This is a genomic window from Verrucosispora sp. WMMD1129, assembly GCF_029581255.1.
Lineage (GTDB): Bacteria > Actinomycetota > Actinomycetes > Mycobacteriales > Micromonosporaceae > Micromonospora > Micromonospora sediminimaris.
On sequence record NZ_CP120741.1, the window covers coordinates 56,974 to 112,847 of the forward strand.

59 protein-coding genes, 1 tRNA gene and 2 riboswitches (2 of these 62 only partly in view) are annotated in these 55,874 nt (G+C 71.9%); of the genes, 41 read left to right on the forward strand and 19 right to left on the reverse strand.

Annotated features, from left to right (window positions below; all coding sequences use genetic code 11):
- On the reverse strand, window positions 1-31 hold the start of the coding sequence (locus O7624_RS00270; protein ID WP_093405541.1) for a hypothetical protein. The gene continues 311 nt to the left of window position 1, outside the view; only the first 31 of its 342 coding nucleotides appear in the window; its start codon is at window positions 29-31; its stop codon lies beyond the left edge, outside the window.
- A 480-nt stretch (window positions 32-511) separates the two neighbouring features.
- On the opposite strand from O7624_RS00270, the gene O7624_RS00275 reads away from it, so the two are divergent.
- The 9 genes from O7624_RS00275 (at window position 512) to O7624_RS00315 (ending at window position 10,567) form a co-directional block, all read left to right on the forward strand.
- On the forward strand, window positions 512-1,099 hold the full coding sequence (locus tag O7624_RS00275) for a hypothetical protein (RefSeq protein WP_282238417.1): 588 nt from the start codon (window positions 512-514) through the stop codon (window positions 1,097-1,099).
- A 380-nt stretch (window positions 1,100-1,479) separates the two neighbouring features.
- Window positions 1,480-4,773: a formate dehydrogenase gene (gene fdh, locus O7624_RS00280; RefSeq protein ID WP_282240792.1), complete on the forward strand. Its 3,294-nt coding sequence runs from the start codon at window positions 1,480-1,482 to the stop codon at window positions 4,771-4,773.
- Window positions 4,773-5,819, forward strand: coding sequence for a 4Fe-4S dicluster domain-containing protein (locus tag O7624_RS00285; protein ID WP_282238418.1), 1,047 nt, complete (start codon window positions 4,773-4,775; stop codon window positions 5,817-5,819). Before fdh ends, O7624_RS00285 begins: the two co-directional genes overlap by 1 nt.
- Entirely contained in the window at window positions 5,816-6,835 is a 1,020-nt protein-coding gene (gene nrfD, locus O7624_RS00290) for an NrfD/PsrC family molybdoenzyme membrane anchor subunit (RefSeq protein WP_282238419.1), read from the forward strand. The genes O7624_RS00285 and nrfD overlap by 4 nt, the downstream gene beginning before the upstream one ends.
- Before the next feature lie 55 nt (window positions 6,836-6,890).
- A tRNA-Sec gene (locus tag O7624_RS00295) sits at window positions 6,891-6,986 on the forward strand.
- A 19-nt stretch (window positions 6,987-7,005) separates the two neighbouring features.
- Window positions 7,006-8,310 carry an L-seryl-tRNA(Sec) selenium transferase gene (selA, locus tag O7624_RS00300; protein WP_282238420.1) on the forward strand — a complete coding sequence of 435 codons (1,305 nt, stop codon included), beginning with the start codon at window positions 7,006-7,008 and terminating at the stop codon, window positions 8,308-8,310.
- 2 nt (window positions 8,311-8,312) lie between these two features.
- Window positions 8,313-10,067: a selenocysteine-specific translation elongation factor gene (selB, locus tag O7624_RS00305; RefSeq protein WP_282238421.1), complete on the forward strand. Its 1,755-nt coding sequence runs from the start codon at window positions 8,313-8,315 to the stop codon at window positions 10,065-10,067.
- A gap of 45 nt (window positions 10,068-10,112) precedes the next feature.
- Window positions 10,113-10,310 (forward strand): hypothetical protein, encoded by a 198-nt coding sequence (locus O7624_RS00310; RefSeq protein WP_093402430.1) that lies wholly within the window; start codon window positions 10,113-10,115, stop codon window positions 10,308-10,310.
- A gap of 71 nt (window positions 10,311-10,381) precedes the next feature.
- A complete protein-coding gene (locus O7624_RS00315) occupies window positions 10,382-10,567 on the forward strand; it encodes a hypothetical protein (protein WP_093402429.1) in 186 nt (61 codons plus the stop codon).
- A gap of 6 nt (window positions 10,568-10,573) precedes the next feature.
- Here O7624_RS00315 and O7624_RS00320 read toward each other — a convergent pair whose 3' ends face one another.
- Window positions 10,574-11,221, reverse strand: a complete 648-nt coding sequence (locus O7624_RS00320; protein ID WP_282238422.1) for a hypothetical protein — start codon at window positions 11,219-11,221, stop codon at window positions 10,574-10,576.
- Between the two features lie 117 nt (window positions 11,222-11,338).
- Here O7624_RS00320 and O7624_RS00325 point away from each other — a divergent pair, with 117 nt between their 5' ends.
- Window positions 11,339-11,539 carry a hypothetical protein gene (locus O7624_RS00325; RefSeq protein ID WP_282238423.1) on the forward strand — a complete coding sequence of 67 codons (201 nt, stop codon included), beginning with the start codon at window positions 11,339-11,341 and terminating at the stop codon, window positions 11,537-11,539.
- Here the strand turns inward: O7624_RS00325 and O7624_RS00330 are convergent.
- The 3 genes from O7624_RS00330 to O7624_RS00340 all read right to left on the reverse strand — a co-directional run bounded on the left by O7624_RS00330 (window position 11,536) and on the right by O7624_RS00340 (window position 13,185).
- Window positions 11,536-12,012 carry a hypothetical protein gene (locus O7624_RS00330; protein WP_093402426.1) on the reverse strand — a complete coding sequence of 159 codons (477 nt, stop codon included), beginning with the start codon at window positions 12,010-12,012 and terminating at the stop codon, window positions 11,536-11,538. The two genes, O7624_RS00325 and O7624_RS00330, sit on opposite strands and share 4 nt — an antisense overlap.
- Window positions 12,009-12,224 carry a phosphatidylethanolamine-binding protein gene (locus O7624_RS00335; RefSeq protein ID WP_282238424.1) on the reverse strand — a complete coding sequence of 72 codons (216 nt, stop codon included), beginning with the start codon at window positions 12,222-12,224 and terminating at the stop codon, window positions 12,009-12,011. Before O7624_RS00335 ends, O7624_RS00330 begins: the two co-directional genes overlap by 4 nt.
- Window positions 12,225-12,303: 79 nt before the next feature.
- Window positions 12,304-13,185 (reverse strand): universal stress protein, encoded by an 882-nt coding sequence (locus O7624_RS00340; RefSeq protein ID WP_282238425.1) that lies wholly within the window; start codon window positions 13,183-13,185, stop codon window positions 12,304-12,306.
- A 133-nt stretch (window positions 13,186-13,318) separates the two neighbouring features.
- Between O7624_RS00340 and O7624_RS00345 the strand changes: the two genes are divergently transcribed.
- The 17 genes from O7624_RS00345 (at window position 13,319) to gcvP (ending at window position 28,895) form a co-directional block, all read left to right on the forward strand.
- Entirely contained in the window at window positions 13,319-14,065 is a 747-nt protein-coding gene (locus O7624_RS00345; protein ID WP_282238426.1) for an SAM-dependent methyltransferase, read from the forward strand.
- A 63-nt stretch (window positions 14,066-14,128) separates the two neighbouring features.
- Entirely contained in the window at window positions 14,129-15,307 is a 1,179-nt protein-coding gene (locus O7624_RS00350) for a PP2C family protein-serine/threonine phosphatase (protein WP_282238427.1), read from the forward strand.
- Between the two features lie 56 nt (window positions 15,308-15,363).
- Entirely contained in the window at window positions 15,364-15,840 is a 477-nt protein-coding gene (locus O7624_RS00355; protein ID WP_282238428.1) for a MarR family transcriptional regulator, read from the forward strand.
- Window positions 15,841-16,181: 341 nt separating this feature from the next.
- Window positions 16,182-16,751 (forward strand): CDP-alcohol phosphatidyltransferase family protein, encoded by a 570-nt coding sequence (locus O7624_RS00360; RefSeq protein ID WP_232511113.1) that lies wholly within the window; start codon window positions 16,182-16,184, stop codon window positions 16,749-16,751.
- Entirely contained in the window at window positions 16,748-17,662 is a 915-nt protein-coding gene (locus tag O7624_RS00365; protein WP_282238429.1) for a DUF881 domain-containing protein, read from the forward strand. Before O7624_RS00360 ends, O7624_RS00365 begins: the two co-directional genes overlap by 4 nt.
- Window positions 17,659-17,991 carry a small basic family protein gene (locus O7624_RS00370; RefSeq protein WP_093402419.1) on the forward strand — a complete coding sequence of 111 codons (333 nt, stop codon included), beginning with the start codon at window positions 17,659-17,661 and terminating at the stop codon, window positions 17,989-17,991. Before O7624_RS00365 ends, O7624_RS00370 begins: the two co-directional genes overlap by 4 nt.
- A 9-nt stretch (window positions 17,992-18,000) precedes the next feature.
- The gene (locus tag O7624_RS00375; RefSeq protein ID WP_282238430.1) at window positions 18,001-18,933 is read left to right on the forward strand and encodes a DUF881 domain-containing protein; all 933 of its coding nucleotides are present in this window, start codon (window positions 18,001-18,003) and stop codon (window positions 18,931-18,933) included.
- Window positions 18,934-18,989: 56 nt separating this feature from the next.
- On the forward strand, window positions 18,990-19,370 hold the full coding sequence (gene gcvH, locus O7624_RS00380) for a glycine cleavage system protein GcvH (RefSeq protein WP_093402500.1): 381 nt from the start codon (window positions 18,990-18,992) through the stop codon (window positions 19,368-19,370).
- Between the two features lie 218 nt (window positions 19,371-19,588).
- Entirely contained in the window at window positions 19,589-20,041 is a 453-nt protein-coding gene (locus O7624_RS00385) for an FHA domain-containing protein (protein WP_093402417.1), read from the forward strand.
- A gap of 50 nt (window positions 20,042-20,091) precedes the next feature.
- Window positions 20,092-20,793 (forward strand): MerR family transcriptional regulator, encoded by a 702-nt coding sequence (locus tag O7624_RS00390; protein ID WP_281562901.1) that lies wholly within the window; start codon window positions 20,092-20,094, stop codon window positions 20,791-20,793.
- A 173-nt stretch (window positions 20,794-20,966) separates the two neighbouring features.
- Window positions 20,967-21,431: a bifunctional nuclease family protein gene (locus O7624_RS00395; protein WP_204037358.1), complete on the forward strand. Its 465-nt coding sequence runs from the start codon at window positions 20,967-20,969 to the stop codon at window positions 21,429-21,431.
- A 199-nt stretch (window positions 21,432-21,630) separates the two neighbouring features.
- Window positions 21,631-22,227 (forward strand): MerR family transcriptional regulator, encoded by a 597-nt coding sequence (locus O7624_RS00400; protein WP_282238431.1) that lies wholly within the window; start codon window positions 21,631-21,633, stop codon window positions 22,225-22,227.
- 313 nt (window positions 22,228-22,540) lie between these two features.
- Entirely contained in the window at window positions 22,541-22,939 is a 399-nt protein-coding gene (locus O7624_RS00405; protein WP_093402414.1) for a group 1 truncated hemoglobin, read from the forward strand.
- A 2-nt stretch (window positions 22,940-22,941) separates the two neighbouring features.
- Window positions 22,942-24,120 carry a globin domain-containing protein gene (locus tag O7624_RS00410; RefSeq protein ID WP_282238432.1) on the forward strand — a complete coding sequence of 393 codons (1,179 nt, stop codon included), beginning with the start codon at window positions 22,942-22,944 and terminating at the stop codon, window positions 24,118-24,120.
- Window positions 24,117-24,839 carry a DivIVA domain-containing protein gene (locus O7624_RS00415; protein WP_275415471.1) on the forward strand — a complete coding sequence of 241 codons (723 nt, stop codon included), beginning with the start codon at window positions 24,117-24,119 and terminating at the stop codon, window positions 24,837-24,839. Before O7624_RS00410 ends, O7624_RS00415 begins: the two co-directional genes overlap by 4 nt.
- Window positions 24,840-24,949: 110 nt before the next feature.
- Entirely contained in the window at window positions 24,950-25,831 is an 882-nt protein-coding gene (locus tag O7624_RS00420) for an NAD-dependent protein deacetylase (protein ID WP_282238433.1), read from the forward strand.
- Window positions 25,832-25,897: 66 nt separating this feature from the next.
- Window positions 25,898-25,996, forward strand: a riboswitch (glycine riboswitch).
- A 76-nt stretch (window positions 25,997-26,072) separates the two neighbouring features.
- On the forward strand, window positions 26,073-28,895 hold the full coding sequence (gene gcvP, locus O7624_RS00425; RefSeq protein ID WP_282238434.1) for an aminomethyl-transferring glycine dehydrogenase: 2,823 nt from the start codon (window positions 26,073-26,075) through the stop codon (window positions 28,893-28,895).
- Window positions 28,896-28,995: 100 nt separating this feature from the next.
- Here the strand turns inward: gcvP and O7624_RS00430 are convergent, their stop codons facing one another.
- Window positions 28,996-29,196, reverse strand: a complete 201-nt coding sequence (locus O7624_RS00430; protein WP_093402410.1) for a DUF5999 family protein — start codon at window positions 29,194-29,196, stop codon at window positions 28,996-28,998.
- 96 nt (window positions 29,197-29,292) lie between these two features.
- Between O7624_RS00430 and O7624_RS00435 the strand changes: the two genes are divergently transcribed.
- Together O7624_RS00435 and def are read left to right on the forward strand one after the other, a co-directional pair.
- Window positions 29,293-30,546, forward strand: a complete 1,254-nt coding sequence (locus O7624_RS00435; RefSeq protein ID WP_282238435.1) for a chorismate-binding protein — start codon at window positions 29,293-29,295, stop codon at window positions 30,544-30,546.
- Between the two features lie 10 nt (window positions 30,547-30,556).
- On the forward strand, window positions 30,557-31,063 hold the full coding sequence (gene def / locus O7624_RS00440) for a peptide deformylase (protein ID WP_093402408.1): 507 nt from the start codon (window positions 30,557-30,559) through the stop codon (window positions 31,061-31,063).
- On the opposite strand, the gene O7624_RS00445 is transcribed toward def, so the two are convergent.
- On the reverse strand, window positions 31,016-31,840 hold the full coding sequence (locus O7624_RS00445) for a TSUP family transporter (protein WP_282238436.1): 825 nt from the start codon (window positions 31,838-31,840) through the stop codon (window positions 31,016-31,018). The two genes, def and O7624_RS00445, sit on opposite strands and share 48 nt — an antisense overlap.
- Window positions 31,841-32,017: 177 nt before the next feature.
- Between O7624_RS00445 and O7624_RS00450 the strand changes: the two genes are divergently transcribed.
- Window positions 32,018-32,806 (forward strand): endonuclease/exonuclease/phosphatase family protein, encoded by a 789-nt coding sequence (locus O7624_RS00450; RefSeq protein ID WP_282238437.1) that lies wholly within the window; start codon window positions 32,018-32,020, stop codon window positions 32,804-32,806.
- 122 nt (window positions 32,807-32,928) lie between these two features.
- On the opposite strand, the gene O7624_RS00455 is transcribed toward O7624_RS00450, so the two are convergent.
- Window positions 32,929-33,837, reverse strand: a complete 909-nt coding sequence (locus tag O7624_RS00455; protein WP_282238438.1) for a tetrahydrofolate dehydrogenase/cyclohydrolase catalytic domain-containing protein — start codon at window positions 33,835-33,837, stop codon at window positions 32,929-32,931.
- Window positions 33,838-33,851: 14 nt separating this feature from the next.
- Window positions 33,852-33,936, reverse strand: a riboswitch (ZMP/ZTP riboswitch).
- A 31-nt stretch (window positions 33,937-33,967) separates the two neighbouring features.
- Complete coding sequence (locus O7624_RS00460; RefSeq protein ID WP_282238439.1) at window positions 33,968-34,963, reverse strand: tyrosine-type recombinase/integrase; 996 nt, start codon at window positions 34,961-34,963, stop codon at window positions 33,968-33,970.
- 112 nt (window positions 34,964-35,075) lie between these two features.
- Here O7624_RS00460 and O7624_RS00465 point away from each other — a divergent pair, with 112 nt between their 5' ends.
- Together O7624_RS00465 and O7624_RS00470 are read left to right on the forward strand one after the other, a co-directional pair.
- Entirely contained in the window at window positions 35,076-35,636 is a 561-nt protein-coding gene (locus O7624_RS00465) for a cysteine hydrolase family protein (protein WP_282238440.1), read from the forward strand.
- A 218-nt stretch (window positions 35,637-35,854) separates the two neighbouring features.
- A complete protein-coding gene (locus tag O7624_RS00470) occupies window positions 35,855-36,577 on the forward strand; it encodes a hypothetical protein (protein WP_282238441.1) in 723 nt (240 codons plus the stop codon).
- 30 nt (window positions 36,578-36,607) lie between these two features.
- On the opposite strand, the gene O7624_RS00475 is transcribed toward O7624_RS00470, so the two are convergent.
- Both O7624_RS00475 and O7624_RS00480 read right to left on the reverse strand, forming a co-directional pair.
- Window positions 36,608-36,775, reverse strand: coding sequence for a hypothetical protein (locus O7624_RS00475; RefSeq protein WP_282238442.1), 168 nt, complete (start codon window positions 36,773-36,775; stop codon window positions 36,608-36,610).
- Window positions 36,776-36,920: 145 nt separating this feature from the next.
- On the reverse strand, window positions 36,921-37,649 hold the full coding sequence (locus O7624_RS00480) for an SDR family oxidoreductase (protein ID WP_282238443.1): 729 nt from the start codon (window positions 37,647-37,649) through the stop codon (window positions 36,921-36,923).
- A gap of 119 nt (window positions 37,650-37,768) precedes the next feature.
- Between O7624_RS00480 and O7624_RS00485 the strand changes: the two genes are divergently transcribed.
- Together O7624_RS00485 and O7624_RS00490 are read left to right on the forward strand one after the other, a co-directional pair.
- The gene (locus O7624_RS00485; RefSeq protein WP_282238444.1) at window positions 37,769-38,251 is read left to right on the forward strand and encodes a peroxiredoxin; all 483 of its coding nucleotides are present in this window, start codon (window positions 37,769-37,771) and stop codon (window positions 38,249-38,251) included.
- A gap of 72 nt (window positions 38,252-38,323) precedes the next feature.
- Entirely contained in the window at window positions 38,324-39,055 is a 732-nt protein-coding gene (locus tag O7624_RS00490; RefSeq protein WP_093402401.1) for a hypothetical protein, read from the forward strand.
- A 63-nt stretch (window positions 39,056-39,118) separates the two neighbouring features.
- On the opposite strand, the gene O7624_RS00495 is transcribed toward O7624_RS00490, so the two are convergent.
- From O7624_RS00495 to O7624_RS00505, 3 genes are read right to left on the reverse strand one after another with little or no spacing between them, the layout of a single operon-like run.
- A complete protein-coding gene (locus O7624_RS00495) occupies window positions 39,119-40,285 on the reverse strand; it encodes a GNAT family N-acetyltransferase (RefSeq protein ID WP_282238445.1) in 1,167 nt (388 codons plus the stop codon).
- 52 nt (window positions 40,286-40,337) lie between these two features.
- The gene (locus O7624_RS00500; protein ID WP_093402399.1) at window positions 40,338-40,805 is read right to left on the reverse strand and encodes an OsmC family protein; all 468 of its coding nucleotides are present in this window, start codon (window positions 40,803-40,805) and stop codon (window positions 40,338-40,340) included.
- 2 nt (window positions 40,806-40,807) lie between these two features.
- Window positions 40,808-41,266 (reverse strand): MarR family winged helix-turn-helix transcriptional regulator, encoded by a 459-nt coding sequence (locus tag O7624_RS00505; protein ID WP_282238446.1) that lies wholly within the window; start codon window positions 41,264-41,266, stop codon window positions 40,808-40,810.
- Between the two features lie 92 nt (window positions 41,267-41,358).
- On the opposite strand from O7624_RS00505, the gene O7624_RS00510 reads away from it, so the two are divergent.
- A complete protein-coding gene (locus O7624_RS00510) occupies window positions 41,359-41,796 on the forward strand; it encodes a hypothetical protein (RefSeq protein ID WP_282238447.1) in 438 nt (145 codons plus the stop codon).
- A 42-nt stretch (window positions 41,797-41,838) separates the two neighbouring features.
- Here the strand turns inward: O7624_RS00510 and cydB are convergent, their stop codons facing one another.
- Entirely contained in the window at window positions 41,839-42,837 is a 999-nt protein-coding gene (gene cydB / locus O7624_RS00515) for a cytochrome d ubiquinol oxidase subunit II (RefSeq protein WP_282238448.1), read from the reverse strand.
- Window positions 42,838-42,852: 15 nt separating this feature from the next.
- Complete coding sequence (locus O7624_RS00520) at window positions 42,853-44,268, reverse strand: cytochrome ubiquinol oxidase subunit I (protein ID WP_282238449.1); 1,416 nt, start codon at window positions 44,266-44,268, stop codon at window positions 42,853-42,855.
- A gap of 177 nt (window positions 44,269-44,445) precedes the next feature.
- Here O7624_RS00520 and O7624_RS00525 point away from each other — a divergent pair, with 177 nt between their 5' ends.
- A complete protein-coding gene (locus tag O7624_RS00525; RefSeq protein WP_282238450.1) occupies window positions 44,446-45,225 on the forward strand; it encodes a lysophospholipid acyltransferase family protein in 780 nt (259 codons plus the stop codon).
- Between the two features lie 3 nt (window positions 45,226-45,228).
- On the opposite strand, the gene O7624_RS00530 is transcribed toward O7624_RS00525, so the two are convergent.
- Genes O7624_RS00530 through O7624_RS00540 form a run of 3 tightly spaced genes read right to left on the reverse strand, consistent with a single transcriptional unit; the run spans window position 45,229 to window position 48,021 of the window.
- A complete protein-coding gene (locus O7624_RS00530) occupies window positions 45,229-45,594 on the reverse strand; it encodes a hypothetical protein (RefSeq protein WP_282238451.1) in 366 nt (121 codons plus the stop codon).
- Complete coding sequence (locus O7624_RS00535; protein ID WP_282238452.1) at window positions 45,591-47,306, reverse strand: hypothetical protein; 1,716 nt, start codon at window positions 47,304-47,306, stop codon at window positions 45,591-45,593. Before O7624_RS00535 ends, O7624_RS00530 begins: the two co-directional genes overlap by 4 nt.
- 1 nt (window position 47,307) lies before the next feature.
- Window positions 47,308-48,021, reverse strand: coding sequence for a hypothetical protein (locus tag O7624_RS00540; RefSeq protein ID WP_282238453.1), 714 nt, complete (start codon window positions 48,019-48,021; stop codon window positions 47,308-47,310).
- Between the two features lie 105 nt (window positions 48,022-48,126).
- On the opposite strand from O7624_RS00540, the gene O7624_RS00545 reads away from it, so the two are divergent.
- From O7624_RS00545 to O7624_RS00565, 5 genes are all read left to right on the forward strand, one after another.
- The gene (locus O7624_RS00545) at window positions 48,127-48,897 is read left to right on the forward strand and encodes a glycerophosphodiester phosphodiesterase (RefSeq protein WP_282238454.1); all 771 of its coding nucleotides are present in this window, start codon (window positions 48,127-48,129) and stop codon (window positions 48,895-48,897) included.
- Window positions 48,898-48,918: 21 nt separating this feature from the next.
- Entirely contained in the window at window positions 48,919-50,313 is a 1,395-nt protein-coding gene (locus tag O7624_RS00550; protein ID WP_282238455.1) for an MFS transporter, read from the forward strand.
- A 126-nt stretch (window positions 50,314-50,439) separates the two neighbouring features.
- A complete protein-coding gene (locus O7624_RS00555; RefSeq protein WP_282240500.1) occupies window positions 50,440-51,183 on the forward strand; it encodes a thymidine kinase in 744 nt (247 codons plus the stop codon).
- Between the two features lie 53 nt (window positions 51,184-51,236).
- Window positions 51,237-54,434, forward strand: a complete 3,198-nt coding sequence (locus O7624_RS00560) for an ABC transporter permease (RefSeq protein WP_282238456.1) — start codon at window positions 51,237-51,239, stop codon at window positions 54,432-54,434.
- Window positions 54,435-54,486: 52 nt separating this feature from the next.
- Window positions 54,487-55,874: the 5' portion of an ABC transporter permease gene (locus O7624_RS00565; protein ID WP_282238457.1), read on the forward strand. Its footprint extends 1,294 nt past the window's final position; the window shows 1,388 of its 2,682 coding nt (coding positions 1-1,388); the start codon lies at window positions 54,487-54,489; its stop codon lies off the right edge, out of view.

A 55,874-nucleotide genomic window follows, 5' to 3' on the forward strand; every position in this document is an offset into this window, starting at 1 on the left:
CGCCGGTCATGGTGGGGGAGACCGCCTGCATGCTGTCAGGGTAACCCCAGATCGGGTCGGGGCGGTCCGATGACCTGTCCCTGGTGTCGCAGTCGGTGACCCTGTTTGGGGCTTTTTGTCGTCGCGGGCGGCCCCGTCTGAATGTGCCGGGTGTCCGGTTCCGCCGGTGTCCGTTGGCGATCTTGGTGCGATTTTGCCCTTGGGTGGGCGGTTTCGGACCAAGATTGCTGGGCGGTCGGGGGCTCGGGGTGGAATGGGTGGCGGGGTGGGGGCGTTGGACATGGCTGAGCGACCGAGGTAGACGGCCTGCCGCAGGGTGGGCCGGGTGGCCCCGGGAATGATGGCGGGCCGGCGGTCGTTGGACATGGTCCCGGCGATGTGAAGCGGCGATACGCCCCGCGTGCCGGAGATCTTTTCCCCCTTTTTTGTTTTGAGCGCCCTTTCTGGTGCTTGCGTGCGTGCGCCCGTCTCCCTCGGTGTGCGTGCGTCGACCCCCGATTGGAGCTTTGTCATGAACTCGATGCTGCGGAAGAGCGTGCTGGGTATCGCGGGTGTGGCGTTCACCGGTGGTCTGTTCGCTGGTCCGGTGGCCGCTCACGCCGATGTCACCCCGGTGAAGACCGTCCCGGTCGCGGCGGTGCAGGCTGACAAGCCGGACATGGGCAAGCTGTTGCCGCACGGCGCCCCGGCCAACCAGTCGATGATCGAGTTGAACGACGAGCAGATCGGCAATGTGAAGGCGATCATCGCGGCGACGAAGAAGGCCGGGATGGACGAGCGGGCCGCGGTCGTGTCGATCGCCACCGCGCTGCAGGAGTCGAAGTTGGAGAACCTGGGTCACCTGGGTGACCGCAACGACCACGACTCGCAGGGCCTGTTCCAGCAGCGCCCGTCCTCCGGCTGGGGCACCGTGGAGCAGATCACCGACCCCGAGTACTCGACCCTGGCGTTCCTGAAGGGGCTCAAGCAGGTCGACGGCTGGCAGGACATGCCCCTCACCGAAGCAGCGCAGACCGTGCAGGTCTCGGCCTACCCCGACCACTACGCCCAGTGGGAACAGCAGGCCGCCGACCTCGTCGCCGAACACTGGACCAGCTGACAACCGAAGACATTCCTCCACAGGGGGAGCAAGAACCGCTGGCCGGCACCCGATCTCAGGGTGCCGGCCAGCGGCATCCTCAGCGAGTGCCGGCCCTACTGTGGCGGCGGTCACGGCAGGGGTAGGAAGAAGCAGAGCGGGTAACCTGTTGACTCGGGTGTCGGTGTGTCAAGTGTCCCCGGGCCTCACCTAAATTGCCTTCGCGGAATACCGTTCGGCTGGAGCCGCGTCGCGCCACTCGCCGAGAGGCGACCTGCACACCGGCACCTTCGTCGCCCCCGGCCCGGGATCGGGCCGGGGGCGACGTCGTGATGTGGTTCCGAAAGGTGGGTCGCCGATCTCGGCGCGCTGTCCTAAGGTCGACACCGGAGGTGTCGAGCGTGGGGCTGCGGGACAGGTTGCTGGGCTGGCCGGTCTACCGGCAGCTCACCGGCACCGACCCGTTGGGCCGGGGCGCGGCGGCGTGCTCGAACCGCAGTGCCGAGTTGACCGCCCGCACGGAGGGCGCCGACCGGGTGGCCCGTTCCGTCTGCCCGTACTGTGCCGTCGGCTGCGGGCAACGGGTCTTCGTCACCGACGACCAGGTCACGCAGATCGAGGGTGATCCGGACAGCCCCATCTCCCGGGGTCGGCTCTGCCCGAAGGGGGCCGCCAGCCGGAGCCTGGTCACCAGCCCGCTGCGCCAGACCACGGTGCGCTACCGGCGGCCGTACGGCACCGAGTGGGAGGACCTGGACCTCGACACGGCACTCGACATGATCGCCGATCGGGTGCTCGCGGCCCGGGCCGAGACGTGGGAGGACGTCGACGCCGAGGGCCGGCCGTTGAACCGCACGCTGGGGATCGCCAGCCTGGGCGGGGCCACCCTGGACAACGAGGAGAACTACCTCATCAAGAAGCTGTTCACCGCGATGGGGGCGCTTCAGATCGAGAACCAGGCCCGTATTTGACACTCCGCCACCGTCCCCGGTCTGGGGACCAGCTTCGGTCGCGGTGGCGCGACGGACTTTCAGCAGGACGTGGCGAACGCCGACGTCATCGTCATCCAGGGCTCGAACATGGCCGAGGCCCATCCGGTGGGCTTCCAGTGGGTGATGGAGGCGAAACGGCGCGGGGCCAAGGTCTTCCACGTCGACCCGCGGTTCACCCGCACCAGCGCGGTCGCCGACGCGTACCTGCCGATCCGGGCGGGCACCGACATCGCGCTGCTGGGCGCGGTGGTGAACTACATCCTCACCAACGAGCTGGATTTCCGGGAGTACGTGCTGGCGTACACCAACGCCGCGACGATCGTCAGTGACGACTTCGTGGATGCCGAGGACGCCGACGGGCTCTTCTCCGGCTTCGACCCGGCGACTGCCAGCTACGTGCAGGACAGCTGGCAGTACGCGGGCCACGAGCGGGACTCCGGCAGCGGGCACACCGCCCGGGAGCGGGAGACCGCGGCCGGCCTGCGCCACGAGTCGCACGGTGCCCCGGTGTCCCGACAGGTCCAGCGGGACGACACGCTGCAACATCCGCGCTGCGTGTACCAGATCCTCAAGCGGCACTTCGCCCGCTACACCCCTGAGATGGTGGAACGGGTCTGCGGCATCCGCCGGGAGAAGTTCCTGGAACTGGCCCGCGCCTGGACGGAGAACTCCGGGCGGGAACGCACCGGCTGCCTGATCTACTCGGTCGGCTGGACCCAGCACACGGTCGGCGTGCAGTACATTCGCACCGGGGCGATCATCCAACTGCTGCTGGGCAACGTGGGGCGGCCCGGTGGTGGGGTGATGGCGCTGCGCGGGCACGCCAGCATCCAGGGCTCCACCGACATCCCGACCCTGTTCAACCTGCTGCCGGGCTATCTGCCGATGCCGCACCACGCCCAGCATCCCGACTTCGACGCCTGGGTGGACAGCATCCGGCACCCCGGTCAGAAGGGTTTCTGGGGCGGCACCCGCGCCTACGCCGCCAGCCTGCTCAAGGCGTACTGGGGAGACGCGGCGACACCGGAGAACGGCTTCTGCTACGGGTACCTGCCCCGGCTCACCGGCGATCACGGCACCTACCAGCAGGTGCTCAACATGATCGACGGCAAGGTGAAGGGATACTTCCTGCTCGGCCAGAACCCGGCGGTCGGCTCGGCGCACGGTCGGGCCCAGCGGTTGGGCATGGCCAACCTCGACTGGCTGGTCGTACGCGACCTGTTCATGATCGAGAGTGCGACCTTCTGGCAGCGTGGCCCCGAGGTCGCCACCGGTGAGACCGTGCCGGAGCAGTGCGCCACCGAGGTGTTCTTCCTGCCGGCCGCCTCCCACGTGGAGAAGGAGGGCACGTTCACCCAGACCCAGCGGCTGCTGCAGTGGCGGGAGAAGGCCGTCGACCCGCCCGGCGACGCCCGCTCCGAGCTGTGGTTCTTCTACCACCTGGGGCGCCGGATCCGGGAGAAGCTGGCCGGCTCGACTTTGCCGCGCGACCGGGCGCTGCTCGACCTGACCTGGGACTATCCCACGCACGGCCGGCTCGCCGAGCCGGACGCCGAGGCGGTGCTGCGGGAAATCAACGGATACGACACGGTCAGTGGCCGTCCGCTGTCGGCGTTCACCCAGGCCCGCGACGACGGGACGACCGCGATCGGTTGCTGGATCTACACCGGCGTCTACGCCGACGGTGTGAACCAGGCGGCCCGGCGTCGGCCCGGGCACGAGCAGGACTGGGTGGCCGCCGAGTGGGGCTGGGCGTGGCCGGCGAACCGGCGGATGCTCTACAACCGGGCCTCCGCCGACCCGCAGGGCCGCCCGTGGAGCGAGCGCAAACGGTACGTGTGGTGGGACGACGACGCCGGCCGGTGGACCGGTCGCGACGTGCCCGACTTCGAGGTGACGAAACCCCCGTCGTACCGGCCGCCGGAGGGTGCCACGGGGCCGGCGGCGCTGGCCGGTGACGATCCGTTCATCATGCAGTCCGACGGCAAGGGCTGGCTGTACGCGCCCAGCGGGGTGCTGGACGGGCCGCTGCCGACGCACTACGAGCCGGCCGAGTCGCCGGTGCGTAATCCGCTCTACGGCCAGCAGGCCAACCCGACCCGCAAGAGGTACGACCACCCGGTGAACTCGACGAACCCGAGCCCGCCGCAGCAGCACGACGAGGTCTTCCCGTACGTGTTCACGGTCAGCCGGCTCACCGAACACCACACCGCGGGTGGGATGAGCCGGACCGTCGCGCCGTTGGCGGAACTGCAACCGGAGATGTTCGTGGAGGTGTCGCCGGAGCTGGCGACGCTGGCCGGGCTGACCCATCTCGGGTGGGCGCACCTGATCACCGCCCGCGCGGCGATCGAGGCCCGGGTGCTGGTCACCGACCGGTTGGCGCCGCTGACGGTGGACGGCCGGGTGATCCACCAGCTGTGGCTGCCGTACCACTTCGGCTTCGAGGGACTGGTCACCGGCGACTCGGCCAACGACCTGTTCGGCATCACCCTGGACCCGAACGTCCTGATCCAGGAGAGCAAGATCGGCACCTGCGACGTGCAACCGGGGCGTCGGCCCACCGGGGCGGCGCTGCGGGAACTGGTGCAGGATTACCGCACCAGGGCCGGCATCGTGCCGGGTGTTCTACCGCCGGCGGTCACCCCTGGGGTGCCGGTCGAGCCGCCCGGGTCCACCGGCGACGGAGAGGGGAACCCCTGATGGTCGACCCGCCGCACCGGCCCGCCGTACCGCCACAGTCGTCGCTGCCGGCCGCCGATCCGGCGACCGCGGCCGGCTGGGTCGACGCGCCGCCGCGCATGGGCTTCTTCACCGACACCAGCGTCTGCATCGGCTGCAAGGCGTGCGAGGTGGCCTGCAAGGAGTGGAACGGGGTACCAACCGCCGGGTTGGATCTGCTCGGCATGTCCTACGACAACACCGGCGCGTTGACCGCCAACTCGTGGCGGCACGTCGCCTTCGTGGAACAGCCCCGACCCGCCGGTCACGGCACCGCGTCGTTCGCCGGGAACCCGACGAGCGACCCCGCGAGTGCGACCTCAGCCGACACCACGAACCCGACCGGAACCGAGCCGGGTGTGCTGCCCGGTGAACCGCCGGCCGCCGCCCGGATGACTGAGTTCCTCGGCATGCCGGCGGCCGGGCCACCCGGACGCACCGGCAGCGCCGAGGGCCGCAGCGACTTCCGCTGGCTGATGATGTCGGACGTGTGCAAGCACTGCACCCGGGCCGGCTGCCTCGACGTCTGCCCGACCGGGGCGCTGTTCCGCACCGAGTTCGGCACCGTGGTGGTGCAGGAGGACATCTGCAACGGCTGCGGTTACTGCGTGTCGGCCTGCCCGTACGGCGTGATCGACCGCCGGGTGGACGACGGCCGGGTGTGGAAGTGCACGCTCTGCTACGACCGGATCGGCGCGGGCCTGACCCCCGCCTGCGCGCAGGCCTGCCCGACCGAGTCCATCCAGTACGGCGCCCTCGACGAGCTGCGGGAACGGGCCGCCGCGCGGGTCGCCACGTTGCGGGAACGGGGGGAGACGCAGGCGCGGCTCTACGGCCACGACCCGGACGACGGGGTGGGTGGCGACGGCGCGTTCTTCCTGCTGCTCGACGAGCCGGAGGTGTACGGCCTGCCGCCGGATCCGCAGGTCACCACCCGGGACCTGCCGGCGATGTGGCGCCGGGCGGGGCTGGCCGCGCTGGCCATGACGGCGGCGGCGGTCGGTGCGTTCCTCGGTGGTCGACGGTGAACCGGGACCGACCGGCCGTCGGCGACCGGTTCCGGCGCTTCCGCGCCGGTCGCCGGGGTGGTGAGGAGCTGGCCGTGCCGCCGGCGGAATTCACCTCCTACTACGGCCGGCCGATCCTGAAACCGCCGGTGTGGACGTGGGAGATCGCCGCCTACCTGTTCACCGGCGGGCTGGCCGCCGGTTCGTCGCTGCTGGCCGCCGGTGGGCAGCTCACCGGGCGGGCCGGGGTGCGCCGCGCCGGCCGGTTCGCCGCGCTGGCCGCGGTCACCGCCAGCGCCGGCCTGCTGGTCAAGGATCTGGGCCGGCCGGAACGGTTCCACCACATGCTGCGGGTGGCCAAGCCGACCTCACCCATGTCGGTGGGCACCTGGATCCTCGCCGGGTACGGTCCGGCCGCCGGACTTGCCGCGGTCGCCGAGGTGGCGCCGCTGCTGCCCACGCGGGGTCCACTCGGGCTGGCCCGTCGGGCGTTGCCGCCGGTGGGGCGGGCTGCCGGGCTGGCCGCTGCGGTGGCCGCACCGGCCCTGGGCACGTACACGGCGGTGCTGCTGGCCGACACGGCCGTGCCGTCCTGGCACGAGGCGTACGCCGACCTGCCGTTCGTCTTCGCGGGCAGCGCGCTGGCCAGCGGCGCGGGAGTGGGTCTGCTCGCCGTGCCGCCCGCCCAGGCGGGTCCGGCGCGGCGGATGGCGGTGGCCGGCGCTGGACTGGAACTGTTCGGCGCGCACCGGGTGGAGACTCGTCTCGGCCTGCTGGGTGAGCCCTACCGGACGGGGCGGCCCGGTCGGCTGCTGCGCGCCGGGCGGGCACTGACCATGGCCGGGGTGGCCGGGGCGGTGCTGGGCCGGCGTAGCCGACTGGTCTCGGCGGTCTCCGGTGCCGCGTTGCTGGCCGCCTCGGTGGCCACCCGCTTCGGGGTCTTCCACGCCGGTGTCGCCTCGGCCCGTGATCCGAAGTACACGGTGCTGCCGCAGCGGGCCCGGCTCGACCGGCGGGCGGCCGATCCCGGCCGGTGACCGTGGTGCCGACTCGGCCGCACGCCCGCCGCCGAGCTGTGATCCAATGGCCGGTGGAGGCGTTCAGGCGGCTGGTGCCCCTCCCGGTCTTCAAAACCGGTGTGGTCCGGGATCCGGGCCAGGCGGGTTCGATTCCCGTCCGTCTCCGCCAGCTGCGAGGAGATGAACCGATGGGCGACGGCGGCGCCGACCCGCGGCGCCGGGTGCCGCGTACCGATGTGCTGCTGGCTGATCCGCAGTTGGTCGCGGCCGCTGCGACGGTCGGCCGCGACCGGGTGCGCAGCGCGGTGCGGCAGGCCCAGGACCGGGCCCGCCGGGGTGAGATCGACCCCGCCGAGGTACGCGACGCCGCGTTGGCCGACCTGCCGCCGCCCGTGCCACGGGTGGTGCTGAACGCCACCGGGGTGGTGCTGCACACCAATCTTGGGCGGGCCGCTCTCTCCGAGGCCGCGGTGGCCGCGGTGACCGCCGCCGCCGGGTACACCGACGTGGAACTGGACCTGGGCACCGGCCGGCGGGCGCGCCGAGGGCGGGACGCGTTGCGGGCGCTCGCCGCCGCCGTACCGGCCGCCGAGGCGGTGCACGTGGTCAACAACGGTGCCGGCGCGCTGGTGCTGGCGGCCACCGCGCTCGCCGCCGACGCCGAGATCGTGGTCAGCCGGGGCGAACTGGTGGAGATCGGCGACGGCTTTCGGCTGCCGGACCTGCTCACCAGCACCGGTGCCCGGCTGCGGGAGGTGGGCACCACCAACCGGACCACCCTCGCCGACTACGCCGCCGCCGTCGGGCCGCGTACCGGGTTCGTGTTGAAGGTGCATCCGTCGAACTTCCGGGTCACCGGTTTCACCTCGGCGGTGCCGGTGCGGCGGCTGGCCGGGCTGGGGGTGCCGGTGGTCGCCGACATCGGCTCCGGGCTGCTCGTACCCGACCCGCTGCTGCCGGACGAACCGGATGCCGCCAGCGCCCTGCGTGCCGGGGCGGCGTTGGTCACCGCCAGCGGCGACAAGCTGCTGGGCGGCCCGCAGGCCGGGTTGCTGCTCGGCACCGCCGACCTGGTCGAGCGGCTGCGCCGGCACCCCCTCGCCCGGGCGTTGCGGGTGGACAAGCTGACCCTGGCCGCCCTCGCGGGCACCCTCGGTGACCCGGCCACCCCGACCCACCGGGCGCTGCACGCCGACCCGGCGGCGTTGCGCGAGCGGACCGAACGGCTGCGCGACGCGCTCGCCGCCGACGGCCGCAAGGCCGAGGTGGTGCCGTCGGTGGCGGTGGTCGGCGGCGGCGGCGCGCCCGGCGTCGAACTCGACTCGTGGGCGCTGAGCCTGCCCGAACGGTACGCCGGCCCGCTGCGTGCCGCCGACCCACCGGTGCTGGGTCGGGTGGTCCGGGCTCGGCTCCTGCTCGACCTGCGGTGCGTGCCGGAGGGGGCCGACGGGTTGCTGCGCGCGGCGGTGCTGGCCGTGCCGGAGGACGACTGACCATGCTGGTGGTGGCCACCGCCGGGCATGTCGACCACGGCAAGTCCACGCTGGTGCGGGCGTTGACCGGGATGGAACCGGACCGTTGGGCGGAGGAGCGCCGTCGCGGCATGACCATCGACCTCGGGTTCGCCTGGACGTCGCTGCCGTCGGGTCGTACCGTCGCGTTCGTCGACGTGCCGGGGCACGAGCGGTTCGTGCCGAACATGCTGGCCGGGGTAGGGCCGGTGCCGGCCGCCGTCGTGGTGGTCGCGGCCGACGCGGGCTGGATGCCGCAGTCCGCCGAGCACCTGGCCGCCCTGGACGCGCTCGGCGTCGGGTACGGCCTGCTGGTGGTGACCCGCGCGGACCTGGCCGATCCCACCGCCGCCCTGGCCAGGGCCCGGTCGGAGCTGGCGGCGACCTCGTTGGGCGAGGTGGAGACGGTGACGGTCAGTGCCGCCACCGGTGCCGGTCTGCCCGACCTGCGGGCCGCCCTGGACCGGTTGGCCGATCGGCTGCCGGCCCCGGTGCCCGACGGGCCGGTTCGTCTCTGGGTCGACCGCTGCTTCACGGTGCGGGGCAGCGGCACGGTGGTCACCGGCACCCTCGGCGCCGGGCGGTTACGTGTCGGCGACGAACTGGAGCTGGCCGGCGCCGGTGAACCGGTGCGGATCCGGGGCCTGCATCGGCTCGGCGCGGCCTGCGATGAGGCGATGCCGGTGGCCCGGGTGGCGGTGAATCTGCGGGGCGTGGCCCGCGACCGGATCGGCCGCGGCGACGCCCTGCTCACCCCGGGCCGTTTCCAACCCACCGACCTGGTGGACGTCCGCCTGGCCGGTGTCGCGGTGGCCGAGTTGCCGGTGACGCTGACGCTGCACGTCGGTTCGGCCGCGGTGCCGGTGCGGGTCCGTCCGCTGGGCGGGGACACCGCCCGGTTGCGGTTGAGTCGTCCGCTGCCGCTGCTGATCGGGGACCGGGCGTTGCTGCGCGATCCGGGCCGCCGGTACGTCGCCGGCGGGGTCACCGTGCTCGACGTGCGGCCGCCACCGCTTGCGCGTCGGGGTGCCGCGGCGGCTCGGGCGGCCGTGCTGGCCACCCTTGACGGCCGTCCCGAGCTTGCTGGTGAGCTGAGCCGGCGGGGCCTGGCCCGGGTCGGTGACCTCGTCCGGGCGGGTGTTCCGGTGACGGTTGCCCCGGTGGCGGGTGACTGGCTGGCCGATCCGCAGCACTGGCGGGGGCTGGGCGACCGGCTCGCCGTGGCCGTGGCCGAGCACGCCCGCACACATCCGCTGGCACCTGGCGCTCCGGTCGAGCAACTGCGCCGACACCTCGACCTGCCCGACCGGTCTCTGGTCGAAGCCCTGGTGAAGCCGCCGCTGCGGTTGGTCGCCGGTCGGGTGGTGGCGCCCGGCGCGGCGTCGTTGCCCGAGCCGGTGGCCCGCGCGCTGGCTCTGGTGAGCGAGGACTACGCGGCACACCCGTTCCGTGCTCCCGACGCGGACCGGCTCGCCGCGGTCGGGCTCGGCACCCGGGAGATCGGTGCCGCGGTGCGCGCCGGGGCGCTGCTGCGGCTGAGCGGTAACGTGCTGTTGCTGCCCGGCGCGCCGCAGCAGGCGGTGCGGGTGCTGACCGGGCTCCCGCAGCCGTTCACCCTCAGCGCCGCCCGGCAGGCGCTCGACACGACCCGCCGGGTGGCGGTGCCGCTGCTGGAGTTGCTGGACCAGCGGGGACTGACCCGTCGGCTACCCGACGATGCTCGGGTGGTGGTGGATTGAGCACATCGTCGGCGGGCGGCGGAGCCGGGCACCTACCGTGACGGCATGGACCCCTCCGCGGTCTGGCGGGACCGGCAGCACCGGTGGCGGATCGAGGCGTACCGGGCGCCGGACCTGCGGTTCGCCGTCTACGCGACGAACGGCACCACCGAGTCCGCGCCGCTGTGGCTGTTCGGCATGTCGGCGCTGGCCCGGTGGCTGATGAGCCACAAGATCTCCCTCGACGACCTGGAGGTCGACTGAGGAGTTCCCCGAGTGAGGGACAAAACCGGCTAATCCGCCATAACGGTGCCCGGTCGCGTACCGTGCCAGCTGTGAAGGACCGAGGCATCCGGAAGTTCGTCGCGGTGCTCGCCGGCCTCGCCGTGATCTACTTCGGCACCACGGGCCGGTCCCCGGAGGAGGGGCGTGGCCTCTCCGGCGGGCTGGTGGTGCTGGCGCTGCTGGCGTCGCTGCTGGTGTGGTATCTGACCAAACCCGGCGGTGACGCGGCGAAGTGACGGCGCTCAGCGGGCCGCCACGCCGCGGCTGATCTGCCCGGCGGACTCCTCGCCGAGGGCGACCCGCACCAGCGCCGAGGCGAGCCGGCCGAAGTCGACGTCGTCGACGAGCCGGGCGAGCCGGTCCGTGCTGGCCGGCAGGCCGAGTCGCCGCGCACCGGCCACCGCCCGCCGGTCGGCGTACGGGCGCAACTGCGGCCAGACCGACTGCACCTCGCGCAGGAAGATGTCCGCGCCGGTGGGCCCGATCCCGGGAAACTCGGTGAGCAGCCGACGCAACTGCGCCGGCTCACCGGCCGCCTCCCGGTGCAACCGCCGCAGGTCGCCGTGCCAGCGGTCCAGGCAGAGCCGGGCGCCCGAGCCGAGCATGGTGGCGGTCCGCTCGTCGTAGCGGCGGTAGTGTCCGCGCCCCAGCGCGTCGACCCGTTCCTGCCAGCTGGCGGCCTCCATGGCCTGCGGGGTGCGGTAGCCGGCCACGAAGAGTTCCCGGGCCGCCGCCACCCCCACCTGCGCCCGGATCCGGGTGCTGAGCAACGTGACCAGCACCAGCAACTGGTACAGCGGCGCGGGTCGGTCAGCCAGCGCGATGCCGGCCTCCTCGGCGTACGTGCGGCGGGTCAGCAGAGACCGCGCCAGCGCCCGTTGGTCACCCATCCTCGGGGGGTACCCGCTGCCGGCCCGGTTAGCCCTCGTGCCGGAATGCCCCCGGCGCGGGCGGGTAAGCCGCAGGTGACGCGGCGCCGTGCCGCGCTCGGGCGAAGGGAGACGACCGTGACGAACCCGCAGCAGCAGGAACTCCGGCGCAACGCCCTCGGTGACACCAGCCAGGACAACAAGGGCCCCGACCCGGCCGGCCATCCCCGCAACCGCGGCTCCTCGCCGGGGGACACCGGCCGCCCGGTGCCGCACGGCCAGGTGTCACCGTACGGACCCAGCGGTCGACCGGTCGCCGAGGACGACACCGACCGTTAGGCCCTGCTGCCGGTTGACGGCCGCAGCCGGTTCCAGGTGGCTGCGGCCGTCAGCCCGAAGGTGAGGTGCGGGACGATGTCGGCGAGCCAGTCGACGCGCCGCCAGGTGCGCGGGTCGGTGACGCCGAGCAGCGTCAGCGACCCGTCCGACAGGGTCATCAGGCCCCCACCGAGCAGCGTGGCCGCGCGCAGCAACGGTTGCCGACGGCCCCGGGCCAGCAGCGCGAAGCCGACCGTCGCGGCCGCGCCGAGCCCGTAGCCCAGCAGGGCGCCGAGGCCGCTGCGCCGGTTGTCCGCCTGTTGCGGCGGCCCCAGGGACAGGTGGAAGGCGCCGGCCAGTTTCCCGGCGCTCTGCTCGGGCGTCTGGCTGGCCGGTCGGGCCCGGGCCGTCATGTCCAGGTAGGTGACGATGTTGAGCGCTGCGGTGCCGACGGCCCCGGCGATGAGGCCGTCGGTCAGGTCGGCGGTCCTCACTTCTTCGGATCCCCGGGCTCGCGGTTTCCCTTGGGCCCGTAGGCGCGTTCGCCCCGCACGACGCCGCGCCGGCCCCGATCCTCCCGCAGGATCCGGTTGGCCGCCTCGTCGGCCTTCTGGTCCGGTGTGCCCCGGCCGGAGCCGTCGATGGCGTTGCGCAGGCGGGCACGCTGCTTGTCGTATGCGTTGCTGCCGGGCCGAGGTCCTGGCATGGCTGTATCCCCCTGTTCGTCGCCGGTGGCGTACGCGGCCCGTCTACCCGCCTGGGCCGCCGCCAACCGTGCCGGCCGGTCACCGGGGGCCGCGTACCACCGCGACCGGACAGTGGCTGTGGTGCAGCATCGACTGGCTCACCGAACCCAGCAGCAACCCGGTCACCTCACCACGCCCCTGCCCCCCGACCACCAGCAGTTGCGCCTGGCGGGACGCGTCGGTGAGCACCCGGGCGGCCCGACCCCGCACCGACTCCCGGGTGATCGGCACCTCCGGGTACCGCTCGGTCAGCCCGGCGATGGACTCGGCCACCGCACGGTCCTCGTCGTCGCGCAACTCGGACTCGTCGTACACCAGCGGCTGCATGTCACCCGGGCCGGTGGACACCGGGTGCCGGTAGGCGTGCAGGGCGAGCACCGCGGCGCCGCGCAGGGCGGCCTCGTCGACGGCGAACTCCACGGCCCGGCGGGACGACTCGGAACCGTCCACCCCGACCACCACGGCACCGTCGGGGTGCTGCGCGCCGCGCGCCACCAGCACCGGACAATCGGCGTACGCGGCCAACTTCACCGCGACCGAGCCGAGCAGCAGCGCGGCGATACCGCCTGCACCGCGGTCACCGAGGACCATCATCGCCGCGCCGGGCGCCTCGGCGAGCAGCACGGCCGCAGCCTCACCGTCGATAATCTCGCCGGTGACCCGTAGTCCCGGCGCGGTCGCCTCGGCCTCTTCGACAGCGTCGGCGACCATCCGTTCCGCTCGCGCCCGCAGACCCCCGCCGGGGGCGCTCTCCGTGGCCGGCCGGACGGGGGAGTGCAGCGTCGGCCAGATGAAGGCGTGTACCACCCGCAGCGGGCGGTCGCGGCGGGCCGCCGTCGCGGCGGCAAGTCGTACCGCGGCGCGGGCGGGCTCGGAGCCGTCCACGCCGACCACCACCGCCGCGCCGCTGACCGAGCTCACCGTCGCCTCCCTGTGCTGGGCCCCGCCGTCGGGACCGGTTTGGGTAAGTATCGCCGCCCCCGGCGGCCAACGGGGCGATACCGGCGAGCGACGTGCTGTCGGTACGCTGGCGACTGGGGAAGGAGCGTCGTCGATGGTGGAGCCCGACCAGCCCAGTACCGCACGGATGATTGATTTCTGGCTCGGCGGGACGCACCACCATCCGGTGGACGTGGCCGCCGCCCGCGCCTTCGAGCAGGCGTACGGGCCGTGTGCTCCGGTCTTCCGGGCGCTGCGCGCCTTTCTCGGCCGTGCCGTACGGGCGATAGCGGCCACCGGTGTGGACGGATTCCTGGTGTTCGGCGCCGGGGTACCGACGATGGGCAACGTGCACGAGGTGGCACCTGACGCGACGGTTCTCTACACCGACGTGGACCCGGTGACCATCCGTCTCGGGCAGCGCATCCTGGCCGGCAGCGACCGGGCGGGTTACGGCTTCGGCGACGCCACCGACATCGGCACCGTCGACCCGGCGTTGCTGCACCGGTTCGTGCCGGGCTGGGGGCGTCGGCCGGTCGGGGTGGTCTTTCTCGGCCTGGCGGCGTTCCTCGACGACGACACTCTCGCCCGCACGCTGGACGAGCTGTACACCGCGGTGGCACCGGGCAGCCACCTGGCGATCGACTTCGACACCGAGGAACTCGCCGCGTATCCGCAGGCGCTGGCGATGATGGGGCCGGCGTTCCGAATGCGCCCGCCGGCCGCGTTCGGGCCGTTGCTCGGCCGGTGGCAGCCCACCCGGGACGGGATCGTGCCGGTGACCCGCTGGCGACCGGAGGGGCGACCGGCGGAGGTGCCGGACGCGTTTCACGGCGCGGTCGCTGTGCGGTCGGTCGGGTGACCATGGGCGAAACCACCTCCGTATGATGCTTGCCCCAGAGCAAGTATTTTTCGGAGGATGGTCATGGCGGATGCGCCCACGGGGATTTCCCGCGCCCTGCGCGAGGCCCCGCCCGACCGCGTGGTCGAGGCCGCCGACGTGGCCATCCGGTCGGCGCTCGGCGCGTCGGGCACCATCGTGTTCGTTGCCGACTACCGGATCAGCGGGCTGTGGCCGGTGCTCGACTCCCGCCAGCCCGCCGTGGCGGTCGCCGAGGTTCAGGGTACGGTGCAGCGCTGCTTCAGCAGCCAGCAGCCGGTCCGGGAGTCCGGTGAGGACGGGCGGTGCCGCATCTACGTTCCGCTGACGGTGTGGGGCGAGCGGCTGGGCGTGCTCATGGTCGAGTTGGCCGGGGAGCCGACGGAGTCGGTGGTGCGCGAGGCGGTCGACATCGCCGGGGACATGGCCATGGCGCTGCGTGCGGCCGACCGGGAGACCGACCGCTACCGGCGGGCTCGGCGGCGGGAGCGGCTGAGCATGGCCGCCGAGTTGCAGTGGGAACTGCTGCCGGGGCGCAGTGTCAGCCATGACTCGTTCCAACTGGCGGGCCAGCTGGAACCGGCGTACACGGTGGGTGGTGACCACTTCGACTGGTCGCTGGACGAGGGCCGGCTGACCGTCACCGTCCTCAACGGCGACGGTATCGGGCTGGCCGCCGCCCTGTTGACGGCGGTGACGGTCAATGCCATGCGGAACGCCCGCCGTTCCGGTGGCGGTCTGGTGGAACAGGCCGAGCTGGCCTCCGACACGGTCTACTACCAGCATCGGGGGCACCGGCACGTGGCGACGTTGCTGCTCGAACTGGACTGTGTCACCGGGCGGGTGCGGGCGGTGGACGCCGGCTCGCCACATCTGGTGCGGGTGCGCGGCGGCGCCGTCTCCCGGGTCGCTCTCGAGCAGCAGCTCCCGCTGGGGATGTTCGGTGAGACCCGTTACGACCTACAGGAGTTCGACCTCGACCCGGGGGACCGGTTGTTCATCGTCTCCGACGGGGTGTGGGCGGCCGATCCGAGCGGCCGGGAGACGTACGGCGAGCGGGCGATGGCCCGGGCGATGCGGGCCACGCGGTTGCAGCCGCCGACCGAGGCGGTTGGTACGGTGATGCGCGAGTTACAGACCTTCCACGCGGACACCGATCTGCGGGACGACGCGGTCGTCGTCTGCCTGGACTGGCGCGGCTCGGCCGGCCAGGAACAGGGTTGACCGACCCGTCCGGCGGTTCGGTGCAGGACCAGCGGGACAATCGCAGGGGACATCGCGTGGAGCGACCGGATCTCACCGCGGCGATCGACGCGGCCGCCGAGACGCTTGTGGGCGTGCTCGACTCGGCCGTCTCCCGGCACCGCCTCTCGGTGTCGCCGACCCAGCTGCGCGTGCTGTCCCTGCTGAGTATCCGCCCGGAGATCAACGTCAACGGGCTGGCCGCGCTGCTGGACGTGGTCCCCTCCTCGGCCAGTCGGCTCTGTGACCGGCTGGAGGCGATCGGGTTGGTGCGCCGAACGGCCGACCCGCGCGACCGTCGGGAGGTGCGCCTCGTCCCGACGGCGGCGGCCGAGGTGCTGTTGGCCGAGGTGCGATCACGCCGGCACGAGGCGGTGCGGGCCGTGCTCGAACGGATGCCGGCCCGAGGGCGGCAGGACCTGCTCGGGGCGCTGGTGGCGTTCGGGCAGGCGGCCTCGATGTCGTCGAGTGGCGCGAGCGCCACTGTCCCCAGCACGGGAATCCACCTCGACTAGTGTCCTAGGATGCCCTACACGCAGTGACACCCATCACAATGGCAGCAACCAGCCATCGGCACGGGCCCGCTGGGCAGCGAAACCACGGCAGCAGCCCGCTATAGTGGCAGCGCATTCGACCGGCCCGTGATCATCGACGATGGACGGCGGGTCAGGGGACGGATCCCGGCAGGGGATCACAGGGGGCGCCGGCAGCAGCCGGCTGGACACGCGTACGACGCCGAACGGCGGACCTGGTCCGCGGTGCCCGAGCGCGTCGCGGAGGAGGTTCGGTGTCGGGTCGGGCGGCTCGGGAGGAGCAACCGCAGGCCCGCGACGATGGCCGGGGACCGAACGACCGGGTGCTCACCTGGCCGAATCTGATCAGCTTCGTCCGCCTGCTGGGTGTTCCCCTCTTCCTCTTTCTGTTCCTGGTGGTGCGCGCCGACGCTGCCGCAATCGTGGTGTTGGCCGTCGGTGGCACCAGCGACTGGGTGGACGGCTGGATCGCCCGGCGGCTGGGGCAGGTCAGCCGGCTTGGCGAGTTGCTCGACCCGCTCGCCGACCGGCTCTACATCCTCGCCACCCTTGTCGCGTTCACCGCCCGCGAAGTGGTGCCGTGGCAGTTCACCGCCGCGCTGTTGGCGCGGGAGGTGCTGCTGCTGGGCTCGCTCGGGGTGCTGCGGCGGCACGGCTACGGGCCGCCGCCGGTGCATTACGTCGGTAAGACGGCTACCTTCCTGCTGCTGGCTGCCTTTCCGATCCTGCTGCTGGCCGCGGTGGTGCCGGCGGCCGCAGCGGTGGCCGGCACGATCGGCTGGGCGTTGGCGTGGTGGGGGCTGGTGCTCTACTGGGTCGCTGGCGCGCTGTACGTGATTCAGGCCCGGCAGTTGGTTCGTGCGGTACGCGGTCGGCAGGGAGCGGCGGCATGAGCGACGATCAGAGCCGGCGTGGGCCGAGGGCCTTCACCCCGGATTTCCTCACCGAGTTGTTCCGTAACCCGTTGGATCCGGGCTACGCCGACGCGGCGGCCCGGCGGGCGGAGACCGGCCGGCCAGCGCGGTCGGGCTGGTCGGTGGGGCCGGTCGGCCTGGTGGTGATCGTGCTGCTCGGCTTCCTGTTCGCGGTGGCCTACCGGCAGACCATGGCCGAGGAGCCGGGGCGTGCGCAGGCCCGGTCCGGCCTGGTGGCGCAGATCAAGCAGCGGCAGGGTGAGACCGACGCCTTGTCGACCCGGGCCGAGGAACTGCGCGAGGAGGTCAACCGGCAGCGGGAGGCCGCGTTGGGTGGTTCCCGCGCGGCCCGGTTGCGGGAGCTGGAGGCGAGTACCGGCCTGGGGCGGGTGCGCGGTGACGGTGTGGTGGTGGAGTTGGCGGACGCGCCAGGTGGCCAGGATGCGCTCGGCGGTGCCGATGCCGGTCCCGCGCAGGTGATTTATCTCGACCTGCAGAGCGTGGCGAACGATCTGTGGGGTGCCGGCGCCGAGGCGATCGCCATCAATGGGCAGCGGTTGACGTCGACGTCGACGATCCGTTCCGCGGGTCAGGCGATCCTGGTGGACTTCCGTCCGGTGACCGGGCCGTACGAGGTGAGCGCGATCGGGCCGGGTGGTATGCGGGAGCGGTACGAGGCCAGCGGTAGCGCGTTGACGATGCGCCAGGTGGCGAAGGTGACGGGTCTGTCGTTCGCGGTGCGCGACGCCGATGACCTCACGCTGCCGGCTGCTCCGGAGCCGCGGCTACGCTACGCGGAGCCCGCGGTGAGTCCGAGTGTGTCGTCGTCGGGCGGTGACGAGTCGTCCGGCTCGGGTACGTCCCCCAGTCCCTCCGGAGGTGGTCGATGATCGCGGTGCTGGCCCTGTTGGCCGGGGTGCTGCTCGGGCTGTGGCTTGATCCCACGGTGCCGGCGGCGTTGCAGCCGTACCTGCCGATCGCGGTGGTGGCCGCGTTGGACGCGGTGTTCGGTGGGGTGCGGGCGAAGCTGGACCGCATCTTCGACGACAAGCAGTTCGTGGTGTCGTTCATCTCGAACGTGCTGGTGGCTGCGTTGATCGTGTATCTGGGTGACCAGTTGGGGGTGGGCGGTCAGTTGTCCACCGGTGTGGTGGTCGTGTTGGGGGTTCGTATCTTCGGCAACGTGGCGGCGATCCGTCGGCACCTGTTCCGGGCGTAGGTTTGTGGCGTGAGTGACGAGCACACGCAGACGGGTACGGGGTGGCCGCAGCCGGCGGAGCCGACGCGGCCGGATGGCCCGGCGGGGGAGCCGGATCCGCGTCCGGAGGCGCCGGATCCGGACGAGTTGAGTCCGTTGTCGCCGCAGGAGCGCCCGTCGGGAGAGGACGAGGATCCGTCGCCGGACGAGACGGCGCCGGCGGAGGGGGTTGCCGCGGCGGGCCCGGCTGCGGTGGTGTCGCCGTGGCGACGGTTCAGCTCGGCGGCGGTGATGATCGTTGTGCTGCTGGGGCTGTTGGGGTTCACCCTGGCCGTGCAGTTGAAGATGACGTCGACGGATTCGTCGTTGGCGGCGGCGCGGCAGGAGGATCTGGTTCGGATCCTGTACGACCTGGAGGCGCGGGAGATCCGGTTGCGGCAGGACATCGCTGCGTTGGAGGAGAGTCAGCGGCAGTTGCGTTCGGGTGAGCAGGGGCGTCAGGCCGCGTTGGAGGAGGCGACCCGGCGGGCGGACGAGTTGGGCATCCTGGCGGGTACGTTGCCGGCGCGGGGCCCGGGTCTGACGGTGCGGTTCCAGGCGGGGGCGAAGCCGATCTCGGCGGTGCGGGTGCTGGATGCGGTGCAGGAGTTGCGGGGTGCCGGGGCGGAGGCGATGCAGATCTCCGGTGGTGACCAGGCGACGGTGCGGATCGTGGCGTCGACGTATTTCCTCAACGGGGAGAACGGGGCGTTGATCGTGGACGGGCGTCCGTTGACGGGGCCGTTCACCATCACGGTGCTGGGTGACCCGGCGACGATGCGTACGGCGCTCAACATTCCTGGTGGGGTGGTGGCGTCGGTGGCTGGCGACGGCGGTAACGTGATCGTTGAGGAGCGTGAGGTTGCCGAGGTGTCGGCGCTGCACGTGCCCCGCCCGCTGGAACATGCCCGTCCGGTCTCCTGAAGGTCGGCGGGCCGGCACCGGTTGGTCCGGTGTCGCGATGGATGAGGACGCTGCTGGTGATTCCTGAGGATCTGCGTTACACCGCCGAGCATGAGTGGGTGGCCGTCGCGGACGGTGGGGCCGTCCGGGTGGGCATCACTCATTTCGCGCAGGATGCGCTCGGCGACATCGTGTATGTGCAGTTGCCGGAGGCGGGTGCGACGGTGGCGGCCGGTGAGTCGCTGGGTGAGATCGAGTCGACCAAGAGCGTGTCGGAGTTGTACGCGCCGGTGGCCGGTACGGTGTCGGCGCGTAACGAGGCGTTGGTCGACACCCCCGAGGTGATCAACAGTGATCCGTACGGTGCGGGTTGGTTGGTGGAGATCACTGCGGCGGATGCGGCGGCGGTGGATGGTCTGTTGAGTGCGGCCGCGTATCGCGAGTTGACCGAGAGCTGAGCTTTTTGCTGTGCGGGCGGGGCGGTGTCTGCCGCGCGTCCGGTTGCCCTGTTTTTCGGCGCTGGCTAGGCTCGCCCAGTCGACCGAGAACCCATTAGTTGAGCGTCGCGGACAGCCTTTCGGGGCACGGAGAGCCAGCCGCCGGGTGGATGAGAGCCCGGCGGCCAGACCCGCCGTCACCCGACGCCGACCGAAACAGATTCCGTGAGGTGGTCCCCATGACTCGCCCAGGCGACGAGTTCCCCCCGCTCGACGTCACGTCGACGCTCAATCTCGGTTCGCTCGAGGAAGCGCTGGAGGGGCCGGACACCGATGTGGTGCCGAGCCGGATGTCCGGTTCGCTGCCGCCGGGGATGGCGCTGCTGGTGGTCCGGCGGGGGCCGAACGCGGGTGCCCGGTTCCTGTTGGATCACGATGTGACGACCAGTGGGCGGCATCCGGACAGTGACATTTTCCTCGACGATGTGACGGTGTCGCGTCGGCACGCGGAGTTCCACCGGGATGGTGGGACGTTCACGGTGCGGGACGTGGGCAGTTTGAACGGCACGTACGTGAACCGGGAGCGGGTCGAGGCGGCGACCTTGAGCAACGGTGACGAGGTGCAGATCGGCAAGTTCCGGGTGGTGTTCATCGCCGGTCCGCGCCCGGAGGGTGAGGCCGGCCGGGGGTGAACGAGCCTGCGGCCTCCAGGCCGTCCGGGGTGGGTGGCGCCCCGCCGTTGATGAGTATCGGCGAGGTGCTGGCCCAGTTGCGGGCGGATTTTCCGGACGTGACGATTTCGAAGTTGCGGTTTCTTGAGGCTGAGGGCCTGGTGGAGCCGCAGCGTACGGCGGCGGGTTACCGGAAGTACGGCTGGGACGATGTGGCGCGGCTGCGGTTCGTGCTGACGGCGCAGCGGGATCAGTATCTGCCGTTGCGGGTGATCCGTGAGCAGTTGGCGCGGTGGGACGCCGATGGTGAGGTGCCGGAGGGGTCGCGTCCGGCGTTGGTTGCTGTGGGCCCTGATGGTGAGGTGCCGGGTCGTGGTGCGGCGGCGTCGGTCGAGTCGGCGCAGGTCCGGTTGGATCGTGCCGAGTTGGTGGCGCGTAGTGGGCTGGACGAGTCGACGTTGGGTGAGTTGGAGCGGCTCGGGTTGGTGGTGTCGGATCCGCCGGGGTGGTATGACGGCGACGCGTTGATCATTGCGCGGGCGGTGGCGGGTCTTGCTGCGTACGGGTTCCAGCCGCGGCATCTGCGGGGTTATCGGACGGCGGCGGATCGCGAGGTCGGTTTGTTCGCGCAGTTGGTGGCGCCGTTGGTGCGGCAGAGTGATCCGGCGGCGCGGGCGCGGGCGGCGGAGACGGCGCGGGAGTTGGTGGCGTTGTCTCAGCAGTTGCATGCGGCGTTGGTGCGGGTGGGGTTGCGTTCGACGTTGGGTCGGTGAGGTGCGTGTGCGTACTGATCGGCTGGTTGGTGAGTGGCGTAGGCTTGCGGGGGTAACCCCTCTTCTGGCGCGGGCGTGGGTGCGTGTAGCGCATGAGACGGCCGTGTCGCGGTCCGTGTACCGTGCAGAGAAGGGCGCGGTGCGGCGTAGGTGACAACGACACGGAGGCGGCGGTGCGCGAGCTGAGCGTGGTCGGGGTTCGGGTGGAGTTACCCAGTAACCAGCCGATCGTCCTGCTCAGGGAGGTCGAGGGGGACCGCTATCTGCCGATCTGGATCGGCGCGGTCGAGGCGACGGCGATCGCTTATGAGCAGCAGGGTGTCAAGCCGGCGCGTCCGCTGACCCATGATCTTCTGCGGGATGTGTTGGCGGCGTTGAAGGCGCCGTTGCGGGCGGTGGAGATCACCGAGCTGAAGGAGAACGTGTTCTTCGCTGATCTGTTGATCGGTGATGGGGTGCGGGTTTCGGCTCGGCCGAGTGATTCGATCGCTCTGGCGTTGCGGGTGGGTGCGCCGATTCGTTGTGCGGAGCAGGTCCTCACTGAGGCGGGGATCGTGATTCCCGACGAGCAGGAGGACGAGGTGGAGAAGTTCCGGGAGTTCCTGGAGCAGGTTCGCCCGGAGGATTTCGCCGGCTGAGTGTTCGGCCCTGCCGATGTCGGTGGGAAGGCCGTGTGGGCGATGACTGTCGGTGATGGTGATGGTCATCGCTGTCGATGCGCGGCGTGTCGCGACGGTTTCTCCGTGGTAACTCCTGATGGTCGCTATAGGGTTGCCGTGTCGAGGGGTGCGCGTCCCGGAAGCGGCGTGGCACCGCACTGACGGGGAGGTTGTCGGGATGTACGAGCCGCGGGATTCCGATCAGGGTGCGGTGTCGGGTGAGCCGGGTGGGATGCCCGGGTCGGCAACTGACGGTGACGGTGCGGTGGGGTACCGGGGTGTAACGGCCTGCCACGCGGTGGGGATCAGCTACCGCCAGTTGGATTACTGGGCGCGTACGGCTCTGGTGGTGCCGAGTGTGCGGGACGCGTCGGGTTCCGGTACGCAGCGGTTGTACTCGTTTCGCGACCTGGTGGTGTTGAAGGTGGTGAAGCGGCTGCTGGACGCCGGGGTGTCGTTGCAGAACATCCGCAAGGCGATCGAGGCGTTGCGGTCGCGTGGGGTGGCGGACCTGGCCGGCATCACGTTGATCTCCGATGGGACGACGGTGTACGAGTGTCGTTCGCCGGAGGAGGTGGTCGACCTGTTGCAGGGCGGCCAGGGGGTGTTCGGCATCGCTATCGGTGGCGCGTTCAAGGAGATCCAGGGTTCGCTGTCGCATCTGCCGGCGGAGCCGGCGGCGGTGTCGGTGGAGCAGGGGGCGCCGGAGGTTGCCGAGGGTGGTGCGGTGGGCGACGAGTTGGCCGCACGGCGGGCCCGGCGGCGGGCGGGTTAGTCGTTCCACTGTGTCGTCGTGCGCTCGGGCGCGCCGCTGGTGACGTTCGGCCGCTGGCAGGCCACCGGGCCTGGTTGATCACGTTGGGTGTGGGTCCGGTTGTCCCGGGGTGACGGTCCGGGGTGAGATTTGTGACTCTTCGTGTCTGGTTGTGGTCGGGATTCCGATGGGCCGGCGGTGACGGGGCGGACGCGGCACGCTATCGTCCGACACGGTCTGCTGGCTGCCGCTGCCGTGGGGTGGTTCCGGTGTCGGCGGGTCGTCGTTGCGCGCGTTGACACCGCGCGTCCCCTCACGACGGAAGGAAACAACCGTGACGGTTACCGAGGAGACCGCTCCGGTCTCGCACTACGAGCGCATCGGCGGTGCGGCTTCGGTGAAGGCCGCTGTCGAGCTGTTCTACGACCGGGTGCTCGCCGATCCGGAGCTTGCCGGTTACTTCGCCGAGGTGGACATGGCGGGTCAGCGCCGGCACCTGGCGTTGATGCTGACGGTGGTGCTCGGTGGTCCGAACGAGTACACCGGCCGGGATCTGGCGTCGGCGCATCAGCCGTTGAACATTCCGGTGGCGCACTACGTCATGGTTGGTGAGCATCTGACGGCGACGTTGACGCAGCTGGGTGTGCCGGGTGACATCATCGCCGACGTGCAGGCGGTGCTGGCGCAGGTGCAGGACCAGGTGGTGGCCGGCGGGGACCAGGCGGGCGCCTGAGCGTGGACGTGCCCCGGCTCAAGCAGAGCTGGTCGCTGGTGGCCGCGCACGGCGACCAGGTGCCGCTCTACTTCTATTCGACGCTGTTCCTGGCGTATCCGGAGACCCGGCAGATGTTCCCGACGAACATGGCGGGTCAGCGGGATCGGCTGGTGAACGCGCTCGGTCACATCGTGTCCCAGGTGGACCAGGTGGACCGGCTGGTGGGTTTCCTGCAGGATCTCGGCGTCGACCACCGCAAGTTCGCGGTGCGGGCGGAGCATTACCCGGCGGTGGGGGAGGCGTTGCTGGCGACGTTGCGGCATTTTCTCGCCGACCAGTGGACCGACGAGTTGGCGCAGGACTGGGCGGCGGCGTACGGGCTGGTGGCGCAGGTGATGTCCGAGGCGGCGCAGGCCGCTGAGGCGGTGAGTCCACCGTGGTGGGTGGCGGAGGTGGTGGGGCACGAGCGGCGGGCGTTCGACGTGGCGGTGCTGACGTTGCGTCCGCAGTATCTGTTGCCGTTCACCGCGGGTCAGTCGATCGGGGTGTCGCATCCGGCGGTGCGGTCGTGGCGGTACTACTCGCCGGCTAACGCGCCGCGCGCGGACGGCACTGTCGAGTTGCATGTCCGGGCGGCGCCGGGCGGGGCGGTGTCGTCGCGGCTGGTGTACGGGTGTGCGGTGGGTGACCAGTTGCATCTGGCCGCTCCGGTGGGTGACGGGTTGACGTTGCGTCCGGCGGGTTCGGCGGATCTGCTGCTGCTGGCCGGTGGTACCGGTTGGGCTCCGCTGAAGGCGTTGGTGGAGCAGGTGGCGGCGGAGGGTTCCCGGCGTCGGGTCGACGTGTACGTGGGGGCGCGTTCGCGCAGCGAGTTCTACGACGGTGACACGTTGGAGAAGTTGGCCGCCTCGTACGCCTGGTTGTCGGTGACGCAGGTGGTGGGGTTGGACCTGAACCGGCCGGGGGAGTTCGTGTATCCGGTGGATCGGGCGCTGGCCGACGGTGACTGGCGGTCCCGGCATGTGTACGTGTGTGGTTCCGACGACATGGTGTCGCACACGGTGGCGACCCTGACCCGGTCCGGTTTTCATGCCGGGCAGGTGCATCACGAGGGTCTGGGTAGGCACTGGTACGGCCCCTCGTGGCGGACGGCGGTGGGAGGCCCCGCTGTCTCTGACGATTCCGGAGGTGCCCGGTGAGTGAGCCTCGTGGCCGGGAGTGGCAGGCCGGTGCGGTGAGTGGAACCCCGGTCGGCAGGTACGACGGTGCGCAGGTCGCCGGTGGTGTGCAGGTGCGGATGACCGCCGACCGGGTGCGCCGGTGGGAGTTCGGGTCGTCGTCGTTCGGGCGTCGCGGCTACGACCAGAACGACGTGGACCGGTTCCGGGTGCAGGTGGCCGATGAGTTGGATCTGCTGTCGACGCAGGTGGCGAATCTGCGGGCGGAGAACGAGCGGCTCAACGACCATGTGGAGTTGCACCGGCACGGGGTGATTCCGAGTTCGGAGCCGACGGCGAAGGTGCCGGCGGCCAAGGAGGTGAATCTGCTTTCGGCGGCGCAGCGGGAGGCCGAGCAGATCATCGCCCAGGCGCACGACTATGCGCGGCGGGTCGCCGAGTACGCCCGTACCCAGTACGAGAGCTATGTGCGGGCGGCGGTGGAGGAGGCCCGTCAGGAGGCGGAGCGGGCGGTGCAGGACTACCACGTGGCGGCGGGTCCGACGTTCGACGACGGGGTGGCGGCGCGGGAGGCCCTGCGGATCTACGGCGAGATGATGATCTCGCACATGCAGGCGGCGGCGCGGCATCTGGACGACGGCAGTGAGCAGTTGTCGCGGACCATGGAGCGGATCGGGGCGCAGCCGGCGGCGGCCGGTGCGGCGGCGGCCCGGTCGTTGCCTCGGCATCAGCAGCGCTGACGCGAGCCCGTCTGGCGGTGCCCCGCTCACCGTGGGCGCCACCGGCGGCGGTGAACCGCCGCCGCCGGTGGCGTTCGTCGGCGGCGGTGGTGCTGGGGCACGATGGGTGGGTGCAGCAGCTGATCGAGCCGTTGGCGGGGCTGGTGGCCGCCGGTGGGGTGGTGGTGCTCAGCGGTGCCGGGTTGTCCACCGAGTCGGGCATTCCCGACTATCGGGGGCCCAGTGGTGTCGCGCGCCGGCACACTCCGATGACGTATCAGACGTTTCTGGCCGACGCGGTGGCGCGGCGGCGGTACTGGGCGCGCAGTCACCTGGGGTGGCGGTTGATCGCCGGGGCGGCACCCAACGACGGGCACCGGGCGGTGGCCCGCCTGCAGCAGAGCGGGCTGGTGACGGGGATCATCACGCAGAACGTCGACGGGTTGCACTCGGCGGCCGGTAGCCGGGACGTGACGGAGTTGCACGGTCGGCTCGACGAGGTGGTCTGTCTGGGGTGTCGACGCCGTACGTCGCGGGCGGAGTTGGACGGGCGGCTGCGGGCGGCCAATCCCGGGTTCATCGGGCAGGCCGCCGCGGTCAACCCGGACGGTGATGTGGATCTCGCTGACGCGCAGGTGGCGGCGTTCCGGACGGTTGACTGCCTGGCCTGCGGCGGGCTGCTCAAGCCGGATGTGGTCTTCTTCGGCGAGACGGTGCCGGCGGCGCGGGTGCAGTCGTGTTTCGCGATGGTGGAGCAGGCCCGGCTGCTGCTGGTGCTGGGGTCGTCGTTGACGGTGATGTCGGGTCGCCGGTTCGTGTTGCGGGCGGCGAAGCGGGACGTGCCGGTGGTGATCGTCAACCAGGGGCCGACCCGCGGTGACGAGTACGCGTGCCTGCGGGTGGAGGCGCCGTTGGGGCGGCTGTTGCCGGCGTTGGCGGACCGGCTGCTCGGTGCCGGGCCGCCGGTGGTGTCGGCGATGTTGCCGGGGGCGCCGAGTCCGGTCGGCGGGTGAGCGGCGGGCAGGTCAGGGGCTTCGGTGCGGGCCGTCGGGCCCGCTGGTAGCGTTGATCGCGCCGGTAGCACCGACGTGGGAGAGACCGCCTGGCGACAGCCGGGGCGGCGCCGAAGGGGCAAATCCTCCCCGGAACCTCTCAGGCAGAAGGACCACGTCGGGTCAGGCACTGTGGAGCGCCCGCGGGGTGTGACAGAGGGGGAGGGCCGACCTGTCGACCCCGCCCCTCGCAGGAGCGCCCATGACCACCGAGCAGTTCGCCGACCGTCACATCGGTCCCGGCCCTGACGACGAACGCCGCATGTTGGACGCCGTCGGGTACGCCTCGATCGACGAGTTGATGGACGCGGCGATTCCCGAGGTGATTCGCTGGCACGGCCGGCTGGACCTGCCGCCGCCGGCCAGCGAGCACGAGGCGCTGGCGGAGTTGCGGGCCTTGGCGGCCCGGAACACGGTCGCCGTCTCCATGATCGGGTTGGGGTATCACGGCACCCACACCCCGGCGGTGATCCGCCGCAACGTGTTGGAGAATCCGGCCTGGTACACGGCGTACACGCCGTATCAGCCGGAGATCAGCCAGGGTCGGCTGGAGGCGCTGCTGAACTTTCAGACCATGGTGTCGGATCTGACCGGTCTGGCGACGGCGAACGCGTCGATGCTCGACGAGGGCACCGCGGCGGCGGAGGCGATGACCCTGGCGCGGCGGGCGTCGAAGAGCGGCAGCCGGGTGTACGTGGTCGACGCCGACGCCCTGCCGCAGACCATCGCGGTGATCGCCGGGCGGGCCGAGCCGCTCGGTATCGAGGTGCGGGTGCTGGACCTGGACGTCGAGCCGTTGCCGGCGGAGTTCTTCGGGGTGCACCTGCAGTATCCGGGGGCGTCGGGGGCGGTGCGGGACCACGCCCCACTGGTCGAGGCCGCGCACGCGGTCGGGGCGTTGGTGACGGTGGCGGCGGACCTGTTGGCGTTGACGGTGCTGCGGCCGCCGGGGGAGATCGGCGCGGACATCGCCGCCGGCACCACCCAGCGGTTCGGGGTGCCGATGGGTTTCGGTGGGCCGCACGCCGGCTACCTGGCGGTGCGGGCGGGTCTGGAACGGATGCTGCCGGGTCGGCTGGTCGGGGTGTCCCGGGACGCGGCCGGCGCGGCGGCGTACCGGTTGGCGTTGCAGACCCGTGAGCAGCACATCCGCCGGGAGAAGGCGACGAGCAACATCTGCACCGCGCAGGTGCTGCTGGCCGTGATGGCCGGCATGTACGCCGTGTACCACGGCCCGGACGGGCTGCGGGAGATCGCGGCCCGTACCCATCGGATGGCAGCCCGGTTGGCGGCCGGGTTGCGGGCCGGTGGGGTCGAGGTGGCCGACGTCGCGTTCTTCGACACGGTGACGGCGCGGGTGCCGGGTCGGGCCGGGCAGGTGGTCGCCGAGGCGCAGCGGCGTGGGGTGAATCTGCGGCTGGTCGACGCCGACCGGGTCGGTGTGTCCTGCGACGAGACCACCACGGCCGAGCAGGTGGCATTGGTGTGGGCGGCGTTCGGTGTCGACGGCGTGGCCGGTGAGGTGCCCGAGATGTTGCCGGCCGCTTTGGCCCGCACCACCGATTTCCTCACCCATCCGGTGTTCCGTACCCACCGGTCGGAGACGGCGATGCTGCGGTACCTGCGTCGGCTGGCGGATTTCGACTACGCCCTGGACCGGGGCATGATCCCGTTGGGGTCGTGCACGATGAAGCTGAACGCCACCGCCGAGATGGAGCCGGTGAGCTGGGCCGAGTTCGCGAACATCCACCCGTTGGCTCCGGTGGAGCAGACCGCCGGCTACCGGGAGCTGATCGGCCAGTTGGAGGGGTGGCTGGCCGAGGTCACCGGCTACGACGCGGTGAGTGTGCAGCCCAACGCCGGTTCGCAGGGCGAACTGGCGGGGCTGTTGGCGATCCGCGCGTGGCATCGCAGCCGGGGTGAGCAGCACCGCGACGTGTGCCTGATTCCGTCGTCGGCGCACGGCACCAACGCGGCCAGCGCCGTGATGGCGGGGATGCGGGTGGTCGTGGTCGGCTGCGACGCCGACGGCAACGTCGACCTGGTCGACCTGGACACCAAGATCGACGCGCATCGGGACACCCTCGCGGCGATCATGGTGACGTATCCGTCGACGCACGGCGTGTACGAAACGGGTATCGCGTCGCTGTGCGCGAAGGTGCACGACGCCGGTGGGCAGGTGTACGTCGACGGTGCGAACCTCAACGCGCTCGTCGGGTTCGCCCGGCCGGGCCGGTTCGGTGCGGACGTGTCGCACCTGAACCTGCACAAGACGTTCTGCATTCCGCACGGCGGTGGTGGGCCGGGGGTGGGTCCGGTGGCGGTGCGGGCGCACCTGGCGCCGTTCCTGCCGGCTGATCCGGCCGGTGCGCCGGTGCCGGGGCGGCCGGCGATCGCGGCGGCCCGGTACGGGTCGGCGGGGATCCTGCCGATCCCGTGGGCGTACCTGCGGATGATGGGCGCCGACGGCCTGGTGCGGGCGACGGGGGTGGCGGTGCTGGCGGCCAACTACGTGGCGGCGCGGCTGCGGGAGCACTTCCCGGTGCTGTACGCGGGCAACAAGGGCCTGGTCGCGCACGAGTGCATCCTGGATCTGCGGCCGGTGACGAAGGCGACCGGGGTGAGTGTCGACGATGTGGCCAAGCGGCTCATCGACTACGGCTTCCACGCGCCGACGATGTCGTTCCCGGTGGCGGGGACGTTGATGGTGGAGCCGACCGAGAGTGAGGACCTGGCCGAGCTGGACCGGTTCTGCGACGCGATGATCGCCATCCGGGCGGAGATCGACAAGGTGGGTTCGGGTGCCTGGCCGACGGGGGACAACCCGCTCGCCAACGCGCCGCACACGGCGGAGATGGTCGGCGGTGACGACTGGCCGCACCCGTACCCGAGGTCGGTGGGCGCCTGGCCGGCGGGGGTGCAGCGGGCGGGGAAGTACTGGCCGCCGGTGCGTCGGGTCGACGGCGGGTACGGCGACCGGAACCTGGTCTGCTCGTGCCCGTCACCGCAGGCGTACGAGAGCTGACCGGGTCCGGTACCGCGCCGACCTGGTCGTGGCGGTCCCTGACCGGGGGACTAGCCTGGGTCGGCGCGGGAAAGACGTCGTGACGGATCGTGACGTCGCCTCAGGCGGCGAGCGCGTGTCGGGCGGGGCCTCGGTGCGGTGCGATGCTGCTGCCGTCGGGCAGCAGCTCGCCGGTGTCCTCGAAGACGATGACTCCGTTGCAGAGCAGGCTCCAGCCCTGTTCACGGAAGCAGGCGATGACCCTGGCGGCTTCCCGGTCGGTGGCTTCGGCGGAGGGACAGGTGGGTTGGTGCTGGCACATCGGGTTCTCCGGACTGTGGGGGCACTGTGTCATGGTTCACATGACCAGTGACGCACAGTACCAAGCGAAAGCTTGCCGCATCGAGCAGATGTACGCGTGGTGCGCGGGAAATCCGCTGAACGGATGAGCATGAACCGCCCAGACGTAGTGGAAGCGCTCCCACGGATGGTTGTCGATCCACCCGCGGTTCCCGCGCCCTGCCGCGGCCGGCTCGCCGAACACGCCCGCTGGCAGTGGCGCCCCACCGACGGCGGCGACCCGGCCGCGTACGCCGAGCAGTTCCTCGCCGAACACGGCCTGCACCTACGCGACCTGGCCCGCCCGGCACGCCCCCACCACCAGCACAGCATCTGCGGAGCCGCGCTCTACCTCTCCGCCACCGCCGCGGCCCTGCTCGCCGGCGGCCCACCCGGCGCACCCAACCCCGCCGACCTGCCCGAAGTCGCCGTCGTCGTCTACACCCACACCGCGGCCCGCACCACCCACCCCCACCCACCACCACCCTGGTGGCACGGCGCCTGGACGGAAAGCTGGACCCCCCGCCAGCACGCCGACGCGGTCACCGCGATCCGCCGCGCCATCGGCCACGGCGAGGTCTACCAGGTCAACCTCGTCGGCCACGCCAGCACCCCCTACACCGGCGACCCACTGCCGGCCCTGACCCGCCTCGGCCGCCTACCCGGCGCCCGCTACGGCGGCGTGCTCACCGGCCCCGGCTGGGCCATCGGCTGCGCCAGCCCGGAAACCCTCATCGAGGTACGCGACGGCACCCTCACCACCCGACCGATCAAAGGCACCCGCCCGGCCACCGCCGCCGGCCGCGCCGACCTGCTCGCCTCGGCCAAGGAACGCGCCGAACACATCATGATCGTCGACCTGGAACGAAACGACCTGGCCCGCGTCGCCCGCACCGGCAGCGTCCGCGTCGACGACCTGTTCGCCGTACGCCGCTGGTGCGACCTGTGGCAGGCCGAATCCACCATCCGCGCCGACATCGCCGACGGCCTCGGCCTGGCCGACCTGCTCCGCGCCGTCTGCCCCGGCGGCTCCGTCACCGGCGCACCGAAACTCGCCGCCCTCAACCACATCGCCGCCCTCGAACCCGTCGGCCGTGGCGCCAGCATGGGCGCCCTCGGCTGGGTCGGCCCCGACCACATCGACCTCGGCCTGACCATCCGCACCGCCGCCGTCGACGCCAACGCCCTACACGTCTGGGCCGGCGGCGGCATCACCTGGGACAGCGACCCCGCCGCCGAGGTCGCCGAAGCCGCCGCCAAGACCACCCCGGTGCGGGCCGCTCTCACCGGCCACCGAACCGGGCCACCCCCGCCGACGGCCACCGCCCGATAACCTTGCCGACATGACGATGCGGGACATCCGAATCATCGGCGACCCGGTGCTCCGCACCCCCAGCGAACCGGTCACCAGCTTCGACGCCGAACTGCGCACCCTGGTCACCGACCTGATGGACACCCTGCTCGGCGCGCCCGGCCGCGCCGGCGTCGCCGCCCCCCAGATCGGCGTCAACGCGCAGGTCTTCGTCTACGACGCCGACGGTCACCGCGGCCACATGATCAACCCGACGCTGGAGCTTTCCACCGAACTCCAGGACGACGACGAGGGATGCCTGTCCATCCCCGGGCTGTACTTCCCGACCCCCCGCGCCCTGCACGCCACCGCCCACGGCTACGACCAGCACGGCGAACCCCTCACCATCGCCGGCAGCGGCTTCCTCGCCCGCGCCCTGCAACACGAGACCGACCACCTCGCCGGCCGCCTCTACGTCGACACCCTGCGCGGCGAAACCCGCCGCCGCGCCCTACGTGAGATCCGCGCCGGTCGCTTCGACTCCTCCCGCCGCAGCTGAACCAGCCACCCACTGGTCGTATCCCAGCTTCGCCACCAACGCCAGAACCACCACCAGCAGCACCACCCGCACGAAACCGGAACCGCGCCGCAACGCCATCCGCGCACCCACCGACGCCCCCGCGATGTTGCACACCGCCATCGCCGCACCCAGCAGCCACCACACGTGCCCGGTCACCGCGAACACCGCCAACGCACCCGCGTTCGTGCCCGCGTTGACCACCTTCGCCATCGCCGAACCGTGCAGGAAATCCGCACCCACCAGCGCGGTGAACGCCAACACCAGGAACGTGCCCGTACCCGGACCGATCAACCCGTCATACGCGGCGATGCCCACCCCGGCCACCAGCACCGCCACCACCACCCGCGGCCGGGTCCGCCGCTGCGGCACCGCCAGCACCCCCAACGCGGGACGCAGCACCACGAACAACGCCACCGACACCAGCACCACCAGCACCACCGGCCGGTACGCCGACGGCGGCACCGCCCCGGCCAACGCCGCACCCAGACCCGCACACACCACCGCCAACGCCGCCGCCGGCCCCGCCACCGCCCAATCGATCTTCGTACGGCGGGCGAACGTCACCGCCGCCGTCGACGTACCGGCGATCGCCGCCAACTTGTTCGTCCCCAACGCCGTCGCCGGAGGAATCCCCGGGGCCGCCACCAGCAACGCCGGCAACAACAGCAACCCACCACCACCCACCACCGCATCCACCCACCCCGCCAGGGCGGCGGCGGTCAGCAACGTCACCACGGTCACCGGGTCCAACTCCACGACCAGGGATTCTCCCCACCGGCACCCCGCCCACACCGCCGGCTGTGGCCAGCCTCACCGGCCCCGACGACGCCGCACCCAGATCCCCACCCCGGCAACCGCCACAAACACCAGCACCGAACAGCACAACGCCCGCAGCATCGGGCAACTCTCCCACGCCGTCGCTAAGGTGACAGCGTGCGCCTGGCCACGTTCAACCTGCTGCACGGCCGGTCCCTCACCGACGGCCTGGTCGACCCGGCCCGACTGACCGCCGCCGTCGCCGCCCTCGACGTCGACATCCTCGCCCTCCAGGAAGTCGACCGTGACCAGTCCCGCAGCGGCAACCTCGACCTCACCGCCATCGCCGCCCAGGCCCTCGGCGCACCCGAGCACCGCTTCGCCGCCGCAGTCGTCGGCACCCCCGGCGAAAAGTTCCGCCCCCTCACCCACGACGACGACGGCCACGGCGAACCCTGCTACGGCGTCGGCCTGATCTCCCGCCACCCGGTCACCCACTGGCGCGTCACCCGCCTGCACCCCGCCCCGGTGCGCTCCCCGGTCTACGTGCCCGGCCCGGGCGGCGGCCTCATCCTGCTCCGCGACGAACCCCGCGTCGTCCTCGCCGCCGTGCTGGACACCCCCCACGGCCCCCTCACCGTCGCCGCCACCCACCTGTCCTTCGTCGCCGGCTGGAACGTCCGCCAACTCCGCCAGGTCATCCGCGCCCTGCGCGCCCTACCCGCCCCACGCATCCTGCTCGGCGACCTGAACCTGCCCGCCTGGGCCACCCGAGCCGTCTCCGGCTGGCACCTGCTCGCCCGCCGGCCCACCTACCCCGCCGCGCAACCCCGCGTCCAACTCGACCACATCCTCGCCGACCGGCACGGCTTCGACCAGCTACCCCCGGTCACCGCCGTGCGCACCCCACTGTCGACAATCTCCGACCACCGCCCCCTGGTCGTCGACCTCGGCAGCCGTCCCTGACCCGGCGAACCCGCCGACGCCGCTCCTCCGGCAACCCAGCAACATCAGGGTTGTCGCGGTCTCCGAGCCCCGGGCGGCGGCAACTACAGCGTTGTTGCTGCCTCCCCGATTTCAGCGCGCGCTCACCGAGGTAGTGCCTCAGCGCCACCGCCCTGGCGACACACCGCCCGGCCAGCCGCTGACCGGGCCGCCCGCAACGCGTTACGGAACAACATCGCCACCGTCACCGGACCCACCCCACCGACCCTCGGCGTGATCGCCCCCGCCACCCGCGCACACGACTCATCGACGTCCGGCAGCAACCGACGCCCGGCGTACCGCACCCCACCACCGACCACCACCGCACCCGGGCGCACATGCTCCGGCCGCACGATGCCCGGCACCCCGGCCGCCGCCACCAGAATCTCCGCCCGACGGGTGTACCGAGGCCAGTCCGCCACCCCCGTGTGCACCACCGTCACCGCCGCGTTCGCCGTCGACCGCTTCTGCGCCAGCAGCATCGCCAACGGCCGCCCCAACGTCGCCCCACGACCCAGGATCACCACCTCACGACCAGCCACCGGCACCCCGTGGTACGCCAACAACGCCTCGATCGCCGCCGGCGTGCACGGCAACGGCCCCGGCAACCCCAACGCCAGCCGCCCCATGTTCACCGGATGCATCCCGTCCACGTCCCGATCCGGGTCGAGGGTCTGCAACGCCCGGTCGTAGTCCAGACCGCCGGGGATCGGGTGCTGCACCAACACCCCGTGCACCCCAGGATCGGAGTTGAAGTCGGCCAGCACCGCGTGCACGTCGGCCTGCGACACCGACGCCGCCAACCGTACGTGCGGCGAGGCGAAACCCAGCTCCGCCGCCCGCCGAGACTTGATCCGGATGTAACCGGCACTGGCCTCGTCGTCACCCACCAGCACCGTCGCCAACGTCGGAGTCACCCCCGCCGCCCGCAGCTGCGCCACACCCTCGGCCACCTGGGCCAGAATCTCCTCCGCCACCGGCACACCCGGCAGCAACCGCGCCGTCGTCGACATGGCTCTCCTCGCCCGTGGCAGGCCCAGGCGGACGACCCCCCACGACGAGCTTCCCGATGGTCGATCCCATCCCCGATGCCGCCAGTCGCGTCCTCGCCAGCCTGCCACACCACCGGCCGCGTCAGCTCAGTCAGGAGCCGAGCAGCAGCCCCGCCAACGCCCGGTTCGTACGGTTGGCCCGCACCGCCTCCCGCTGCTGCCCCGACGTCACCTCGATGTACGTCTGCGACGACGCCAACGACGCGTGCCCCAACAGCCGCATGATCTCCGCCGCCCCGGCGCCGTCCTCGGCCAACCGGGTAGCGAACGTGTGCCGCAGCGCGTGCAACCGCGCCCCACGCGGCACCCGGTCGACGATCCCGGCCCGCCGGTAGCAGGACTCCACCAGATACTGCAGACCGCCCCGGCGCAGCGGCTCACCCTGACGGTCCACCAACAGCGGCGACACCTGCCGCACCGTACGCGCGCCGAAGCGGCGGGCACGGCTGTCCAGATAGCTCGCCAGCACCGCGTCCAGATCCGGCTCGATCGGCAGTACCCGGGGGCGCCCGCCCTTGCCGGCCACCTCCAGCCGGCGCTCACCGGGGCGGCCACCGAGCGAATCGATCCGTAATGCCAGCAGCTCCGACAGTCGCAGCCCCGCGCACAGGGCCAGCGCCAGCACCGCCACGTCCCGCTCCGGCCACGGGTCCCGCTGCCGTCCCTCGGCCCGTGCCGCCGAGGTGAGCAGGTGTTCGGGGGTGTCCTCACCGCGCAGCGGCTTGGGCGTCGGCAGGGGAGTGCGGGGACGTCCCACGGCCGGCATCGGATTGCCGGGCACCACCTGCTCGGCGACCAGGAAGGAGAAGAAGCCGTTCCAGGTGGACCAGGCCCGACCGACGGAACTGGCCGCTCGGCCGGCGGCGAACCGGGCGAACGCGGCCCGGATCAGCCTGGGGGAGAGCGCGTCGACGGGTAGCTCGGCCAAGGGGAGGGGAGGGGTGGACAGCTCCGCGGCGAGGGCGGCGACGGCGGTCAGATCCCGCCGGTAGGCCGCCTGGGTGTGCGGGGAGGGCTTACGGGTGGCCCGGGCGGTCAGGAACTCCTCGATCAGCGTTGTTACCGATTCGTCCTGTTTGTCATGCATAAGGGATATTATGCATGACTTTCGCGTTCCGGGCCCGAGGGCAGGGGAGCGTTTCTGTCAGGGGCCGGAGCTACGGTGCGATCACCGAGTTCACCGTCACCGGAGGCGCACCATGACGACCCTGCCCGAGCGACCCAACACCGCGCTGCTCGTCATCGACGTGCAGAACGGGGTGGTGGCGGACGCCCATGACCGTGACGGCGTCATCGCCAACATCAACACGGTGCTGGGTAAGGCGCGCGCCGAGGGCGTGCCGGTCGTCTGGGTGCAGCACTCCGACGAAGGCCTCCCACCGGGCAACGAGGCCTGGCAGTACGTGCCCGAGCTGCTCCGCCAGGACACCGAGCCGTTGGTGCACAAGCGCTACGGCGACTCGTTCGAGGACACCGACCTGGAGGCGGTGCTCGCCGAGCGCGGCGTGGGCCGGCTGGTCGTCACGGGCGCGCAGACCGACGCGTGCATCCGATCGACCCTGCACGGCGCGTTCGTGCGCGGCTACGACGCAACGCTTGTCGGCGACGCGCACACCACGGAAGACCTGACCGCCTACGGCGCGCCGCCGCCGGAGCAGGTCATCGCCCACACCAACCTGTACTGGAGCTTCCACAGCGCACCCGGCCGCCAGGCCGGGACCGTCCAGGCCGCCGAAGTCAACTTCGGTCCCACCGGCTGACCGTCGGGTGGGCCCTTGGATCGGTCAGGGCAGGGGCCCACCCGCCTCAACTTTACATAATGTGCATTATCGAATCGGTACGTGGACGGTCGTCGTCGAGGAGAGGCGGGGCCGCCGACGTGCGGCTTCCCACCTCTGGCGTTCACGATGTCGACGATGCGGCGAGATGAGTACGGCGACTCATGCTTCGTCTGACGGCGGCCAGCATCCTCGCAACCATGACTCCTCGTCACCTGGTCACGTCGGCGACAGCCGCAGCTCTGGTGTTCACGCTGGCGGCCTGCGGGTCGGACGCACCCACGCCCGAGGAAGCCAGCCGGGAAGCGCAGTCGGCAGCGGTCCGACAGGCAGGTGCGTCGAGCGCCGAGCAGATCAGCATCCTGCTCTCCGACGTGGCCCGGGCGTCGCCGCTCACGCCGGTCGCCGTGGCAACGCGGGACATCTGCCATGCCGGCGACACGAACGGTCTGTGGCCCCACGACGAGTACCGCCTCAGTTGCGGTCTCACCGAGACCAGGTACTTCGGGGCCGACGGCGACCTGCTGAAGGTGCTGCGGGAGGTCGACAGACACGCCAGAGCTACCGGGCTAATGCCGTCCACCGAGTCGGCCATCGAGGAGGTCGAGAGTTACTACGCGGCGAACGGCAGGACCGAGGACGGATTGCTGCTGCCTCCGCCCGCGTTGGGCTACCTCGTCCCTGGGCAGGACCTGACTGTTCAAGTCGGATGGTCACAGGACTGGACTGCTCGGGCCGAATGGTCACGGATCGGCGATCCGCTGAACAGCCAACCCGTTCCGGATCTCATCTGGCCGACTGTCTTCGTCGAGGCGCGACCGGTCGACCTCGACGCGCTACGGAACGGCCCGTTGCGGCGGCACGAGCATATTGTCACCATCTCCTCGGGGATCACGTACCACGAGGTGCCGTGGCCTGCCTGACGGTGGGCACGGGTACCGGCGGTTCAACGCTCAGCGGTGCTGTTCGTGGCCGGCGCGCTCGTCGACCATGTGTCGGGCGTACCAGTCCGGCCAGTCGGGGTCGGGGTGGCCGAGTTTCTTCTCGTGGCGGTCGTGGGCGGACGCCGCCCGGCGCAGCGCCGCGGCCAGGTCGTCCACCGAGTCGTAGGTGGTCTGCATGTCTGCTCCCCTCCTGCGTCGAGCAGCCGCCGGGCACCCCTGTGCGCGGTGGCGGCGTAGTGCGGCTACCCGCCAGGCCGGTGCGCATTCCCGTACGACGAGTTCGTTGGCGTGCCCGCACCGTCCCGCGCTGTCCGGTCGGCGGTCAGAGGCCGCCGCCGACGCGGAGGATGGCGCCGGTGGTGTAGGAGGCGTCGGGGCTGAGCAGCCAGGCGACGGCGGCGGCGACCTCGTCGGGTTCGCCGGGGCGGCCGAGTGGGATCCGGCCGGCGGCTTGGTCGGGCCGGTCGGGTTGGCCGGAGAGCGCGTGGATGTCGGTGCGGATGATGCCGGGGGCGACGGCGTTGACGCGGATGCCGCGTGGGGCGAGTTCCTTGGCCAGGCCGGTGGTGAGCGCGTCGGTGGCGGCTTTGACGGCGGCGTAGTGCACGTACTCCCCTGGGCTGCCGAGGGTGGCGGCGACGGAGGAGAGGTTGACGATGGCGGCGCCGTCGCTCATCCGGCGGGCGGCCTGTTGGGCGCAGAGGACGTAGCCGATGAGGTTGACGTCGACGACGCGGCGCAGGTCGTCGGGGTCGAGGTCGGTGAAGGGGCCGATCGGGCTGGTGATGCCCGCGTTGTTGACCAGGCCGGTGAGGGTGCCGAGTTCGGCTGCGGCGTCGAACAGGGCGGTGACCTGGTCGGGGTCGCGGGTGTCGGCGGGGACGGCGATGGCGCGTACGCCGGTGGCGCGCAGTTCGGCCACGACGGTGTCGGCGGCGGTGTGGTCGCGGCGGTAGCCGATGGCGATGTGCTGGCCGGTGTGGGCGAGGCGGCGGGCGGTGGCGGCGCCGATGCCGCGGCTGCCGCCGGTGATGACGGTGACGTTGTCCAATGGACCTCTCCCCTGCCCCGAGCCGGTGTCGGGGACGTTACCGGCGTGGTGGCGGTGGCGGGTAGCGCGGTGTGGTCGAGCGCACGGTCGGTGGTGGGCGATGGCTTACGCTCGCGGCGATGGTGTCGTTGGGAGGGCTTGTGGCGGGTGTGGGTGTCGGGGATCTGGTCGAGGATTTCGAGTTGCCGGACGAGACGGGTCGGCCGCGGCGGTTGACGGAGTTGCTGGCGGCGGGGCCGGTGGTGTTGTTCTTCTATCCGGCGGCGATGACGCGGGGGTGCACGGCGGAGAGTTGCCACTTCCGGGATCTGGCGGCGGAGTTCGCGGCGGTCGGGGCACAGCGGGTGGGCATCAGCCGGGATTCGGTGCGGCGTCAGGCGGAGTTCTCGCGGTTGCACGGTTTCGACTATCCGTTGTTGTCGGATCCGGACGGTGTGGTGGCCGAGCGGTTCGGGGTGCGGCGGCGGTTGCCGTTGGGGCCGTTGAGTACCCGGCGGATGACGTTCGTGATCGGGGTCGATCGGCGGGTCGTCGAGGTGGTGCACAGCGAGTTGGGCATGAATGAGCACGCCGATCGGGCGTTGCGGGCGTTGGGGGGCTGATCTTCGGGTTGTCGCTGGCTGCTGGTATCAAGGCAGGCGGCTGAACACGTGTACGAGGAATGAGGTTGGGCGATGGGTGCCGCTGGTCAGGGTTTGTCCGAGGACGAGGTGCGCGGCATCCGGGAGGCGTTGGCCGCGGGGCGTAAGCCGAAGGTCGTGTTCACGGCGGCGGCCGGTCAGATCGCTGGTCAGTTGGGTCAGGTGGTGGAGTTGACCGATCCGGCGGAGTCCGACGAGTTCGTGGTGGTGCGGTTCGGGCGCGACGAGTTGCCCTTCTCCCCCGCCGATGTGGCGGTGGCGCCGCGGGGTGCGGGTCGGCGGCCGGCCGAGTCGAAGGTGGAGCCGGCGCCGGTCGAGCCGGCGGTGGTGACGCCGGAGTTCGTGTTGGATCGGGTGCCGCAGCAGCGTCGTGAGGAGCAGCCAGGTCGGGATGAGCAGTCGGGTCGGGAGGAGCCGAGGGTGGACGAGACGGTGGGGTCGAAGGTGGAGGCGAAGCCGGCTCGGCGGGCGGTGAAGGCGGCGAAGCCGAAGGGGCCGGCGGGGTTGACGGTGACGTTGGCCTATGCCGAGGGCGAGTGGACGGTCGCGGCGCAGCAGGGTGGGAAGGTGTTGGCCAAGCCGTATGTGCTCAAGCCGGCGGAGGCGCTGCGGATGGTGGCGTTGGTGGACGTGCCGGGGGTGCACGAGGCGGTGGAGCAGATCCTGGCCGCCGAGCGGTCGGAGGCGGAGCGGCAGGCCGAGAAGTTGCGGGCGGAGTTGGCGGAGATCGAGGCCCGGTTGGCGGAGTTGCGCGAGGCGGGCTGAGGGTTTCGATCCGATCGGTGGCCCGGTCCGGCATCCCCTGCCGGGCCGGGCCGTCGGCGTTCGTCAGAAGTAGTCGATGAGGTGGGCGGTGGGTCCGGCGGCGAGCAGGTCCAGGGCGGCGGGGTCGGGTGTGCGGTGGTGCAGAAGTCCGGCTTCGGCGAGGGTGCGGGCGGTGCCGGTGCCGGTGTAGAGGCGGGCGAAGCCGCGTACGGTCAGGTGCAGGTCGGCGTCGGTGGTGGTGCGGTGCAGGTCGGCGTGGCCGTCGGCGACGGTGAGTTGCCAGGTGCCGGTGTTCCAGTCGGCGAGGTCGTCGGTGAGGGTGAAGGCGACCTGGCCGTGGGTGTGGGTGGGCCAGCCGCGGGCCTGTACGGCGCGGACGATGTCGACGGGTCGGTGCATCCAGGCTTCGCGTTCGTGTTCGCGGGCGCGTTCCAGGGGCAGATGGGTGCTGACGGTGTCGTCGGGTAGCGGGGTCACGCGCAGGGTCGGGGTGACGCTGTACCAGCTGGCGAGGGTGCCGACGAGGGCTTGGGCGGCGTCGGCGGTGGTGGCGAAGATGTCTTCGACGGTGAGTACGGCGTCGGGGCCGTAGCCGCGGCCTCGGTCCCAGCCGGCGTAGCCGACCAGTTGGCTGTCATGTTCGACGAGGGTGAGCCCGTCGTAGGGCAGTTCGTCGGTGGCGGTGAACCGGCGGTGGGTGCGGGTGAGCAGGCCGTTGCGGTGGTGGGCGACGCGTCGGTAGAGCTCGGCGGTGGCGGGCAGGTCGGCGGTGGTGCCGGCGCGGATGGTCAGCCGTGGGTCGGGGCGGTGTCGGGGCAGGGTGGCGGTGGGTAGGTCGAGGGTGCGTAGTTGGCCGGTGATCTCCCAGCCGCAGGCGCGGTAGGGGGCGGCGGTGGTGGGGAACAGCGTGCTGACGGCGGCGCCGCGGTCGCGGGCGTGGCGGAGCAGGGTGGTCAGTAGGGCTCGGCCCACTCCGGTGCCGCGTGCTTCGGGGGCGACGGCGACGCCGGCGACGTCGGCGGCGGGTACGGCGTGTCCGCTCCACCATTGTTCGTCGTGCAGGTCGATGGCTTTGCCGATGAGTTTTCCGGTGGGGTCGAAGGCGCCGTGGGCGGTTCGGCCGGTGGGGTTTGGTGGTGGGGGTGGTTGCGGGTCGGAGCCGAAGGCGAGCCGGCCGAGTTGCCAGGCGTCGTTCAGGTCGTCGGGGGTGAGTTCACGCACGTCGGGCACGGGCCGACGATAGCGGTCGTGGTGGTGGGGTCGACGGGATTTTCCGGTGGGTTCAGGTGGTGGTGACGGGGTGGTGGCGGACTGGGAAGTTGACCGAGTTGGCGATGAAGCAGGTGTGGTGGGCGTCGTCGTGCAGGGCGGTGGCGATGTCGGTGGTGGTGGGGTCGGCGACGGTGACGTGGGGTCGCAGGGTGACCTCGGTGAAGTGGCCGTTGCCGGTGTTGTCGGTGGTCATGGTGCCGGTGGCGTGGTCGATGTAGTCGGTGACGACGATGCCTTTGTCGGCGCACAGGTGCAGGTAGGCGAGCATGTGGCACTGGGACAGGGCGGCGAGGAGGAGTTGTTCGGGGTTCCAGCGGGTGCGGTCGCCGTGGAAGGTGGGGTCGGAGCTGCCGGGGATGGGTGGGCGGCCGTCGGTGGTGATGTCGTGGTCGCGTCGGTAGTCGCGGTAGCTGCTGGTGCCGGTGCCGAGGTTGCCGGTCCAGGTGACGGTGGTGGCGTAGTGGTGGGTGCGGGCCATGGTCAGCCTTCCGGTTCGCTGTGGTGGGTGAGCAGGAGGTCGAGCAGGCGGACGAGTTCGTGGCGGTCGGTGGGGTTCAGTGGGGCGAGCAGGGTGTCCTGGGCGGTGTCGAGGGCGTGTTGCAGGTGGGTGAGTTCGCGTTGGCCGGCGGGTGTGATGTGGACGATGTTGCGGCGGCGGTCGGTGGGGTCGGGTTGGCGGCGTACGAGGTGGCGGTCGGCGAGGTCGTTGAGGGTGGCGACGATGTCGCTGCGGTCGATGCCGCTGTGTCGGCCGAGGTCGGCCTGGCTGGCGGGGCCGGTTTCGGCGAGGGTGGCCAGTAGCCGGTAGTGGTAGCCGCGGGCGTGGCGGGTGGCGAGTGCGGTGGTGACGAGGCGGGTGGCGTGGGCGGCGGTCTGGGTGAGCAGCCAGCTGGGGGTGGTGCGCAGTCGTTTGGGTGTGGGGGCGCTGGGTTGCTCCATGTGGGGACTGTACGCGATTTCGTTGGCGGCACCCACGATCAGTGCTATGTTGGCCTCGCCAACGTTGGCTTCACCAATGAATAGAGGTTGACATGTCCATCATCCTCAACGGGCAGATCCTCGGCCGGACCCACTACGCCACCCGGGCGGTGCTGGAGCGGGAGCTGGACCGTCTCGGGTTGACCTTCGCGCAGGCGTTGCTGCTCAACGCGTTGGCTGCCGCCGATGCTCCGCTCCCCCGCGTCGATGCCGCCCGTCGGCTGGTCGACGCGGTGAAGGTGTCGACCGCGACGGCGTACGCCACGCTTGCCGAGTTGATCGCGGCGACGCTTGTGGCGCCGCTGCCCACCGACGCCTCCCGGGTCGCGCTGACCCCGACCGGGCGGCACACGCAGCAGCTGGTCGCCGCGGCTTCCGCCGAGATCGGCGCCCGGCTGTGGGCCGATCTTCCGACCGACGACCTCGCGGCGGCGGCGCGGGTGCTGGAGGTGGTGCGCCGCCGCGCCGAGCAGACCCTGGCGGCGGCGTGACGGGCGGGGCCCGGGTTTTCCCGGATCCCGTCCGCCGGCCGGTCAGTGCTGCGGGATGTGGGCCACGCCTATGCGCTTGCGGAAGACCCAGTAGGTCCAGCCCTGGTAGGCCAGCACGATCGGGGTGAAGAACACCGCCACCCAGGTCATGATCGTGAGGGTGTAGGGGGTGGAAGCGGCGTTGGTGGCGGTGAGTGTGCCGGCGGGGTCCAGCGTGGAGGGCAGCACGTTCGGGAACAGGGCGGCGAACAGGGTGGCCACGGCCAGGCCGATCGCGGCGGCGGTGCCGGTGAAGGCCCAGCCCTCCCGGCGTACCGTGGCGGCGGCGAGACCGCCGAGCAGGGCGAGCGCGGCGGCGACGGCGAGCACGACGGCGGCCGTGCTGGAGCGGATGGTCAGGGTCCAGCTCAGGAAGGCCACCGCGAGGACCGCCGCGGCCACGCCCAGGCGCACGGCGAGCGCGGCGGCCCGGCCGCGGATGTCGCCGACGGTCTTGAGGGCGACGAAGACGGCGCCGTGGGTGGCGAACAGCGCCGCGGTGGTCGCGCCGCCGAGCAGGGCGTACGGGTTGAGCAGGTTGAGCAGTCCGCCGACATACTCGTGGTCGGCGTCCAGCGGCACGCCGCGCAGGATGTTGGCGAACGCCACGCCCCACAGGATGGCGGGGACGAGTGAGCCGAAGAAGATGGCGTTGTCCCAGCGGCGTTTCCAGGACGCCTCGGGACGCTTGTGGCGGTATTCGAAGGCGACGCCGCGGGCGATCAGGGCCAGCAGGATGAGCAGCAGGGGCAGGTAGAAGCCGGAGAAGAGGGTGGCGTACCACTCGGGGAAGGCGGCGAACATGGCGCCTCCGGCGGTGATCAGCCAGACCTCGTTGCCGTCCCAGACCGGCCCGATCGTGTTGATCATGACGCGGCGTTCCTTGTCGTCGCGACCGAGCACGGGCAGCAGCATGCCGACGCCGAAGTCGAAGCCTTCGAGGATGAAGTAGCCGGTGAACAGCACGGCGACGAGGAGAAACCAGATGGTGGTCAGTTCCACGGTGGGGCTCCGGACTCAGTAGGCGAAGGCGAGCGGGCGCTCGGCGTCGTCGGTGTCGTCGGGTTCGGGGGCCGGGGTGACGTCTGGTACGCCGGCCTTGGCGTAACGGATCAGCAGTTTCACCTCGATGACGGCGAGGACGGCGTAGATCAGGGTGAAGGCGGTGAAGGAGGTGAGCACCTCGGTCAGGGAGACGCTGCGGGACACGCCGTCGCGGGTGAGCATCTCGCCGAAGACGATCCAGGGCTGGCGGCCCATCTCGGTGAAGATCCAACCGAAGGAGTTGGCCAGCAGCGGCAGGATCGGCATGGCCAGGCCGGCGCGCAGCAGCCATTTGCTGTTCGGTACGGCGCGGCCTTTGCGCTGGGTCCAGAGCACCAGCAGGGCGATGGCGGCGGCGGCGAGCCCGAAGCCGATCATGAGCCGGAAGCTCCAGTAGGTGACCGGGATGATCGGGGTGTAGCTGCCGGCGCCGTACTGGGCGCTGTAGCGGGCCTGGAGGTCGTTGATGCCCTGCACGGTGCCGTTGGGGTCGCCGGTGCCGAGGTAGGACAACAGGTACGGGATCTTGAGGGCGAACAGTTCGCGGCTGCCGTCGAGGCTGCCGACGGTCAGTACGGAGAACGACGCGGGGCTCTCGGTGGCGTAGAGCCCTTCGGCGGCGGCCATCTTCATCGGCTGCACCTGCGTCATGATCTTGCCTTGGATGTCGCCGGTGATGACCACGACGGTGGCGGAGATCAGGGTGACCCAGGAGCCGAAGCGGGCGGCGAAGCGGTAGGCGGGGGTGTCGGCGCTGTCGCGGTGGCGGATGAGGTGCCACAGGGCGACGGCCACCAGCAGTGAACCGGCCACCAGGAAGGCGCCGGCGATGGTGTGCGGAAAGGTGATCAGGGCGACCTTGTTGGTCAGCACGGCGAGGAAGTCGGTCAGTTCGGCGCGACCGGTGTCCGGGTTGTAGCGGTAGCCGACCGGGTTCTGCATGAACGAGTTCGCGGCGAGGATGAAGTACGCCGACAGGTTGGTGCCGATGGCCGCGGCCCAGATGCTGGCCAGGTGCAGGCGTTTGGGTAGTCGGTCCCAGCCGAAGATCCACAGTCCGATGAATGTGGATTCGAGGAAGAACGCGACCAGGGCCTCGATGGCCAGGGGCGCGCCGAAGATGTCGCCGACGAAGCGGGAGTAGTCGCTCCAGTTCATGCCGAACTGGAACTCCTGCACGATGCCGGTGACCACGCCCATGGCGAAGTTGATCAGGAAGAGTTTGCCGTAGAACTTGGTGAGCTTGAGGTACTTCTCGTCCCCCGTGCGGTGCCAGAGTGTCTGCAGGATGGCGACCAGAACGGACAGGCCGATGGTCAACGGCACGAAGAGAAAGTGGTAGACGGTGGTGACACCGAACTGCCAGCGGGCGACGTCCAACGCGTCCACCTGCGACCCCCAGGCTATTTATACTACAAGACGTAGTAAATACTACAGCGTGTCGTACGAGGATTGGCAGAGGCGGCCGGCCCGAACCGGACCGGGACCAATGACCCTGCTCACCTCTGCCGTACGGCCCGCCCTGGCCGCCGCGCTGTCCGCCCGCCGTGCGACCATTTCCCGCTGATGGAAGCAGCCCACTCCCCCTGGCGTCCGCCGCTGATCTGGCGCGTCGCGTTGCTGCTGGCCCGCGTGGTCGTCGGGACGCTGGCCCGGCTGGAGGTCACCGGCGACATCCCGGCCCGGTTGCGTGGCGGGCCGCTGATCCTGGCCGCCAACCACATCAGCCCGTTCGACCCGATCGTGCTCGCCGCGGCCTGCCGGGCCCGCCGGGTGGCACCCAGGATCATGGCCACCGGCGGGCTGTTCCGGGCCCCGCTGATCGGGACCGCGATGCGCAGCGCCGGGCACATCCGCGTCGACCGGGGCACCAGCGGCGTACACCGGGCCCTGGACGATGCCGTCGCCGCGGTCGCCGCCGGCGCGCCGATCCTGGTCTACCCGGAGGGACGCATCGGCCTGGACCCGGGCATGTGGCCCGAACGCGGCAAGACCGGCGCCGCCCGCCTCGCCCTGGCCTGCGGCGCGCCCGTGATTCCCCTCGCCCAGTGGGGATCCCACGAGGTGCTGCCCTACCAGGCCCCGAGAGGGATGCTGCGCGGCGTCGCCCGGGCGCTGGTGCGCCGCCCCACCGTACGGGTGCACTTCGGCGACCCGGTGGACCTGGCCGAGGTGACCCGTGGCACGCCGGGCGCGGCCCGACAGGCCACCGACCGGATCATCGACGCGCTCACCGACACCCTGGCCCCGCTGCGGCCGGACGAACCTGACCGCCCCCGCCACCTCGACCCCAGCCGGCCGGTCGACCCCAGCCGCGCCCACCGGCGCCGCCCCGCCGCCGGCTGAGCCTCAGGTCGCCTGCTGCACCGCCCGCAACACCTCGGTCACGGCCGACGCCACCGGCGCCACCGGCGCGGCCAGGGCCGCCAGGCGCTGCAACAGCACCGTCACCCGGGCCGGTTCCGGATCCGGCCGTGCCAGCTGGACCCGCAGTTCCGCGGCCACCGCCCGAGCCGGCTCCGGCAGCTCGTCACGGTGCCGGTCGAGGGTCTGCACCAGCTGGGCCACCAGCGCCGGCACGTCCACCCCCGGCGCCGTGGCCCACAACGTCCCACCGACCGCGTGCGCTCCCGGACCCACCGCCTGGTTGCCGACCTGGCTCACCCCACCCGACTGCTGGATCCCGAAGTTGATCGAGTTGTCGGACGTGGTCATGACGGCCTCCCGGTGCCGGCTCGACGGCTTGTTCCCTGCGGTGACGGCTGTTCCGTGGTGGTCTGCTGCTCCGCCCGCGCGCCGGCGCCCACCGCCTGGTTGCCGACGACGCTGAGGCCGCCGGTCTGGATCACACCCTGGTTGAGGATCATGGTTTGCCGGGTGCGGAACTCGGCGGTGTCCACACCCTTGTCCTCCAGGAAGTCGACGATGGCGGCCAGCACGTGCCGCTCGACCACCTTGAGATGCTTCGCGGCGTCGAGCACCTGAAAGTAGTTGTGGTAGGTGGTGCCGGTGGCCAGCTCCCGCACCCCGGCCCGGGCGCCGTAGTCGTAGCCGAGGTCCTCGCGGGCCATCCGGCGGGACCGCGACTGCCGGATCTGGTGACGAACCACCCGGACGCCGTCGCGTACCAGGCGCACCGGCGCGCCGAAGGCGGTACGCACCAACTGCTCGGCGGCGGCGGTGAACAACTGGACGAACTGGCGCACCGGGATCCACTCGGTCAGCCGGTCCACGTCGTGGTACTCGATGCGGGGCGGCTCCAGCAACGTCCGGGCGCACTCCAGGTAGAGCACCCGACCATCGGTGGAGAAGTGCAGGAACGTGCAGGCCACCACCTCGCCGCCCCAGGACGGCACCAGGGCGCCCAGAAAGTGTCGGGCGGCGCCCTGCGGCCGGCTCGCCACCGCTCGCAGCCGCTCGTCGGACCAGCGTTGCCGGGGCATCCGGCTGCGCTCGGGCAGCAGCTGCGGATCGTCGGTCAGCAGACCGCCGTGCACGAAGACCCGATCCTCAAGCACCAGCCCGGCGAGCCGTTCCGGATTCAGCTCCGGGTCGCCGGCCGGGTCGAGCCGGATCGCCGCCAGTCGTTGCCGCACGTGGTCGATCAGATCCACCACGGCGAACTGTACGGTGGCGTCCGGGTCGTCGTCGGTGACCGCCGTCGCCGGTTCGGGCAGGTGCTGTTCGGCCCGGTGGATGGGCAGGGCGAACGACCAGCCGGCCACCGGTGCGCCGTGCCCCACGAACGGGGTGTACCCGCTGTAGATCGTCACGTTGCCGTGCTGGGCCGTGTCGAGCTGGGCCAGGCGTGCCGCGTGGCGCTGCGGCACCGGGCCGGTGTCGGCCGACGTGGGCTGGAAGTGACCGCGCCGCAGCCGCTGCACCAGCAGCTGCCGGGTGCCCAGCAGGTGCAGCACAAGGATCAGGTACGCGAGCAGCCCCGCCACCAGCGCCAGCCACGGCAGGCCGATCATCCAGTCGAGCGTGCCGTCCTCGTCGGTCTGCACCCCGGCGAACTGCGCCACCAGCCACAGCGACACCACGACCGTCGCGACCAGTGCCGCCGCCGAGGCCAGTGGGCCGTTCCGGTTGGCCCGGGTCAGCGACATGCCGACCGCCAGCACCGCCGCGGCCAGCAGCGTCCACAGCGGCGCCAGCAGCAGGGCCATGCTGCCGGCGATCAGCAGGCCGGCATCGCGACGAATGCGCCGCTGACGTGCCTCAAGGCAGTGCCGCAGCACGGTGGTCAGGTCGAAGCCGACCGAGGGCGCCACCGCCCGAAGTTCGTCGTCGAGGACCTCGGACAGGGCCGAGTCGGCGAACGTGTCGTCGGTGTGCGCCGCCACGCACAGGTAGCGGGTCGCCTCGCTCGTGGCGTCCGCCGTGCCCGCCGTCGAGACCTCGGGGGTGGCCTGCCGGATCACCATGTCAGTTGCCTCCCAGACCGGGAACGGTCGGTCGCGGCCGGCGCCGCCGTGCCGGCGCCACCGCGAGCAGCAGGCCGACGACGAAGCCGCACAGCAGTGCCCGTACCAGTTCGTTCAGCAGTTCCGCACGCATCGCCGACCCGGTGTAGACGCCGCTGTCGACGGCCAGGTGCACCAGGGCGCCGCCGATCGTGGCGAGCGTCGCCGCCACGACTGTCGCGCCGAGCGTGCCGAAGAAGCGGTACGCCCGGGGAGGCGTGGCCCAGGCGGCCAACCTGCGCAGCAGCACCAGCACGATCAGGACGAACAGCGCCACCTGGGCGGTGCGCGCGAGCTGGTAACTGGACAGGGTGTCCGGGCTGCCCCACCGCAGCCACGACAGCCCCAGCAGCAGCGCGTCGACCGCGGTCGTGAGGATCCCGGCCGGGCCGTCGATGCGGGGCAGGTTGACGCTCAGCTCCCGCAGCACCTCGTACCCCCAGGGGCTGCCGGCGGCCAGGGTCGTGACCAGCAGCGCCCCGAACCCCGGCGGAAGATCGCGGGTCGCCGGGCGGCGCGGTGGCGCGACGCGTCCGGGCAGCGGGTGCACCGGGCGGATGGTCAGCGCCGCCGGCGTCGAGGGCGGGTCGTCTCGTCGCGGTACGGAACTCGTCCACGGCATCACCGGGGCATCGTCGCCGGTGCCGACCGAGCAGGGAAGGTTACTGTCCGGCATCCGGCAATCACCGGTGGGTATCGGATGGGCGTGGACGACGGGACGAATCCGGGTCGCCGCCGGCCCGCCACCGGGCGGTCACCGGGGCCAGGCATACTGCGCCGCGTGCCCACGAACGCGCACCCCTACCTCGACGCACCGGCGCCGCTGGCCTTCGCCCATCGCGGCGGCGCCGCCGACGGCGACGAGAACACCGCCGCCGCGTTCGCGCGGGCGGTCGAGCTGGGCTACCGGTACGTCGAGACCGACGTGCACGGCACCGCCGACGGGGTGGCCGTGGTGTTCCACGACGACACCCTGGAGCGGGTCACCGGGCAGCGTGGCCGGGTGGGCGCCATGCGCTGGGCCGACCTGGCCACGCTGCGCGTCGGCGGCTCCGCCGTGGTGCCGCGCCTGGACGAGGTGCTCGGCGCGTGGCCACAGGTGCGGTTCAACATCGACGTCAAGTCCGACCAGGGGGTTACGCCCACGGTGACCACTGTCGACCGGGCTCGCGCCGCCGACCGGGTGCTGCTGGCCTCGTTCAGCGACGCCCGGCTGACCCGGCTGCGGGCGCTGACCGGCGGACGCGTCGCCACCAGCCTCGGGGTACGCGGAGTGGCCCGGCTGCGGTGGGCCTCGTGGACCGGACGGCCGCTGCGGTTACCGCCGTCGGTGGTGGCCGCGCAGGTGCCGGTGCGCTACGGGCGGGTGCCGGTGGTCGACCGTCGCTTCCTGCGCACGGCCCACCGGCTCGGCCTGCAGGTGCACGTCTGGACGATCGACGAACCTGCCGAGATGCACGAGTTACTTGATCTTGGGGTTGATGGCATCATGACCGACCACGTCGGCGTGCTGCGCGACGTCTACCGCAGCCGCGGCCACTGGGCCGCCTGAACACCTGGGCGGAGGACCCCCATGGCCGAGACGGTCACCCCGGCGGCGCAGGACATCCCACCACCGCGAAGCACCCGGCGCGAACGCACCGGCTGGTACTTCTACGACTGGGCGAACTCGGCCTTCCAGACCACAGTCATCACGGTGTTCCTGGGGCCGTACCTGACAAGCGTCGCCAAGCTCGCTGCCGGCTGCGAATCCGGTGCCGACAACTGCAGCGGCTACGTCTATCCGCTGGGCATCAAGGTGGCCGCCGGGTCGTACTACCCGTACACGATCTCGCTGTCGGTGCTGCTGACCGTCTTCGTGCTGCCGGTGATCGGCGCGATCGCAGACCGGTCGCTGCACAAGAAGCGGCTGCTGGCCGCAAGCGCGTTCACCGGCGCGTTCGCCACCACCGCGATGGTCTTCGTCACCGGCGACCGGTACCTGCTCGGCGGTGTGCTGCTGCTGATCGCCAACATCGCCTTCGGGGCGTCGATCGTGGTGTACAACTCGTTCCTGCCGCAGCTGGGCGGGCCGGACGAACGCGACGGCATCTCCAGCAGGGGCTGGGCGCTGGGTTACCTGGGCGGCGGTCTGCTGCTGGCGTTGAACCTGGTCGTGGTGCAGTCGTTCGACAACGGCACCGCCGAGCGCACCCTGGATCTGGCCCGCTGGTCGATCGTGTCGGCCGGGCTGTGGTGGGCGGCGTTCACCCTGGTGCCATTGCGCTGGCTGCGGGAGCACCCGACCGCCGCCGCGCTGGCCGCCGCCGGCCGCGGCAACGTGCTCACCGACGGGTTCCGGCAGCTCGGGCGCACCCTGCGGGGGATGAAGACGTACCCGCTGACGCTGTTCTTCCTGCTGGCGTTCCTGGTCTACAACGACGGCATCCAGACCGTTATCACGCTGGCCAGCGTGTACGGCACCGAGGAGCTACGGCTGGGGCAGAGCACCCTGATCGTGACGATCCTGCTGGTGCAGTTCCTGGCCTTCGGCGGCGCGTTGGCCCTCGGCGCGTTGGCCGGTCGGATCGGGGCGTGGAAGACGGTCCTGCTGAGCCTGGTGCTGTGGACCTTGGTGATCGTCGCGGCGTTCCGGTTGCCCGCTGAGGATCCGCTGCCGTTCATGGTGCTCGGCGCGGCCATCGGCCTGGTCCTCGGCGGCAGCCAGGCACTGAGCAGGTCGCTGTTCAGTCAGTTGATCCCCGACGGCAAGGAGGGTGAGTACTACGGCTTCTACGAGATCAGCGACAAGGGCACCAGTTGGCTCGGACCGGCGGCGTTCGGGCTGGTGTTCCAGCTCACCAACTCCTACCGGGTCGGTCTGGTCTCGCTGCTGATCTTCTTCGTGGTCGGCTTCCTGCTGTTGTTGGCGGTACCGATCCGACGGGCCATCGTGGCCGCCGGCAACACCCCGCCCCGGGTGCTCTGACCCGGGCGACGATGCGATGATCGACACCCCGGCCGGGTCGACCGCGCCAGCCGGGAGCACACCGCACTAGGCTGCCGGTCCGTGACGACCGACGACGCCGTACCGACCTGCCTGGCCCGCCCGACACTGCCCGCTGCGGGCGACAGCCCGGCCGGGTGCGTCGCCGCCCGTGGCGTCGACGGGCGGCCGGCGCACGCCGCCGCGCTGCGGTTCTACTGGGGGCCGATGGACTGCGGCAAGTCCACGATGGCGCTGCAGATGAACTACAACCATGCCCGCCAGGGCCGCCGGGGACTGGTGACCACCCGCATCGACCGCTCCCTGGGCCCGCAGGTCACCACCCGCATCGGGCTGGCCCACGAGGCCATCGAGGTGACCGACGCGCTCGACCTGCGGACGCTTGTGCGCGACGCCTGGGCCGACGGGGTGCGGGTGGACTACCTGATCTGCGACGAGGCCAGCTTCTACGGGGTCGAGCACGTGGAGCAGATGGCCGACCTGGTCGACAGCTACGACGTCGACGTGTACGCCTTCGGCCTGGCCACCGACTTCCGCTCCAGCCTGTTCCCGGCGGCGCAGCGGCTGTTCGAACTGGCCGACTCGGTGGCCCGGATCCAGGTCGAGGTGCTCTGCTGGTGCGGCCGTGAGGGCCTGCTCAACGCCCGGGTCGCCGACGGGCGGGTGGCCCGCGAGGGCGAGCAGGTCGTCATCGGCGACACCGTCGACACCGCGGACGTGCGGTACCAGGTGCTCTGCCGGCGGCACCACCGCGCCGGTGACCTGGGCCCCGGCAGCGGAGCCGCGTCCCTGCATAACGAAACGATCACCGCTGCGAACCTTTCGCGGGACTCGGCCCCTCCTGGTGCATGACGGCAGCAACCAGGGGCCACACCGGCCCGCGGACCGGCGGGGGTACAGGACACATGAGGTTCGCGTTGCGGCGTGCCCGGGCCACGAGGGGTCTGCTGCTGGCGGCCGCCGGGGCGGCGCTGGTGGCCACCGTCGCGCTCGCCGGTCTGGCCGCGTACAACCGGGACGTCGTCGACTCCGGCACCCGCAACGTGCTGACGGCGGCAACCGCCGAGGAACGCTCGATTCTGGTACGCGCCTCCGCCGGCCGCACCGCGGAGGCGCTGCGGGACCGTGACGACGCGTTGCGCAAGCAGGTCGCCGCCGACCTGGCCGGCCTACCGGCCCGGGTCAGCACCGCCGGGTACGCGGCCGGCCGGCAGCTGCGCGGAGACACCGGCGACGCCGTCGCCGACCGCAGCGGGGCCACCTACGCGTCGGTGATGTTCCTCGACGATCTGCCCGCGCACGCGCGGCTGACCGCCGGGTCGTGGCCGCAGACCGGGGCCGGTCCGGTGCAGACCGCGATCGCCGAGGTGGCCGCGACGACGCTGCGGGTGGGGGTCGGCGACCGCATCCCGATCACCGACGGGCTCAGCGGGCAGGTCACCGAGGTCGTCGTGACGGGCGTGTTCACTCCGGTCGACCCGGATTCCGCGTACTGGCGGTTGGCGCCGGAGACGACGACCGGTTCGCTGCCGCAGGCGGCCACCTACGGCCCGATGACGGTGTCCCGGGATGACTTCGACACCCACTTCCTGGCCAACGCCTCCGCCGGCTGGCTGGTCGAGCCTGACCTGGCCGGGGTCGGCCCGACCGCCCTGGACCGGCTCGCCGACGCCGCCGGCCGGATCACCACGAGCAGCCCGGCCGAAGCCGGCCTCGGCGAGTCGGCGGTGGTCAGCGGTGACCTGGTGGACCTGGTGCAGCGGCTGCGCCAGGCCACCCTCGTCGGCCGGTCCGCCCTGGTCACCCCGATGCTGCTGGTGGTGGTGCTCGGCGGGTACGCGCTGCTGCTCGTGGCGATCCTGCTCACCGAGCACCGGCGGGGTGAGACCGCGCTGCTGCGCGCCCGGGGTGCCGCCCGCTGGCAGGTGGCCCGGCTGACCGCCCGGGAAGCCACCCTGGTCGTCCTGCCGGCCGTGTTTCTCGCCCCGCCGCTCGTGGTGGAGCTGCTGGGGCTGGCCGACCGGCTGCCCGGACTCGCCGCCGTCTCGCTGCGGCCGGACTGGGCCGACCCGACGGTGTGGCTGGTGGCCGGGCTCGCGGCCGCCGGTTGCGCGGCCGCGATGATCGGTCCGAGTCTGCGCCGCGGCGACAGTTACGTCGCGGACCTGGCCAGCCGCTCCCGCCCGAGCCGGCGGGGCATGGTGCAGCGGGCCGGGCTGGACGTCCTGCTCGTCGGCCTGGCCCTGCTCAGCTGGTACCAGCTGAGCAGGTACTCGTCCCCGCTGTCCCGGTCCCGGGGCGGTCAGCTGGGCGTGGATCCGCTGCTGGCGGCCGCGCCGACGCTCGGTGTGCTGGCCGGGGCGGTGCTCGCGTTGCGGCTGCTGCCGCCGCTGGTGCGGCTGACGGAACGCTGGGTGGACCGCCGGCCGTGGACCGCTGTCATGCTCGGCACCTGGCAGGCCGGGCGGCGTCCGCACGCCGGCCCGGTGCTGCTGCTCGCCCTCGCCGTGGCGGTCGGCACCCTGGCCTGGTCCCTCGCCGGGACCTCGCAACGTTCCCTCGACGACCAGGCCGCTCACCGGGTCGGTGCCGACCTGCGGCTCACCGAGGCCACCGGCGCCGCCCCCGACGGCCGCGCCGACCAGCTCGCCGACCTGCCGGGGATCCGGGCGGTCCTGCCGGCCTGGCGCGAGCCGGTACGGCTCGGCGCCGGCGCCGAGCCGGCCACCATGGTGGCGGTGGACGCCGGTGCTGCCGACCAGGTGCTGCGGCTACGTGCCGACCTGGCCGGTGGATCCACCGACCGGCTGCTCGGCGGCCTCGCCGACGCGCGGGTACCGGCACCGGAGGCGGTGTTGCCGACCGGCACCCGACTGACCGGCCAGCTACGTACCCGCGGTGACGTCGACAGTGGCGTGCCCATCCGTCACGAGGTGGTGCTCAGCGACGCCCGGGGCGAACACCGTCGGGTGGCGCTGGGCTCGACCGGCTGGGATGGTGAGCCGCTGCGGTTCTCCGTCGAGCTGCCGGCCGGCGACGGGCCGTGGCGGCTGGCCGGCTTCACCGCCGAGACCCTCGGTGGTCCGCGGCTGAACCTCGACTGGCGGCTGTCCAACCTGCGTGCCGGCCCGGACACCACCACCGGCACACCTGTGGACCTGACTGCGGACGGGCCGTGGCAGCTGGTCGACCGCGCCGGTGCGGCCACCGCGCCGACCGTCTCCGGCGCCACGCTGGCCGGTCGCTACGAACGGGACATACCGGCGGGCTGGTTCGCCCGGAACACCCCTGTGCAACTGGCCGTCACCCGGACCGCCGGCCCGGGCCGGGTGCCGGTGGTCGCCACCGGTCCGGCGCTGGACATGCTGCACGTCGACGTCGGGGCGCAGACCCGGCTGTTCCTGGGTGGCGCCGAGGTCGACGTGGTCCTGGTGGACCGGGTCACGGCCCTGCCCGGCGACGTCGAGGACGCCGCGTTGCTTGTCGACCTGCCGTCGCTGCGTACCCGGCTGTTCCACGAGCATGGCATCGTCCGCTCGCCGCAGGAGTGGTGGGTCGCCGCCCGGCCGGGTGCGGCGGCACAGGTCGCCGGGGCCGCCGCCGCGCTCGACGACCTGACCGTGCTGGACCGCCAGGACGTCGCCGACGAGCTGGCTCGCGACCCGTTCGGCGTGGGTGCCCGTGGCGCGCTCTTCGTCGCCGCCCTGGCTGCGGTGCTGCTGGCCGCGGTGGGCGTGGCCGTGGACGTCAGCGCCACGGCACGCCGCCGGGCCAGGGAACTGGCGGTGCTGCACACCCTCGGCGCGGGTCACCGCCTGGTGGCCCGGTCGCTGCTGGCCGAGCAGTCGTTCCTCGCCGGCATGGGTGTGCTGGTGGGGTTGGCCGTGGGCATCGGGGTGGCGGCGACGATGGCGCCGCTGGTGATCCTGACTGCGTCGGCGGACCGCCCCGATCCTCCGCCGCTGCTCAGCGTCGACTGGCCGCCGGTGCTGGGTACCGGCGTCGGACTGCTGGCGCTGGCCCTGGCGTTCAGCGCCGCGGTGTCGGTAAGCGTGCGGCGGCGGCTCACCGCCGCGCACCTGCGCACCGGGGAGGACCAGTGAACGCGAGGAGTGAGCTTGCGAGCCCCGCAGTCGCGAACGAAAGGTCGGCCCAGTGAGCGCGAGGCGGATCAGGGCGTACGGCGGGCAGGTGGGCCTGCTGGCGGTGCTGGGGTTGGTGGCGGCGCTGCTGCTGACCGCCGCGCCGCGGCTGGCCGGGGAGTACGCCGATCGGGGGTTGCGCGCCGACGTGGCCCGGCTGCCGCACCTGGTGCGGGACGTGTCACTCGCCGGGCAGCGGCCCGCGCCGGTGGCTGCCGGGCAGGCGGACCTGGACCGCTACGCCGCCGAGTTGCCGCAGCCGCTGCCGGGCCTGGTGGAGCGCCGGTGGTACGCGGCGTCGTTGGACGAGGAGCAACTGTTCGCCATCGGCGACGAGCCGCCGATGAACGGCGGTGCCCGGAAGATGTTCGGTCTACGCGCCCAGACCGGCGTCGTGGAGGCGGCCGAGCTGACCGCCGGGCGCTGGCCCCGTACCCGCCCGGGTGGCCCGGCGGAGGTGGTGGTGTCGGGGGCGGTGGCCGAGACGCTGTCGTTGCGTGCCGGCCAACGGTTGCGGTTCGCGGGGCGCGATGGTCAGGCGGACGCGCACCTCGTCGGGGTGTTCGAGCCGCGAGACGCCGCTGACCCGGTCTGGGACGACCTGGGCTACGCCCTGGAGCCGGTGGTCCCGGTGCTGGACGGTGAGCCGTACATCGTGGCGGGGGTGACCGACTGGGTCGGGGTGGACGTTGTCTCCGCCGGCAGTGGTGTCCCCGCGGTCGGTGGTTGGCGGTACCGCCTCGACGAGCGACGCCTGAACGCGGCGACGCTGGAGTCGGTGACGGCGGCGGTGGCCGAGGCCCGCCGCATGTCGTGGAGTTCGGGGGCGACCGTGCAGACGTCGTTGGACGGTGCGCTGTCGCGGTTCGCCGGGCAACTGCACGCGGTGCAGGCCCTGCTCGCGGTCGTGCAGGCGGGGCTGGTCGCCAGCCTGCTCGGGCTGATCGTGCTGGCGGCGCGGTTGACGGTGCTGCGGCGACGTGACGAGTTCGCGTTGCTGCGGGCCCGGGGTGCGGCGCTTTCCGCCATCGGGCTGCGTAGCCTCGCCGAGTCCGCGCCCGTGCAGCCGCTCGCCGTGTTTGTCGGTTGGCTTGTGGGCAGCCGGGTCCCGGGTCGCGACGGGGCGTTTCCGTGGTTGGTGCTGGCGGTGGCGGTGCTCACCACCGCCGTGGTGCCGGTTTTGGCGATGCACTCGCAGCGGCGGGTCGGGGTGGTGACCGGGCGTGCCGATGTGGCGTGGCGACGGCCGTCGGTGCGGCGGCTGACCGTCGAGGCGGGCGTGCTGGTGCTGGCCGCGCTCGGGGTGGTGTTGCTGCGCCGCCGTGGTCTCGACCCGGGCGCCGGGGTCGACGCGTACCTCAGTTCGGTGCCGGTGCTGGTCGCGGTCGCCGCCGCGCTGGT

Bases quoted from the DNA above. Each gene is read 5' to 3' on its own strand.
- O7624_RS00275 (WP_282238417.1), top strand. From the start codon at position 512: ATGAACTCGATGCTGCGGAAGAGCGTGCTGGGTATCGCGGGTGTGGCG.
- O7624_RS00285 (WP_282238418.1), top strand. From the start codon at position 4,773: ATGGTCGACCCGCCGCACCGGCCCGCCGTACCGCCACAGTCGTCGCTG.
- selA (WP_282238420.1), top strand. From the start codon at position 7,006: ATGGGCGACGGCGGCGCCGACCCGCGGCGCCGGGTGCCGCGTACCGAT.
- selB (WP_282238421.1), top strand. From the start codon at position 8,313: ATGCTGGTGGTGGCCACCGCCGGGCATGTCGACCACGGCAAGTCCACG.
- O7624_RS00310 (WP_093402430.1), top strand. From the start codon at position 10,113: ATGGACCCCTCCGCGGTCTGGCGGGACCGGCAGCACCGGTGGCGGATC.
- O7624_RS00320 (WP_282238422.1), bottom strand. From the start codon at position 11,221: ATGGGTGACCAACGGGCGCTGGCGCGGTCTCTGCTGACCCGCCGCACG.
- O7624_RS00335 (WP_282238424.1), bottom strand. From the start codon at position 12,224: ATGCCAGGACCTCGGCCCGGCAGCAACGCATACGACAAGCAGCGTGCC.
- O7624_RS00345 (WP_282238426.1), top strand. From the start codon at position 13,319: ATGGTGGAGCCCGACCAGCCCAGTACCGCACGGATGATTGATTTCTGG.
- O7624_RS00350 (WP_282238427.1), top strand. From the start codon at position 14,129: ATGGCGGATGCGCCCACGGGGATTTCCCGCGCCCTGCGCGAGGCCCCG.
- O7624_RS00365 (WP_282238429.1), top strand. From the start codon at position 16,748: ATGAGCGACGATCAGAGCCGGCGTGGGCCGAGGGCCTTCACCCCGGAT.
- O7624_RS00370 (WP_093402419.1), top strand. From the start codon at position 17,659: ATGATCGCGGTGCTGGCCCTGTTGGCCGGGGTGCTGCTCGGGCTGTGG.
- O7624_RS00385 (WP_093402417.1), top strand. From the start codon at position 19,589: ATGACTCGCCCAGGCGACGAGTTCCCCCCGCTCGACGTCACGTCGACG.
- O7624_RS00390 (WP_281562901.1), top strand. From the start codon at position 20,092: ATGAGTATCGGCGAGGTGCTGGCCCAGTTGCGGGCGGATTTTCCGGAC.
- O7624_RS00400 (WP_282238431.1), top strand. From the start codon at position 21,631: ATGTACGAGCCGCGGGATTCCGATCAGGGTGCGGTGTCGGGTGAGCCG.
- gcvP (WP_282238434.1), top strand. From the start codon at position 26,073: ATGACCACCGAGCAGTTCGCCGACCGTCACATCGGTCCCGGCCCTGAC.
- O7624_RS00430 (WP_093402410.1), bottom strand. From the start codon at position 29,196: ATGTGCCAGCACCAACCCACCTGTCCCTCCGCCGAAGCCACCGACCGG.
- def (WP_093402408.1), top strand. From the start codon at position 30,557: ATGACGATGCGGGACATCCGAATCATCGGCGACCCGGTGCTCCGCACC.
- O7624_RS00455 (WP_282238438.1), bottom strand. From the start codon at position 33,837: ATGTCGACGACGGCGCGGTTGCTGCCGGGTGTGCCGGTGGCGGAGGAG.
- O7624_RS00460 (WP_282238439.1), bottom strand. From the start codon at position 34,963: ATGCATGACAAACAGGACGAATCGGTAACAACGCTGATCGAGGAGTTC.
- O7624_RS00465 (WP_282238440.1), top strand. From the start codon at position 35,076: ATGACGACCCTGCCCGAGCGACCCAACACCGCGCTGCTCGTCATCGAC.
- O7624_RS00470 (WP_282238441.1), top strand. From the start codon at position 35,855: ATGACTCCTCGTCACCTGGTCACGTCGGCGACAGCCGCAGCTCTGGTG.
- O7624_RS00475 (WP_282238442.1), bottom strand. From the start codon at position 36,775: ATGCAGACCACCTACGACTCGGTGGACGACCTGGCCGCGGCGCTGCGC.
- O7624_RS00485 (WP_282238444.1), top strand. From the start codon at position 37,769: ATGGTGTCGTTGGGAGGGCTTGTGGCGGGTGTGGGTGTCGGGGATCTG.
- O7624_RS00490 (WP_093402401.1), top strand. From the start codon at position 38,324: ATGGGTGCCGCTGGTCAGGGTTTGTCCGAGGACGAGGTGCGCGGCATC.
- O7624_RS00500 (WP_093402399.1), bottom strand. From the start codon at position 40,805: ATGGCCCGCACCCACCACTACGCCACCACCGTCACCTGGACCGGCAAC.
- O7624_RS00505 (WP_282238446.1), bottom strand. From the start codon at position 41,266: ATGGAGCAACCCAGCGCCCCCACACCCAAACGACTGCGCACCACCCCC.
- O7624_RS00510 (WP_282238447.1), top strand. From the start codon at position 41,359: ATGTCCATCATCCTCAACGGGCAGATCCTCGGCCGGACCCACTACGCC.
- O7624_RS00525 (WP_282238450.1), top strand. From the start codon at position 44,446: ATGGAAGCAGCCCACTCCCCCTGGCGTCCGCCGCTGATCTGGCGCGTC.
- O7624_RS00530 (WP_282238451.1), bottom strand. From the start codon at position 45,594: ATGACCACGTCCGACAACTCGATCAACTTCGGGATCCAGCAGTCGGGT.
- O7624_RS00535 (WP_282238452.1), bottom strand. From the start codon at position 47,306: ATGGTGATCCGGCAGGCCACCCCCGAGGTCTCGACGGCGGGCACGGCG.
- O7624_RS00540 (WP_282238453.1), bottom strand. From the start codon at position 48,021: ATGCCGGACAGTAACCTTCCCTGCTCGGTCGGCACCGGCGACGATGCC.
- O7624_RS00550 (WP_282238455.1), top strand. From the start codon at position 48,919: ATGGCCGAGACGGTCACCCCGGCGGCGCAGGACATCCCACCACCGCGA.
- O7624_RS00560 (WP_282238456.1), top strand. From the start codon at position 51,237: ATGAGGTTCGCGTTGCGGCGTGCCCGGGCCACGAGGGGTCTGCTGCTG.